54 protein-coding genes and 1 riboswitch (2 of these 55 cut by a window edge) are annotated in these 55,698 nt (G+C 70.4%); of the genes, 27 read left to right on the top strand and 27 right to left on the bottom strand.

Translation table 11 applies throughout. From position 1 onward, the window contains the following. The 9 genes from EXW95_RS06890 to murF all read right to left on the bottom strand — a co-directional run. Positions 1 to 381 carry the start of a shikimate kinase gene (locus tag EXW95_RS06890; RefSeq protein WP_371809956.1) on the bottom strand. It extends 396 nt beyond the left edge of the window, so 381 of the gene's 777 nt are visible here — the first part of the coding sequence; it begins with the start codon at positions 379 to 381; the stop codon falls past the left edge of the window. After that, the gene (aroC, locus tag EXW95_RS06885; RefSeq protein WP_174366841.1) at positions 382 to 1,530 is read right to left on the bottom strand and encodes a chorismate synthase; all 1,149 of its coding nucleotides are present in this window, start codon (positions 1,528 to 1,530) and stop codon (positions 382 to 384) included. 94 nt (positions 1,531 to 1,624) lie between these two features. Beyond that, on the bottom strand, positions 1,625 to 3,568 hold the full coding sequence (locus EXW95_RS06880) for a secretin N-terminal domain-containing protein (protein ID WP_174366840.1): 1,944 nt from the start codon (positions 3,566 to 3,568) through the stop codon (positions 1,625 to 1,627). 3 nt (positions 3,569 to 3,571) lie between these two features. Beyond that, the gene (locus EXW95_RS06875) at positions 3,572 to 4,672 is read right to left on the bottom strand and encodes a hypothetical protein (protein ID WP_174366839.1); all 1,101 of its coding nucleotides are present in this window, start codon (positions 4,670 to 4,672) and stop codon (positions 3,572 to 3,574) included. Further along, positions 4,669 to 5,313, bottom strand: coding sequence for a type 4a pilus biogenesis protein PilO (locus EXW95_RS06870; RefSeq protein ID WP_174366838.1), 645 nt, complete (start codon positions 5,311 to 5,313; stop codon positions 4,669 to 4,671). The genes EXW95_RS06875 and EXW95_RS06870 overlap by 4 nt, the downstream gene beginning before the upstream one ends. Next, complete coding sequence (locus EXW95_RS06865) at positions 5,303 to 6,004, bottom strand: fimbrial assembly protein (RefSeq protein ID WP_174366837.1); 702 nt, start codon at positions 6,002 to 6,004, stop codon at positions 5,303 to 5,305. The genes EXW95_RS06870 and EXW95_RS06865 overlap by 11 nt, the downstream gene beginning before the upstream one ends. Continuing rightward, on the bottom strand, positions 5,997 to 7,175 hold the full coding sequence (gene pilM, locus EXW95_RS06860) for a type IV pilus assembly protein PilM (RefSeq protein ID WP_174366836.1): 1,179 nt from the start codon (positions 7,173 to 7,175) through the stop codon (positions 5,997 to 5,999). The genes EXW95_RS06865 and pilM overlap by 8 nt, the downstream gene beginning before the upstream one ends. Positions 7,176 to 7,628: 453 nt before the next feature. Further along, the gene (locus EXW95_RS06855) at positions 7,629 to 8,357 is read right to left on the bottom strand and encodes a hypothetical protein (RefSeq protein ID WP_174366835.1); all 729 of its coding nucleotides are present in this window, start codon (positions 8,355 to 8,357) and stop codon (positions 7,629 to 7,631) included. 240 nt (positions 8,358 to 8,597) lie between these two features. After that, complete coding sequence (gene murF / locus EXW95_RS06850; RefSeq protein WP_174366834.1) at positions 8,598 to 9,902, bottom strand: UDP-N-acetylmuramoyl-tripeptide--D-alanyl-D-alanine ligase; 1,305 nt, start codon at positions 9,900 to 9,902, stop codon at positions 8,598 to 8,600. 103 nt (positions 9,903 to 10,005) lie between these two features. Between murF and EXW95_RS06845 the strand changes: the two genes are divergently transcribed. The 4 genes from EXW95_RS06845 to EXW95_RS06830 all read left to right on the top strand — a co-directional run bounded on the left by EXW95_RS06845 (position 10,006) and on the right by EXW95_RS06830 (position 15,489). Continuing rightward, positions 10,006 to 11,727 carry a bifunctional UDP-sugar hydrolase/5'-nucleotidase gene (locus EXW95_RS06845; RefSeq protein WP_254605534.1) on the top strand — a complete coding sequence of 574 codons (1,722 nt, stop codon included), beginning with the start codon at positions 10,006 to 10,008 and terminating at the stop codon, positions 11,725 to 11,727. Between the two features lie 70 nt (positions 11,728 to 11,797). Further along, complete coding sequence (locus tag EXW95_RS06840) at positions 11,798 to 12,781, top strand: acetamidase/formamidase family protein (protein ID WP_174366832.1); 984 nt, start codon at positions 11,798 to 11,800, stop codon at positions 12,779 to 12,781. 138 nt (positions 12,782 to 12,919) lie between these two features. Continuing rightward, on the top strand, positions 12,920 to 13,177 hold the full coding sequence (locus EXW95_RS06835) for a hypothetical protein (protein ID WP_174366831.1): 258 nt from the start codon (positions 12,920 to 12,922) through the stop codon (positions 13,175 to 13,177). Positions 13,178 to 13,281: 104 nt separating this feature from the next. Next, a complete protein-coding gene (locus tag EXW95_RS06830) occupies positions 13,282 to 15,489 on the top strand; it encodes a VWD domain-containing protein (protein ID WP_174366830.1) in 2,208 nt (735 codons plus the stop codon). A 154-nt stretch (positions 15,490 to 15,643) separates the two neighbouring features. Here the strand turns inward: EXW95_RS06830 and EXW95_RS06825 are convergent, their stop codons facing one another. Together EXW95_RS06825 and EXW95_RS06820 are read right to left on the bottom strand one after the other, a co-directional pair. Then, positions 15,644 to 17,203 (bottom strand): DAK2 domain-containing protein, encoded by a 1,560-nt coding sequence (locus tag EXW95_RS06825; protein WP_174368869.1) that lies wholly within the window; start codon positions 17,201 to 17,203, stop codon positions 15,644 to 15,646. A gap of 61 nt (positions 17,204 to 17,264) precedes the next feature. Next, positions 17,265 to 17,597, bottom strand: coding sequence for an Asp23/Gls24 family envelope stress response protein (locus tag EXW95_RS06820; protein ID WP_046843100.1), 333 nt, complete (start codon positions 17,595 to 17,597; stop codon positions 17,265 to 17,267). 174 nt (positions 17,598 to 17,771) lie between these two features. Here EXW95_RS06820 and EXW95_RS06815 point away from each other — a divergent pair, with 174 nt between their 5' ends. Beyond that, positions 17,772 to 19,094 (top strand): leucyl aminopeptidase family protein, encoded by a 1,323-nt coding sequence (locus EXW95_RS06815; protein ID WP_254605533.1) that lies wholly within the window; start codon positions 17,772 to 17,774, stop codon positions 19,092 to 19,094. Positions 19,095 to 19,165: 71 nt separating this feature from the next. Here EXW95_RS06815 and EXW95_RS06810 read toward each other — a convergent pair whose 3' ends face one another. Next, positions 19,166 to 20,086 carry a ParB N-terminal domain-containing protein gene (locus EXW95_RS06810; protein WP_174366829.1) on the bottom strand — a complete coding sequence of 307 codons (921 nt, stop codon included), beginning with the start codon at positions 20,084 to 20,086 and terminating at the stop codon, positions 19,166 to 19,168. Between the two features lie 227 nt (positions 20,087 to 20,313). On the opposite strand from EXW95_RS06810, the gene EXW95_RS06805 reads away from it, so the two are divergent. The 4 genes from EXW95_RS06805 (at position 20,314) to EXW95_RS06790 (ending at position 23,777) form a co-directional block, all read left to right on the top strand. Continuing rightward, positions 20,314 to 20,910 (top strand): sulfite oxidase-like oxidoreductase, encoded by a 597-nt coding sequence (locus EXW95_RS06805; RefSeq protein ID WP_174366828.1) that lies wholly within the window; start codon positions 20,314 to 20,316, stop codon positions 20,908 to 20,910. Between the two features lie 46 nt (positions 20,911 to 20,956). Further along, complete coding sequence (locus EXW95_RS06800) at positions 20,957 to 21,487, top strand: mismatch-specific DNA-glycosylase (protein WP_174368867.1); 531 nt, start codon at positions 20,957 to 20,959, stop codon at positions 21,485 to 21,487. Beyond that, positions 21,484 to 22,230 (top strand): hypothetical protein, encoded by a 747-nt coding sequence (locus tag EXW95_RS06795; RefSeq protein WP_174366827.1) that lies wholly within the window; start codon positions 21,484 to 21,486, stop codon positions 22,228 to 22,230. Before EXW95_RS06800 ends, EXW95_RS06795 begins: the two co-directional genes overlap by 4 nt. A gap of 125 nt (positions 22,231 to 22,355) precedes the next feature. Continuing rightward, positions 22,356 to 23,777: an alpha/beta fold hydrolase gene (locus tag EXW95_RS06790; protein WP_174366826.1), complete on the top strand. Its 1,422-nt coding sequence runs from the start codon at positions 22,356 to 22,358 to the stop codon at positions 23,775 to 23,777. 12 nt (positions 23,778 to 23,789) lie between these two features. On the opposite strand, the gene EXW95_RS06785 is transcribed toward EXW95_RS06790, so the two are convergent. Both EXW95_RS06785 and EXW95_RS06780 read right to left on the bottom strand, forming a co-directional pair. Then, the gene (locus EXW95_RS06785) at positions 23,790 to 24,098 is read right to left on the bottom strand and encodes a hypothetical protein (protein WP_174366825.1); all 309 of its coding nucleotides are present in this window, start codon (positions 24,096 to 24,098) and stop codon (positions 23,790 to 23,792) included. Between the two features lie 78 nt (positions 24,099 to 24,176). Continuing rightward, the gene (locus EXW95_RS06780) at positions 24,177 to 25,037 is read right to left on the bottom strand and encodes a GNAT family N-acetyltransferase (protein ID WP_174366824.1); all 861 of its coding nucleotides are present in this window, start codon (positions 25,035 to 25,037) and stop codon (positions 24,177 to 24,179) included. A 293-nt stretch (positions 25,038 to 25,330) separates the two neighbouring features. On the opposite strand from EXW95_RS06780, the gene EXW95_RS06775 reads away from it, so the two are divergent. Together EXW95_RS06775 and EXW95_RS06770 are read left to right on the top strand one after the other, a co-directional pair. Then, on the top strand, positions 25,331 to 25,999 hold the full coding sequence (locus EXW95_RS06775) for a DUF4258 domain-containing protein (protein ID WP_174366823.1): 669 nt from the start codon (positions 25,331 to 25,333) through the stop codon (positions 25,997 to 25,999). A 260-nt stretch (positions 26,000 to 26,259) separates the two neighbouring features. Further along, positions 26,260 to 27,009, top strand: a complete 750-nt coding sequence (locus EXW95_RS06770; RefSeq protein ID WP_174366822.1) for a hypothetical protein — start codon at positions 26,260 to 26,262, stop codon at positions 27,007 to 27,009. Here EXW95_RS06770 and EXW95_RS06765 read toward each other — a convergent pair. From EXW95_RS06765 to purH, 3 genes are all read right to left on the bottom strand, one after another. Next, entirely contained in the window at positions 26,967 to 28,184 is a 1,218-nt protein-coding gene (locus EXW95_RS06765; RefSeq protein WP_174366821.1) for a cytochrome P450, read from the bottom strand. The genes EXW95_RS06770 and EXW95_RS06765 overlap by 43 nt on opposite strands. Then, on the bottom strand, positions 28,181 to 28,648 hold the full coding sequence (locus tag EXW95_RS06760; RefSeq protein WP_174366820.1) for a MarR family winged helix-turn-helix transcriptional regulator: 468 nt from the start codon (positions 28,646 to 28,648) through the stop codon (positions 28,181 to 28,183). Before EXW95_RS06760 ends, EXW95_RS06765 begins: the two co-directional genes overlap by 4 nt. Before the next feature lie 188 nt (positions 28,649 to 28,836). Further along, positions 28,837 to 30,399, bottom strand: a complete 1,563-nt coding sequence (gene purH / locus EXW95_RS06755) for a bifunctional phosphoribosylaminoimidazolecarboxamide formyltransferase/IMP cyclohydrolase (protein ID WP_174366819.1) — start codon at positions 30,397 to 30,399, stop codon at positions 28,837 to 28,839. A 38-nt stretch (positions 30,400 to 30,437) separates the two neighbouring features. Further along, positions 30,438 to 30,528, bottom strand: a riboswitch (ZMP/ZTP riboswitch). A gap of 91 nt (positions 30,529 to 30,619) precedes the next feature. Here purH and EXW95_RS06750 point away from each other — a divergent pair. Then, a complete protein-coding gene (locus EXW95_RS06750; RefSeq protein WP_371809955.1) occupies positions 30,620 to 31,426 on the top strand; it encodes an HAD-IIB family hydrolase in 807 nt (268 codons plus the stop codon). 70 nt (positions 31,427 to 31,496) lie between these two features. Here EXW95_RS06750 and EXW95_RS06745 read toward each other — a convergent pair whose 3' ends face one another. Then, complete coding sequence (locus EXW95_RS06745) at positions 31,497 to 32,510, bottom strand: LacI family DNA-binding transcriptional regulator (RefSeq protein WP_174366817.1); 1,014 nt, start codon at positions 32,508 to 32,510, stop codon at positions 31,497 to 31,499. Between the two features lie 239 nt (positions 32,511 to 32,749). Between EXW95_RS06745 and EXW95_RS06740 the strand changes: the two genes are divergently transcribed. The 5 genes from EXW95_RS06740 to EXW95_RS06720 all read left to right on the top strand — a co-directional run bounded on the left by EXW95_RS06740 (position 32,750) and on the right by EXW95_RS06720 (position 38,524). Continuing rightward, positions 32,750 to 34,075, top strand: coding sequence for a sugar ABC transporter substrate-binding protein (locus EXW95_RS06740; RefSeq protein WP_371809954.1), 1,326 nt, complete (start codon positions 32,750 to 32,752; stop codon positions 34,073 to 34,075). 136 nt (positions 34,076 to 34,211) lie between these two features. Continuing rightward, complete coding sequence (locus EXW95_RS06735) at positions 34,212 to 35,120, top strand: carbohydrate ABC transporter permease (RefSeq protein ID WP_174366815.1); 909 nt, start codon at positions 34,212 to 34,214, stop codon at positions 35,118 to 35,120. A gap of 1 nt (position 35,121) precedes the next feature. Further along, positions 35,122 to 35,940, top strand: a complete 819-nt coding sequence (locus EXW95_RS06730) for a carbohydrate ABC transporter permease (protein ID WP_174366814.1) — start codon at positions 35,122 to 35,124, stop codon at positions 35,938 to 35,940. 2 nt (positions 35,941 to 35,942) lie between these two features. Continuing rightward, positions 35,943 to 37,457, top strand: coding sequence for a mannitol dehydrogenase family protein (locus EXW95_RS06725; RefSeq protein ID WP_174366813.1), 1,515 nt, complete (start codon positions 35,943 to 35,945; stop codon positions 37,455 to 37,457). A gap of 5 nt (positions 37,458 to 37,462) precedes the next feature. Then, positions 37,463 to 38,524 carry an NAD(P)-dependent alcohol dehydrogenase gene (locus tag EXW95_RS06720; RefSeq protein ID WP_174366812.1) on the top strand — a complete coding sequence of 354 codons (1,062 nt, stop codon included), beginning with the start codon at positions 37,463 to 37,465 and terminating at the stop codon, positions 38,522 to 38,524. Positions 38,525 to 38,652: 128 nt separating this feature from the next. Here the strand turns inward: EXW95_RS06720 and EXW95_RS06715 are convergent, their stop codons facing one another. The 3 genes from EXW95_RS06715 to EXW95_RS06705 all read right to left on the bottom strand — a co-directional run bounded on the left by EXW95_RS06715 (position 38,653) and on the right by EXW95_RS06705 (position 41,604). Beyond that, complete coding sequence (locus EXW95_RS06715) at positions 38,653 to 39,219, bottom strand: DcrB-related protein (protein WP_174366811.1); 567 nt, start codon at positions 39,217 to 39,219, stop codon at positions 38,653 to 38,655. Positions 39,220 to 39,224: 5 nt separating this feature from the next. After that, on the bottom strand, positions 39,225 to 40,673 hold the full coding sequence (locus tag EXW95_RS06710) for an ATP-binding cassette domain-containing protein (protein WP_174366810.1): 1,449 nt from the start codon (positions 40,671 to 40,673) through the stop codon (positions 39,225 to 39,227). 94 nt (positions 40,674 to 40,767) lie between these two features. Further along, positions 40,768 to 41,604 carry a pectate lyase gene (locus EXW95_RS06705; RefSeq protein WP_174366809.1) on the bottom strand — a complete coding sequence of 279 codons (837 nt, stop codon included), beginning with the start codon at positions 41,602 to 41,604 and terminating at the stop codon, positions 40,768 to 40,770. A gap of 269 nt (positions 41,605 to 41,873) precedes the next feature. Between EXW95_RS06705 and EXW95_RS06700 the strand changes: the two genes are divergently transcribed. Genes EXW95_RS06700 through EXW95_RS06690 form a run of 3 tightly spaced genes read left to right on the top strand, consistent with a single transcriptional unit; the run spans position 41,874 to position 43,844 of the window. Continuing rightward, positions 41,874 to 42,437, top strand: coding sequence for a histidine phosphatase family protein (locus EXW95_RS06700; protein WP_174366808.1), 564 nt, complete (start codon positions 41,874 to 41,876; stop codon positions 42,435 to 42,437). Between the two features lie 14 nt (positions 42,438 to 42,451). Further along, complete coding sequence (locus EXW95_RS06695; protein WP_160977888.1) at positions 42,452 to 43,369, top strand: SPFH domain-containing protein; 918 nt, start codon at positions 42,452 to 42,454, stop codon at positions 43,367 to 43,369. Between the two features lie 4 nt (positions 43,370 to 43,373). Next, positions 43,374 to 43,844: an NfeD family protein gene (locus EXW95_RS06690; RefSeq protein WP_119673097.1), complete on the top strand. Its 471-nt coding sequence runs from the start codon at positions 43,374 to 43,376 to the stop codon at positions 43,842 to 43,844. A gap of 58 nt (positions 43,845 to 43,902) precedes the next feature. Here the strand turns inward: EXW95_RS06690 and EXW95_RS06685 are convergent, their stop codons facing one another. Continuing rightward, positions 43,903 to 44,490 (bottom strand): antibiotic biosynthesis monooxygenase, encoded by a 588-nt coding sequence (locus EXW95_RS06685; RefSeq protein ID WP_174366807.1) that lies wholly within the window; start codon positions 44,488 to 44,490, stop codon positions 43,903 to 43,905. Between the two features lie 101 nt (positions 44,491 to 44,591). Between EXW95_RS06685 and EXW95_RS06680 the strand changes: the two genes are divergently transcribed. Beyond that, the gene (locus EXW95_RS06680) at positions 44,592 to 45,968 is read left to right on the top strand and encodes a hypothetical protein (RefSeq protein WP_174366806.1); all 1,377 of its coding nucleotides are present in this window, start codon (positions 44,592 to 44,594) and stop codon (positions 45,966 to 45,968) included. A gap of 18 nt (positions 45,969 to 45,986) precedes the next feature. Here EXW95_RS06680 and EXW95_RS06675 read toward each other — a convergent pair whose 3' ends face one another. Together EXW95_RS06675 and EXW95_RS06670 are read right to left on the bottom strand one after the other, a co-directional pair. Continuing rightward, entirely contained in the window at positions 45,987 to 46,433 is a 447-nt protein-coding gene (locus EXW95_RS06675; RefSeq protein WP_174366805.1) for a DinB family protein, read from the bottom strand. Between the two features lie 38 nt (positions 46,434 to 46,471). Further along, positions 46,472 to 46,933, bottom strand: coding sequence for an Lrp/AsnC family transcriptional regulator (locus tag EXW95_RS06670; protein ID WP_174366804.1), 462 nt, complete (start codon positions 46,931 to 46,933; stop codon positions 46,472 to 46,474). Positions 46,934 to 47,109: 176 nt separating this feature from the next. Between EXW95_RS06670 and ablA the strand changes: the two genes are divergently transcribed. Together ablA and EXW95_RS06660 are read left to right on the top strand one after the other, a co-directional pair. Beyond that, positions 47,110 to 48,519, top strand: a complete 1,410-nt coding sequence (ablA, locus tag EXW95_RS06665; RefSeq protein ID WP_174366803.1) for a lysine 2,3-aminomutase — start codon at positions 47,110 to 47,112, stop codon at positions 48,517 to 48,519. Positions 48,520 to 48,665: 146 nt separating this feature from the next. Beyond that, the gene (locus EXW95_RS06660; protein WP_174366802.1) at positions 48,666 to 50,027 is read left to right on the top strand and encodes an acetyl ornithine aminotransferase family protein; all 1,362 of its coding nucleotides are present in this window, start codon (positions 48,666 to 48,668) and stop codon (positions 50,025 to 50,027) included. A gap of 123 nt (positions 50,028 to 50,150) precedes the next feature. Here EXW95_RS06660 and EXW95_RS06655 read toward each other — a convergent pair whose 3' ends face one another. Further along, complete coding sequence (locus EXW95_RS06655) at positions 50,151 to 50,675, bottom strand: hypothetical protein (protein ID WP_254605530.1); 525 nt, start codon at positions 50,673 to 50,675, stop codon at positions 50,151 to 50,153. Positions 50,676 to 50,908: 233 nt separating this feature from the next. Here EXW95_RS06655 and EXW95_RS06650 point away from each other — a divergent pair, with 233 nt between their 5' ends. From EXW95_RS06650 to EXW95_RS06640, 3 genes are all read left to right on the top strand, one after another. Continuing rightward, on the top strand, positions 50,909 to 52,009 hold the full coding sequence (locus EXW95_RS06650; RefSeq protein WP_371809952.1) for a PQQ-binding-like beta-propeller repeat protein: 1,101 nt from the start codon (positions 50,909 to 50,911) through the stop codon (positions 52,007 to 52,009). A 154-nt stretch (positions 52,010 to 52,163) separates the two neighbouring features. Next, positions 52,164 to 53,138 carry a thioredoxin-disulfide reductase gene (gene trxB, locus EXW95_RS06645; RefSeq protein ID WP_174366800.1) on the top strand — a complete coding sequence of 325 codons (975 nt, stop codon included), beginning with the start codon at positions 52,164 to 52,166 and terminating at the stop codon, positions 53,136 to 53,138. 94 nt (positions 53,139 to 53,232) lie between these two features. Next, a complete protein-coding gene (locus EXW95_RS06640; RefSeq protein WP_174366799.1) occupies positions 53,233 to 53,748 on the top strand; it encodes an HD domain-containing protein in 516 nt (171 codons plus the stop codon). Positions 53,749 to 53,806: 58 nt separating this feature from the next. Here the strand turns inward: EXW95_RS06640 and EXW95_RS06635 are convergent, their stop codons facing one another. After that, positions 53,807 to 54,286: a peptidylprolyl isomerase gene (locus EXW95_RS06635; RefSeq protein ID WP_174366798.1), complete on the bottom strand. Its 480-nt coding sequence runs from the start codon at positions 54,284 to 54,286 to the stop codon at positions 53,807 to 53,809. A 103-nt stretch (positions 54,287 to 54,389) separates the two neighbouring features. Further along, complete coding sequence (locus tag EXW95_RS06630) at positions 54,390 to 55,592, bottom strand: CAP domain-containing protein (RefSeq protein ID WP_174366797.1); 1,203 nt, start codon at positions 55,590 to 55,592, stop codon at positions 54,390 to 54,392. Positions 55,593 to 55,654: 62 nt separating this feature from the next. On the opposite strand from EXW95_RS06630, the gene glp reads away from it, so the two are divergent. Beyond that, positions 55,655 to 55,698, top strand: partial view of a gephyrin-like molybdotransferase Glp gene (glp, locus tag EXW95_RS06625; RefSeq protein ID WP_174366796.1) — the 5' portion only. It continues 1,147 nt past the right edge of the window; the window shows 44 of its 1,191 coding nt (coding positions 1-44); the start codon lies at positions 55,655 to 55,657; its stop codon lies off the right edge, out of view.

Below are 55,698 nucleotides of genomic sequence, written 5' to 3'. Positions count from 1 at the left end.
CACGCGCCCCACGACCTCGTGCTCGCAGGCGCGGAAGTACCCCTCGCCCTCCTGCGCGAACACCTCCGGGATGCTCTTGCCGACCACGCGCGTGATCAGCTTGTCGGTATCCACGAAGTGCAGCGCCAGCGCCCGCGACAGTTCCCAGCCGATCCGGCTCTTGCCGGTGCCCATGAAGCCCGCCAGCGCCACCCACGACACCGGACGCTCGATGAGGCCCGAACTGAACATGGGGGACAGTGTACGGGAATCCTCCGGACGCGGCGTGACGCTTCCCCCGATGTCCTCAGGAACGTCCCGCAGGTGCCCGGCCAGACCGTCCTCCAGTCCGGCCCGGAACGCCTGCAGGTGCGGGCGGCCGCCCTCGGTGTCGTTCAGCATTCAGTACGACTGCGCGAAGGCCCGCGCCGCCGTCACGCGCTCCTGCAACTCCGGCAGGGTGTCCCCGCCGAACTTCTCCAGCATCGCCTCGGCCAGCACCCAGCCGATCACGCACTGCAGGATCACGCCCGCCGCCGGCACCGCCGTCGTATCGCTGCGCTCGCGGGCGGCGTCGGACGCCTCGTGCGTGACCACGTTCACGGTCGGCAGCGGCTTCATCAGCGTGGCGATCGGCTTCATGGCGACCCGCACGATCAGCTCCTCGCCGTTCGTCATCCCGGCCTCCAGGCCGCCCGCGCCGTTCGTGTCGCGCGCGTACGTGCCCCCTCTGTAGTACACGGCGTCATGCACGCGACTGCCGGGCTGGACGGCGTTCTCGAAGGCGCGGCCGATCTCAACGCCCTTCATCGCCTGGACGCTCAGGGCCGCCTGCGCGATCTTCCCGTCCAGCTTGCGGTCGTAATGCACGAACGACCCCAGGCCCACCGGCAGGCCCCGGAAGCGCACCTCCAGGATGCCGCCCAGCGTGTCGCCGTCCTTCTTCGCCTGATCGATCCGCTCGCGCATCATGGCCGCAGCGTCCTCGTCCGGGGTGCGCAGGTCGCTGTTCTCGATGGCGTCCAGCGCGTCCCAGCTGAACGGCACCTGCGTCTCGATCCCCGCGAGGCTCGACACGTAGTTCGCGCCCTCCACGCCCAGCTCGGACAGCAGCTTCAGCGCGATACTCCCGACCGCCACGCGCGCCGCCGTCTCCCGCGCCGAGGCGCGCTCCAGCACGTCCCGCAGGTCCTTGTGACGGTACTTCACGCCGCCCGTCAGGTCCGCGTGACCGGGCCGCGCGTCCGTCAGGGCCTTCTTGCGCGGCTCGCCGCCCGGCTCGGGCGACATGATCTCCGTCCAGTTCCGGTGATCCTTGTTGGCAATCGCCAGCGTGACCGGCGCGCCCGTCGTCCGCCCGGCCCGCACCCCGGAGAGGATCTCGGCCTCGTCCGTCTCGATCACCATGCGCCGCCCACGCCCATACCCGCCCTGACGCTTACGCAGCCACGGGTCGATGTCCCCCTTGCCGAGCGGCAACTGGGAGGGCAGACCCTCGATGATGGCCGTCAGTTGCGGCCCGTGTGATTCGCCAGCGGTCAGGTACCTCATGCCACACGACTGTAGCGCCATCGCGCTGCCCGCCGCGCGCCCCTGCACAAACAAAGCGCGCCCCCACGAAGAAGGCGCGCCGGAAGAAAGCGTGTTACTGGACGATCGTGCCGGTGATCACGACGAGCAACTGCGTCTTCTCGGAGGTCGTGCTCTGCTTCCCGAACAGGCTGCCCACCACCGGCAGGCTCGACAGGAACGGCGTGCCGTCCTTGTTGTCGGAGGTCTTGGTGGCCAGCAGACCGCTGAGCAGCAGCGTCTCGCCGTTCTTGAAGGTCAGGGTGGTCTGCGCCTCGCTGTTCGTGAACTGCAGCAGGTTCGGGATGGTCGCCGCGTTGATGGCCGTCGTCAGGTTGTTCACCTGACCGCGCACCCGCAGCGTGATCGTGCCGTCCGGCGCGACCTGCGGGCTGAAGAAGTCCAGGTTCACGCCGTAATCGATCTGCTTCTGGATGGCCGGGACGTTCGCTGCTGCCGAGGGGATGTTCAGTTCCAGGCGCCCGCCGCTCTTGATGCTGGCCGCCGCCGTGCTCGACGCGTTCTGCGTATCCCCGGCGCCGCCCAGTGAGCGCTGGCCGCTCTGCATGGTGATGCTGCCGTCATACACGCTCTTGCTCAGCCCCTGACCCTGCAGGGCGTTCAGGGACGCGCCCAGGTTGAAGCCCAGCAGGCTGCGGGTCGGATCGAAGGACACGCCCAGCCCCGCCGTGTTGCTGCTGCTCACCGAGAACCCGCCGAAACCGGCCGACCAGTTCACGCCCAGTGCCCGCGAGGCCTTCTCGGTGATCTCCTGGATGCGGACCTGCACGTTGATCTGCGGGACCTTCTGGTCCAGCTGCGGGATCAGGTCCGCCACCTGCGCCACCTGCTCGGCGGTGCCGCGCACGATCACGGTGTTCGTACGCTTGTCCGCGATGATCGTCGCCGTGTTCGCCTGCGCGGTGGTCGCTGCGGGGGTGGTCGTCGTGGTGCTCGACGTGGTGGTTGCCCCGGTCGTGGTCGTGCCCAGGTCACGCGCCAGCGTGCCCTCCAGCGTCGCCTTGACCTCCTCGGCGCTGGCATTCACGAGCTGGAAGACCCGCTGCGTGATCTGCGCGCCAGCCACGACGGGCGCCACGCGGTCCACCTGACCCAGCAGGGTCAGCGCGGCGTCCAGCTGGTTCTGCGGTCCGGTCACGACCAGCTGCCCGGTCTGCCCGACCGGCGTGACCTTCAGACCCGGGTACTGCGCGGCCAGCAGCGCCACGATGTCCGCCTGCGCGCCCTTGACGGTGTACACGCGCTGCACGGTCTGTGTTTCCGGAGTGCTGACGGTCCCCGGCTGCGTGCCGGGCGTGCTGTCCAGCTGTGCCAGCAGGCGCGTGACCTCCGCGACCTCCTTGTTCGTGCCGCGCACGATCACGGCGTTGCTGCGCACGTCCGGCACGATCCGCAGCGTGGCGCTGTCGAGTTTCACGTCCACCAGGGTGCGGGTCACGCCGACCGTGTTGCCCTGCGCGTCCTTCTGCGCGGTTTCGCTGTAGGTGGGCGTGCCGAAGAACAGTTTGACCTGCTGGCTGGCCTGTGTCGCGTCGGCGTTCTTCAGCGCGACCGTGCGCTGGATGGGCGTGTTGCTGACGCGCAGCACCGGCTGCCCGGCGAGGGTCACGACGTCGTAGCTCAGGCCGTACACGTCCATCAAGAGGGGCCAGACCTCGTTGAAGGGCTTGTTCTGGAAGGAGTACACGACCGGGCGGGCCGTGTCCGCCGTGGCGGCGCCCGCCGCACCGGTGCCGGTGGCCGGGGTGCCGGTCGCGGCGGTCGTCCCGGCCGCCTGGGGCAGCGCGTCCACGTTCGTGTCGAGGATCAGGCCGTACCCGGCGCTCTTGGCGAGCGCGGCCAGCAGGCTCGACAGCGGCCCGGCGTACCGGCCGATCTCGATGGTCACGGTCGCGTTCGTGAGGGTGGTGTCGGCCACCGAGGAGGTCGCGGGGGTGGTCTGAGCGGCGGCCAGACCCAGGGTGGCGGTCAGCAGCAGAGTAGCGAAGCGTTTAGTCATGGCTCACCTTTTATCCAGTTCGAGGGTCTTGGAGTCGTTGCCGAGGCTGAGGGTCGCGCCGGTCGCCGTGACTTCCTTCACGGTGACCTGGCTGTCCGGGAGGGTCTGCCCGACGGCGACGACCACGTACCCGTCCTTGCTGCGGAAGATCGCGGTGTTCACCGGGCCGAGCACCACGGCGTTGAACGCCAGCCCCTGCGTCTGCACGAAGCTGTCCAGGGCCGACGTGGCCGACACGACCCCGCCGCTGCTGGCGACCTCACTGATGACCTGCGGGGTGCCGGGCTGCGGCGTACCGGTCGGCAGGGTGCCCGCGCCACTCTGCGCGGCGGGCGTCGCGCCGCTGCCGGGCAGGCGGGTGATGCCGGGCACGCTGACCCCGGCGACCGGGGGTTTGACCGGCGCGGGCGTATCCGTCCCGCTGGGGGTCGTCCCGCCGGGCGTGTTCCCGATGGCGACCGGGCCGCCCGAGGGAATCGGCGTCACGCCCGGCGTGCCGTCCGTGACGGGAATGGTCGGGACCGGCAGCGCGCCGCCCGTGTCGTTGCCGCTGCTGGGCAGCGGGCTCAGGCCCACCGCGCCCGTTGAGGGAATCGGCGTGACCGTCGGTGCGCTCGCCACCGGGGCGCTGGGCGTGCTGACCGGAGCGCTCGGCGCCGGGGTCGGGGCACTGGCGCCCGTGCCGTCATCATCGAGGGCCAGCGGGCGGAAGGGGTTGTTGCCGGGCACGGCAGCCAGGGTTCCGGCCGGATTGATGCCGGCCGGGGTGGGCGGCGTGTCCGTGACTTCGGGCTGGTCGGGCGTGGCGGCCGTGTCGTCGGTGGGGAAGGGTGGGATCACCTCGACGTCCACCTGACCGCCGGACTGCACGCCGCTGCCCTGAGCGCCCTGCGTGGCCGTGTCGGGTTTGTCCGGCGTGGTGACGGGCACCGTGTCGCCCTGCTGGGCGGGCGTACCGGCGGCGGTGTCGGGCGTGACGGCCGTGTCGTCAGGGGCGGCGCCACGGTTGGTCAGGACGTACCACAGGCCGATCGCGGCGACCAGCAGCAGCAGGCCCAGCAGCAGTTTCATTTCACGGGAGAGTTTGACGGGCGCGCGCGTCACTGGGTGCCTCCTGCCGGGGCGGGCGCGGCGGGCGCCGCGTTCGGCGCCTGCGGGGTGGTGCCGCTGGCCGCAGCGCTGGCCTGCGTGGGATCGAAGGTGTACACCGTCAGGGCCAGGGTGCCTTCCAGGACGGGGTCGAAGCTGGTGGCCTGCGGCAGCTGCAGCGAGACGTTGTTCACGTTCGTGAAGCGGCTCATGGTCTCCACCGAGCGCAGCAGCTGGAACAGCTGGGCGAAGGTGCCGGACACGTTCACGTTCAGGTTGATGGGGCGCACGCCTCCGGGCAGGCCGGTCGCGGTGGAGTTACTCACGTTGAACGAGGACATTTCAGCCCCGGCCGCGGCAGCGTTCAGGCGGATCTCGTCCAGGATGCGGTAGTAGTTCGCGGTCTGCGGGAGGGCCGCGAGGAACTCGTCCTGCTGCACCTTCAGCTTGGCGACCTCCTCACGCAGGGCCGGGAGCTGTGCCGCCTGACTGCGCATGACCGTCACGCGTGCCTGCGCGGTCTCCAGGTCGCCCTGCAGCAGGCTGATCTCCTGCTGGCGCGCCTGGAAACGCAGGGTGTACCACAGCGCGACCACCAGCAGGCACGCGGTCAGGACCACGAAGAAGAGGTTGCGGGGCGTGAGCTTAATCGACACGTCCGCCCTCCTTCACGCTGACCGGCGCGCTGGGTGCCGCCGGGGCCGCCGGTGTCCCGGGCGTTCCCGCCGGCGCGGCTGGAGTGGCCGCGTCGCCCTTCACGATGCCGACCGTCGCGTTGAAGGTGTACTGCTCGGTCTCGCCTTCCTTCTGCAGACTGCGGAAGTTCACGCCGAAGTTCGGGTTGTTCTCGAAGGTCCGCAGGAAGTTCACGACCGCCTGCTGACTGCTGGCCGAGCCGTTCAGTTCGATTTCACGGGTCACGTTCTTGCCAGTGTACACACCGTTCTGCTGCTGCGTGGCCAGCGCCGTGGCTTCCAGCGGGCGGATGGTCATGCTCTTGAGGGCCACGCCGCTCCCGCCGGGGAGCTGCGCGGTGAAGCTGGCCAGATCGTTCGACCAGTACGTCTTGGCGTCCCGCAGCTGCACGGCGATCGCAGTGATCTGCGTCAGCTGGTTCTTCTCCTGCGTCAGGGTCTTGAATTCACGCTCGGAGGCGGTCAGGGCGGCGATCTCGCCGTTCACGCTGTCGATGTCCTTCTTCAGGTTGCCGACCCTGGTGGCGGTCGCGACCTCCACCCCCACGAGGATCAGGGCGGTCAGGACCGCCAGGCCGACGGCGGCCGGCTGCCAGAGGGTCGGTTCGCTCTGCTTGCGGTACTGCTGGGGCAGCAGGTTGATTTCAACCACGACTGGTCACCCCCCGCAGCGCGAGGCCCAGCGGCACCGTGAACTCGGGTGCGTTGGCCTGCAGGTACCCGGTGTCCACGTTGGCCTGGTCGGTCTGCACGGTCAGCCAGGGGCTGGCGACCTCCACGCGGAAGCCCAGCGCGTCGCTGATCGCGGCGGCCAGGCCGCGCAGTTTCGCGCCGCCCCCGGCCAGGAAGGTCCGGTCGATGACGACGTCGCCGCTCTGGACGCGGTAGAACTCCAGGCTGCGGCGGATCTCGGTGATCAGGTCACCCAGCACGGGACGCACGACCTCGAACACGCGGGCCGGCGAGTACTGCTCGCGGGACATGTCGAAGTTCAGCAGGTCCTCCTCGTCCTCGGTGGGGGTCGTGGCGGTCGCGTAACCCAGCTTGACTTCCTCGGCGGCGCTGAAGTCCAGGTCGAAGGCCTTCTGCAGCGCGGTCGTGAAGTCGTCGGCGGACACGTTGATGTTGCGGGCCATCAGGACGCGGTCGCCGCGCACGAGGTTGATCACGGAGCTGCTCGCGCCGATCTCCATGACCAGTGCGACCTCGCCGGCCTCGGTGTAGTTGCTGCCGGTCAGGGTGCTCTTGGTCAGGTGCTCACCGAGCAGGTTCCCGCGCAGGGCGCGCAGCGCCGCGAAGGACTTCAGGTCCACGATGCTGGGCTCCAGGCCCGCCAGGCGCAGCACCTCGACCTGCCGCGCGACCGCCTCGGTGGGCGCGGCGGCGATCACGACCTCCATCTGCCCGTCGTCGGGCACGTTGGCCGGGTCGTCGAGCAGGTCGAAGTCCAGGCTGACGTCGTCGATGGGGTAGGGGATGTAGCGTTCGGCCTCCCACTTGATGGCCTCCTGCAGGTCCTTGCGGTCCATCTTCGGCACCATGATGTTTCGCGTGACCGCCACCTGATTCGGGATCGAGGTGACGGCGAAGCGGTTCGTGATGCGGTGCTCGGCCAGCAGGTTCTTCAGCTCGGTGGCGACCGCCTGCGGTTCCACGACCAGTCCGTCGCGCATGCTGCCGATGGGCGTGGGCACCATCACGGCGTGCTGGAGGGACGGCGGGGAGCCGGGGCGCAGGGCCACGACCTTGATGGCACTCGTGCCAATCTCCACACCCAGGGCATTCGGGCGTGGACTGAGTAAGCGGTTCAGGAAACTCGACATTCTCCCTCCAGGATCACGCGGATTTTAGCATTCACTCATCTGGCGGCGGGAGGGCCGGAGTGGGCAGCGAGAGGACGACGCACAGCACAACGAGGTCAGGGGCATGGAGCGTCCATTCAACCACCTCACCACTCACGTAACCCTGACACCTGAAACGCCCGACCAGCAGGAACGTTTCCCGACTCCGGTCACCAGCTGCCGCCTCCGTCGCCCGGTGGGGACGAATCGCACAGCCCGGTCACCCACCCCGAACATGAAGGCTTCTTGAACGGGGTGCCTTAGTACACCACAAGTCAGACCCGCAGTTCACGCAATTCCTCACGCCGCCCACCACCACCGTGAGCGGACGGTATGGACCCCATGAGCACCACCGGCCCCACACGGCGCCCAGGACGCCGCACAGCCACACTCACGCGCTGGCCTCGCGCGCCCGGCGGGTCAGCGCCCAGCAAGTCAGCGCGCGGCGAGCTCCGGGCCGAACACCCGCACCTCGCCGGACGGGGCGACCGTCACCAGCCACGCCCCCACCACCCCCAGCCGCCCCGGCCCATGCGGCACCCTCGCGCGCACCACACCCGAGACGTCCACGCGTTCCAGGTGCGTGCCCGTCAGGCGGTACGTGCCGGTCGCCGTGACGACCTCCGGCCGCGTGCCGCCCGCCACCCCGTCCGGCCGCACGTTCAGCAGCGTGAACCCCGCCCCCGACAGCGTCGCGCCGTCCTGCACGCGCACCACCCGCCCGTCCAGCAGCAGGTACTCCAGACCGTCCCCGCCGGTCAGCGCCGCCGACGGTGACCCCAGCACCCCGCCCGCCGCCCCGCCCGCGTAATCCACGGCGCTGCCGTTCTCCCGGTACACCCGGCGTGCACTCAGGACCGCCACCCGGCCCACGCTCACGCTGCGCGCCGCGCCGTCCAGCGTGACCACCGCGCCCAGCGACGGCACGCCCGCCCAGGCCTGCCCGTCATTCCAGGCGACATCCACCACACCCGGCAGCGCCGGACAGCTGACCTGAAAGGACGGCGCGCGCGCCACGCACGCCCGCCCCCCGACCGTCCACGCCACCCCGGCGTCACTGAACGCCGCGCGCAGCGTGCCCGGCGCCGAGGTCGTCACGGTCGGCGCGCAGGCCCCCAGCAGAACCGACAGCAGGACAGGCAGGGCGGCACTCGGCAGGCGCATGCCCGCCATTGTGCCCGCGCGGACGCTGAGCGGCATGAAGGTCGGGCGGCATGAGGGTCGGGCAGCGTGAACCCCGCTGACCACCCACCCGGCCTCATACGGATTCCGTTTGTTTCGCTGACAATCCGGAACCTCACCGGATTGCCAGCTCCACGTCCGGAACCCGTTTCGCTCCTGCTCGCTCTGCTCGGGTTGAATGGTTTTGCAAACCTTTCAACCGGAGTCCATATCAGACCGGGGTCACGCTCCGTCCCGCGTCTCCAGCAGTGCGCGGACGACCACGTCCAGCCCCACGCCCTCCTGCGCGCGGCGCTCGGGCGTCCAGCTGATCCCACGACTGGCCTTCACGAGAATCACGTCCCCGTCCCGGATCTCCGCCAGCAGCGCCCCCACGAGCTCCGGGACCGTCGCGAAGGCCCGCTCGCCCAGCTCAGGTGCGAAGGCGCCCACCCCGAAGGTCAGGTCCGCCCGGTCCCGCGCGTACGCGCCCACCTCGGCGTGCAGGGCCCGCTCGGTCGGGCCGAGTTCCAGCATGCGGCCCAGCACGCTGATCCGCCGCCCCCCGTCCGCGCCGGCCCAGCCACTCAGGGCGTCCAGCGCCGCGCGCACCGCAACCGGCGAGGCGTTGTACGCGTCGTCGATCACCGTGAAGCGGCCCCGGTGCACCCGGTAGCGTCCGCCGGGCACACTCGCGGCGCTCAGGCGCCCGGCTGCGGCATCCAGATCGAGGCCCGCCTCCCGCGCCAGCTGCAGCCCCAGCACTGCCGCCTCCGCCTGCACCGTGGACGCCAGCGGCAGCGTGACGGGCACACCCGCGAACGAGAACGACGCGCCCTCCGGCTTGACGCTCAGGTCCTCACCCGCGACGGTCACCTCCCCGAACCCGTAACTGTCCACCCCCGGATAGAACGCGGCCGCCTGCGAACCCACCAGCCCCCGCACCGGGCTGCCCTGAACGTCCCGCAGGATCACGCCCTTCTCCCGTACGATCCCCTCGATGCTGCCCAGTTGCTCCAGGTGCGCCGGGCCGATCGTCGTGATGACCCCCACGTCCGGGCGGACCAGATCCACGAGTTCCGCCATCTCCCCGACGCGGTCGATGCCCATCTCGACCACCAGCGGGCGGCCCGCGCGGCCCGACTCGATCAGGAAACACGCGATCGCTGGCATCGTGTTGAACACCGGCATGAACAGGGCGTCCAGCGCCGCCGCCACGTAACTCTTCGCGGTGGTCTTCCCGGCGCTGCCCGTCACGCCCACCACCAACGGCGCGTACAGGCGCTCGGCCCGCGCCCACGCCAGCAGCGCCGCCTGCGCGTCGTCCACGCGCACCGCGCGCGGCACGTCCAGATCCGTCAGCACGAACGGCGCGCCCGCCGCCAGCGCCTGCTCCACGAACGCGTTCCCGTGCATCCGCTCGCCGGGCAGTGCCACGAACGCCACGTCCGGCGACGCCTCCCGCGAATCCCAGGTCAGGCGCCGCGCCGCGCGGGCCTCCGGGTGAACAGTGGCCTGAAACGGCAGGGGCAGATGCGGGTCCAGCATGGCAGGCAGGCTAACACCCCCACTGTCCTCCGGTCCGGCACTGACCGCCGAAGCACCAAGCGCGACCCAACCGTGAGTAGACTATGCAGGTCTTATGAAAACCATGCCTGTTCTGCTGCTGACCGTCGCGCTGGGCCTGACCGCCTGCACCACCGGTCCCCTGACCCCGGTCCCTGCCAACGTCACCATCCTGGGTCTGAACGACTTCCACGGCAACCTGACCCCCACCAGCTTCACGACAAGCGACGGCACCAAGATCGGCGCCGGCGGCATCGAGGCCATCGCCGCCGAGGTGAACGACGCCCGCAAGGCCAACCCCAACACCATCCTCGTCGGCGGCGGCGACCTGATCGGCGCCAGCCCCATCATCAGCGGCCTGCTGCGCGACGAACCCGCCGTGTACGCCCTGAACGGCATGGGCATGAAAGTCAGCGCACTGGGCAACCACGAGTTCGACCAGGGCCTGGACGAACTGCTGCGCATGCAGAACGGCGGCTGCAACAGCAACGACACCAGCAAGGCCTGCAAGTACGACGCCACCTACACCGGCGCCACCTTCAAGTGGATCGGCGCCAACGTCACGTACAACGCCGCCTCCGGCAAGACCGGCATGCCCTTCGCGCCCTACATCATCCAGGACATCAACGGCCTGAAAATTGCCTTCGTGGGCGCCGTCACCAGGACCACGCCCGGCATCGTGTCCCCCGACGGCGTGAAGATGCTGAACTTCACCGACGAAGCCGCCGCAGTGAACAAGTACATCCCCGAGATCAAGGCCAAGAAACCCGACGCGATCATCATGCTGATCCACGAGGGCGGCGAACTCGCTGCCGGCAGCACCGACAAGTACGACACGGTCGGTTGCAAGAGCCTCGACGCGACCAAGCCCATCGTGGACATTGCCAAGCGCGTCGACCCCGCCGTCAGCGCCATCATCAGTGGCCACAGCCACCAGGGCTACAACTGCCTGGTGCCCGACCCCACCGGCAAGGACCGGATCGTCATCCAGGGTGAACAGTACGGTCACCTGCTCCAACGCCTGGACCTGGTGGTCGACAAGGCCAACCACCGCGTGATGGAAGTCAAGTCGGCCAACCTCGTCGTGAACTACGACGCCCGCAAGACCGCAGGCACCCTGGACGCCAGCATGACCGCCATCGTCACCAAGGCCACCGACAAGGTCGCCGCCATCAAGAACGTGCAGGTCGCCACGCTCGGTGACCCGCAGATCCAGCGCGGCATCGGCAACGCCCGCAACACCGAATCCGCGCTGGGCGACGTCATCGCCGACGCGCTCGTGTACGCCACCAAGGCCCAGGGCACCCAGATCGGCCTGATGAACCCCGGCGGCATCCGCGCCGACCTGCCCGACGCGACCGCCATCAAACCCGGCAACGCCGTGAACTTCGGCGACGTGTTCGCCGTGCACCCCTTCGGTAACTCCACCACCGTCGTGACCCTGACCGGCCAGCAGATCAAGGACCTGCTGGAGCAGCAGTGGAGCGGCGCGAACGCCACCGCCGTCAAGCTGCTGCAGGTGTCCGAAGGCTTCAGCTACAAGTACACCCTGAGCAACCCCGACGGTCAGCGCGTGAACATCGCCGACATCACCCTGAACGGCGCGCCCATTAGCGCCACCGCCACCTACCGCATCGCCACGAACAACTTCCTGGCGGGCGGCGGCGACAACTTCAGCGTGTTCAAGAGCGCCACGAACGTCACCCAGCTGCCTGGCCTGAGCGACACCGACGTGCTCAGCGGCTACCTGAAGGCCTTCGGCCCCACCCTGAAGAACGTCGTCAAGGGCCGCATCGTCAAGCTTTGACCTGACGCTTCACCCACGCCCGCCCCGGCCCACACGCGCCGGGGCGGGCGCTCTGCTCTACCCTGAGCCCATGACCCGCTACCACCTGACGCTGGACGCCCTGCACACCGTCTGGGACCACGCCCTGCCGCCCGCCCTGACCGTCGCCAGCGGTGACACCGTCACGCTGGACACCCTGGACGCCTCGGGTGGCGGCGTGGCCCGCCGGGTCGCCAGCGGTGAACTGAGCGCCCCGGACGACCTGCGCGCCCTGATCCTCGCGGACGCCCGCGACCCCCTGAGCGGCCCGCGCGGCCACCCGCTGACCGGCCCGCTGTTCGTGGACGGCGCGCAGCCCGGCGACGCCCTGCGCATAGAGATCCTGGACGTCCGCACCGCCGCGTGGGGCTGGACCGGCTGCCGCCCGGACGGCATCGGCCTGCTCGACGCGGCGCTGGCCGCCGAGGGCCTGCGGCCCCACACGCACCTGTGGGACCTGCGCGCCGGAACGCACGCGGACTTCCGCCCCGGCATCCGCGTGCCGCTCGCCCCGTTCCCCGGCGTGATCGGCGTCGCGCCCGCCGCGCCGGGCCCGCACCCCACCGCGCCGCCCCGGCACGTCGGCGGGAACATGGACGTCCGGCAGCTCGTGGCGGGCAGCACCCTCTGGCTGCCGGTCGAGGTCCCCGGCGCGCTGCTGTCCGCCGGGGACCTGCACGCCGCGCAGGGCGACGGCGAGGTCAGCGGCACCGGCATCGAAACCAGCGGCCAGCTGACCCTGCGCGTCCACGTCGAGAGGGACGCCGGGATCACCACCCCGGAATTCACCACCCCCACCGGCGGCGGCCAGAGCCGCCAGTGGCACGCCACCACCGGCCACCACCCCGACCTGATGGACGCCGCCCGCATCGCCCTGCGCGCCACCCTGCGCCGACTGCAAGCGCGCGGCCTGAGCCTGGAAGACGCCTACGTCCTCGCCAGCGCCTGCGTGGACCTGAAGATCAGTCAGATCGTCGACGCCCCCCACTACACCGTCAGCGCGTTCCTGCCCCTGGACATCTTCTTGGAGGGCTGACGCTCCCGGGTCGTCAGGCGTCCAGGGCCGCGTGCAGACCGCCTCCAGCGCGGCGCAGGAGGGACCTGCGCGTGGTGCACCGGGACGTGCAGGCCCTCGTACGGACCGGCTTGCTGCGCGTGATCCGCGAGCGGGGCCGTGAAGATCGACCGCGCCAGCGCCGACAACCTGCTCGTGGCGGCCCGGCACCTGTCCACCCCGGCCCGGATGCTCAGTGGAACCCCATCGGCCCGCCTGACCGCCGCCCAGGTGACCGAGGTGCAGCGCGACCTGATCCTCCTGATGTGCAAGGTCGCGGAATTCACCGCCGCCAACGACGGCGCGGGCCAGCCCGTGCTGCTGCGCCTGGGACTGGCCCCGCTGACCGAGGACGAACTGCTGGGCCTGCACCGCTGATCCGTGTCCGGTCACGCCCCCGCGACTGCTGATCATGGGTCGCTCATGGGGTCGCTTCTACCCTGCGTGCAACTCGGTGGAACGCCGGGAAGGAGGCGGGACTCATGATGAACACGCGCAAGGGGCTGGGGGTCGTGGTGGGTGGGCTGGTCACACTGGCGTTGCTGGGCGCGGCGGGCGCGCAGGGTGTTGTGGCGCAGGGCATGATGGCGCAGGGGACGGTGAATCCGCTGCAGCCGGTGCTGAATCCGAACGTGCTGCGCGCCGTGCTGGGACCGCAACTGCTGGTGCTGCCGGAGGACGGCGCGGTGACGCTGGTGTGGCCCGGTGACGCGCGGGCGGCCGGGTACGACGTGTACCGGGATGGGCAGAAGTTGACGGCGCAGCCGCTGATGCCCGGCAAGGCGGGCGGGCCGATGTCGTTCCGCGTGAAGGGCCTGAAGAACGGGCTGCGGTACGACTTCCGGGTGGTGGCGCTGGGCGAGGCGAAACTGGCGGCGTCCCTGTCGCCGGTGCCTGCGTCCGGGGGGCCGCTGGTGTGCGCGCGGTACCCGGTGCAGGGCACGGACATGGGCGCGCGGTCGCAGAACGTGCGGGTGGGCGGCGCGGCGACCGTGACCGTGAACGGCGTGACCCTCGCCGCGTCGGGTGGCGGGCTGTACCAGGGCACCCTCGCGGCGCCCGTGGCGGTGGGTGCGCCGCTGAACCTGCTGACGCGGGTGGGGGAGTGTCTGGTGTTCGCGTCGGACGTCGTGCCGGAAGCGCCTGCCCTGACCGCCCCGGCGGCGGGCAGCAGCCTCGCGGCGTCGGCGGTCCTGCCGGTGGCGTGGACGTCCGCCAGCAACCCGCAGCGGTTCGTGGTGTCCGCCACCTGGGTGACGGGCGGGGCGGGGCACGCGTGGCGGTCCGGGGACCTGCCGGGCTCGGCGCGCAGCTTCAGCATCCCCGCGGGCGCGCTCCCGGCGGGGCAGACCGTGAAGGTCCGGGTGTACGCGTACAACGACGGGACGTTCGTGGGGAGCTTCACGCCGGACTCGCGCATGGCGATCCGCAACGGGAACGAGGCCGGGCGGGACGTGACGGTGCAGGCCGCCGCGCCGAACCCCCCGGCGGTCAGCTGGGGCGACCCGCACCTGATCACGCTGGACCAGACGGCCATGGAATTCCAGGCGGTCGGTGAGTTCGACCTGACCCAGAGCGTCACGGACGACTTCCGCGTGCAGGCCCGCCAGCGCCCCTGGGGGAGCAGCACGGTCGTCAGCGTGAACACGGCGGTCGCCACCCGCATGAACGGGCAGAAGGTCGGCGTGTACGCCGGGATGATCCCCGCGCTGCGCATCGGCGAGGCGGGCGTGCGCACGAACGTGCCCGCCGGGGGCCTGGACCTGGGCGGCGGGCACCGCGTCACCCAGAGCGGGAACGTGTACACCCTGGAGTTCCCCGGCGGGGAGCGGCTGGCGATCACGAACAATGGCGCGTACCTGGACGCCCGCCTGTCCCTCCCGGACGCCCGGCGCGGGCGGGTGCGGGGCGTGTGGGGGAACTTCGACGGCGTGACCACCAACGACCTGACCACGCGGGGCGGCGCGGCCCTGAGCAGCCCCGTGACGCCCGCCGACCTGTACGGGACGTTCGGGAACTCGTGGCGGGTGCCGGGCGCCGCCGAGTCCCTGTTCGTGTACGACGCCGGTGAACGCTTCGGGGGCTTCGACGATCCGGCCTTCCCGTCCGCGCCGGCGGTCGTCCCGGCGGGCGCCGCCGCGGTGGCCGAGGCGACCTGCCGCGCGGCGGGGGTCACCGACCCGCTGCTGCTGGACCGCTGCGTGACCGACGTGGCCCTGACCGGCAACCCCCGCTTCGCGGCGAGCAGCGCCGACACGCAACCCGCCCGTGATCAGGTGCGCCTCGCCCTGCCGGACCTGACCGTCACCGCCTTCAGCGCCGTGTACAGCGGCACTTGCGTCAGCGGCGCGCCCCTCGTGAATGCCCGCGTCACCGTCCGGAACGTCGGCGCGGCCCCCAGCCCCGCCCGCAGCGACGTGGGCCTAGCGCAGGTCGTGGACACCCGCGACGAGACCCTGGCCGCCGGGTACCGCGGCAATGGCGTGGGCCTCCCCGCCCTGGCCCCCGGCGAGAGCGTCACCGTGACCATCCCCGTGTACTACCCTGCCACGCAGCCCGCCACGGCCCCCGGCGCGCACACCTACGCCGCCCGCGTGAACTTCGGCGCGTACTTCCCCGAAGGCAGCAGCGCGAACAACCGCTTCACGACCACCCAGACCGTGACCGTGCCCGCCGGGGACTGCCGCTGAACTGGGGTGTGGGGAGTGGGAAGTAGGAAGTGGGAACAGCAGGAAGCAGGGAGCGTCGGCACTGGCCTTCGCTCCCTGCTTCTCTGTCTGGTCGCTTCAGCGGCAGCAGGTCAGGCGACCGACCCACTCCCCACTGCCCACAACCCACTCCCTGTCATTCCAGCGTGACGAGGTAGTCGTACAGGTCCGGCCCGCCGGGGTGCGCCTCGACCTCGGCCATGCTGAATTCCTTCCCGATCCGCCCTGCCAGGGCGTCGAGGTCCTCCTGGGTGTGCTGCGGGCCGCCGAACACAGTGATGATCTCCTGCCCCTGGTAGTGGCGGCCCAGCATTTCCAGGACGCTGTCCTCGGGGGTGCCGCCGCTCTGGACGAGTTCGTCGTCCATCAGGCCGATCACGTCGCCTTCCTTGATGTCCAGGGTGCGGCCGTCCTTCACGGTGATGTTCGTGGTGCGGCTGGCGCGGGTCACCTCGAAGGTCGTGACGGCGCGGGACGCCTCGGTCATGCCGTCCACCAGATCCTCGGCGGGCACGTCGGGGCTGAAGTTCAGCGCCGCGCCGATGCCCTGGCCCAGCGTGCGGGTGGGGATGACGACCGCGCGGCCCTCCATGAGTTCCATGGCCTTCTCGGCGGCCATCAGGACGTTCTTGTTGTTCGGCAGGATGATGACCTTCTCGGCGCTGACCGACCGGACGGCGTCCACGATGTCCTGCACGCTGGGGTTCGCGGTCTGGCCGCCGGACACGATCCGCGCCCCGAAGCCCCGGAACAGTTTCACCAGCCCGTACCCGCTGGCGACCGCCACCAGACCCGTCGGCGCGATCTCCTCCTCGGCGCGGGCAGTCGCGCCGGCCATGCCGAGAATCTCGGTGTGCTGCTCGCTCATGTCCTCGACCTTCGTCTTGAGCATCTTCCCGTAGCGGCCCACCGTGGCGAGCAGCTGATCGGGCTCGTTGGTGTGGATGTGGCCCTTCACGTACCCCTCGGCGCCCACGACGAGCAGGCTGTCCCCGAACGGCGTGACCAGTTCACGGATCTCCTCGATGGGCTTGGTGGCCTCGCTCATGAGGAACTCGGTGCAGAAGCCGAATTCCTCGTTCTCGAACTGCTCCTGCGCGTAGCTGGTGATCTCCGGCGCGGGGGGCAGCGCCTCGCCGCGCAGCTGCGCGAGCATGCCCTGCACGACGTACAGGTACCCCTGGCCGCCGCTGTCGATCACGCCCGCCTGCTTCAGCGCCGGGAGCATCTCGGGCGTCTGGTCCAGCAGCTCCTGACCCTTGAACAGGGCGTTTTCCAGCACGTCCTCGATGTGGTCACCTTTCGCCCCTTCGGCCACGCCGCGCGCGACCGTCAGGATGGTGCCCTCCACGGGCTTCATGACGGCGCCGTACCCGGTCTTCTGCGCCGCCTGGAACGCGCGGCCCAGCGTGGCGGCGTCCACGACCTGCTGGTCCTTGATGACCTCCGCGAAGCCCTTGAGCAGCTGCGAGAGGATCACGCCGCTGTTCCCGCGGGCGCCCAGCAGCGCGCCGTAGCTGATCGCGCGGGCCACGCCGGGCATGCTGCTCTCGTCGCAGGTGTCCAGTTCGCGGCGCACGGACTGCATGGTCAGGTGCATGTTCGTGCCGGTGTCGCCGTCCGGGACGGGGTAGACGTTCAGGGCGTTCACCTGCTCGCGGTACACGCCCAGCCAGTCGGTCGCGTAGCGCAGCATGCGGGCCAGGTCGGCAGGGCTCAGGTGCGCGCGGTGCCCGGTGTGCGCGGCGTTCGTGACGTCAGACACGCTGCACCCCCACGGCGTGCACGCGCGCAGCGCTCAGGTCGATGCCCGCCTGGGTCTTCACGGTGTGTTCCACGCGCTCCACGATATTGCGCGCCACGGTGGGGATGCTCACGCCGTACGCGACGACCACGTACAGGTCCGCCACGTACTTCGCGCCGTCGCGGCTGATCACGACGCCGTCGCTGACGTTCGCGCGGCCCAGCACGCGGCTGAGGCCCTCCTTGAGGTTGCTGGGGGCCATGCCGACCACACCCGGGATCTCATGGGCGGTCAGCCCGATCAGTGAGGCCAGGGCCGCCTCGGTGATTTGAATGGAACCGTTCACAGTAAAGGGCAGTATACCTGTCGCCTCTCACGCTCCGGCGGCACGCCCGGCGACGCTCAGGGTTCGCTCAAGCGACCCCGCTGTCCAGTCGTTGGCGTCCAGTCGTCGGTGTCCGGGCGTCCGGCGTCCGGATCTGCGGAACCCGGCCCGCGCGGCGCGTGGTCTACTCCGCGCATGCCCCTGGTCAACTTCATGGACGCCGCCGACCTCACCCTGTCGTTCGTCACGCCGGACGGGGGCCGCCCGACCCGCGACCTGGACGGGGGAGAGGTCCGCCTGATCGCCCGCACCGAGGACGGCGATCAGGTCGTGGCGCTCGCCCCCGCCAACCCGGCCGAGGCGCAGGAACTCGGCGGCGCCCTGATCCGCCTGGCGCGCGAACTGAAAGCCACCCGCGTGCGCGTTCCCGCCAGCGGGCACGCCGCCGCGCTGGCCGCCGCCGCACTGAGCGCCGGGTGGCGCGACGCCCGCTACCGCCGCAGCGCCCCGGAGGAGGTGCAGCTGTTCGTGGACGGCCTGAGCGCTGGCGAGCAGGCCCGCATCGAGGCGCTGAGCGCGGGCCTGACCCTCGCACGTGAACTCGTGAGTGCCCCCGCGAACGTCCTGAACCCCGCGACCCTGGCCCGCGAGGCCCGCACCCTGGAAGCGCACGGCGTGGACGTGGACGTCTGGGACGGGGACGACATCACGGCGCGCGGCATGAACCTCCTGGCCGCCGTCGCGGCGGGTAGCGCGACGGGGCCGCGCCTGATCCGCGCGACCATTCCCGCGCGGGGCGAGGTGCACACGGTCGTCGCGCTCGTCGGGAAGGGCATCACCTTCGACACCGGCGGGTACTCCATCAAGCCCGCCGCAGGCATGGTGAACATGAAGAGCGACATGGGCGGCGCGGCCGCCGTGCTGGGCGCCGTGCGCGCCCTGGCCGCCCTGCGCGACCTGATCCCCGAGGGCGTCGAGGTCCGCGCCTACGTCGCCGCCGCCGAGAACATGGTCGGCCCGGACGCCATGCGCCCCGGCGACGTGTACCGCGCCGCCAACGGCCTGCACGTGGAGATCACGAACACCGACGCCGAGGGCCGCCTCGTGCTGGCCGACACGCTGACCGTCGCCTGCGAGGAAGGCGCGACCGAACTCGTGGACCTCGCCACGCTGACCGGCGTGAAGGTCAGCGCGCTGGGCAACGACATCGCCGCGCTGTTCAGCAGCGACGCCGCCCTGACCGCCCGCCTGAAAGCCGCCGCGCAGGACGCGGGCGAGCACGTCTGGGAACTGCCGCTGCACCAGCCGTACCTGAAGACCTACCGCAAAGGGACGGTGGCCGACCTGAAGAACAGCGACATGCAGCCCGCCGGGGCGAGCATCAAGGCCGCGCTGTTCCTGGGGCAGTTCGTCACGCGCCCCTGGGCGCACCTGGACATCGCCGGGAACGCCACCCGCGAGGAACACGCCACCGGCTGGGGCGTCGGGACGCTCGTGGAATACGTCCTGGCGAGGTAAACGGGGAGTGGGAAGTGGGGAGTGGGTCGTGGTCATTCCCCCACTTCCCACTTCCTGCGTCCACGGCCCGCCTACATCGCGGGGTTGATCTTGCCGCGCAGCACGAGCTTCATGCGCTGCCCCAGCCGCTTGTACAGCGGCGGGGAGTGCTGCGCGCGGAAGTCCATGGTGGCCTCCTCGCTGCCCACGTCGTGCCCGTACTTCTGCGTCAGGAAGTAGCGGTGATCCATGATCCACAGGTACAGATCGGCCTCGGTCCGGCCGGGGAAGCGGGACATCACGTCGTGCAGGTCGAGGTTCTCCACGATCCGGCAGTACAGGCGGCGGTACCAGCTCTCCACCGCCTCCTCCCACGTGACGGGCGGCAGGCCCGCCCGGTCGGGTTTGCGGTCCAGGAAGTACTGCCGGGTGCGGATGTGCTCCAGCAGTTTCTCGTAACGGCCCGGCGTGGTGAAGCGGATCGGGTGGTGGTTCGGCACGAGCGTGTCGAGGTTCGTGGCCTTCAGGAACTGCGCGTACTCGCCCTTGATGATCAGGTCCTTCAGGGTGTCGCCTTCCTCGGGCGGGACGGTCACGTGCAGTTCGATCACGTACGCGTCGATGTACTTCTGCCCCTGGCGCCGCGCGACGGACACGCGGTGGTTGCCGTCCTTGACGAAGTACAGGTCCCCGACCTTGTACACCTGGATGGGCGGCAGTTCCTTGCCCTGCAGCTGCGCGGCGCGCACGCCGATCCAGCGTTCGTCCAGGTGCGCTTCCTTCGGCAGGTAGTGCCGGTCGAACTCGCGGTAGCGGTCCACCGACCCGATGATGTGGTCGACCTCGATGGTCTCCAGGCCGCGCTGGTGCTCGCCGTCCGGGGAGAGGTGACGCACCCAGTCGAAGGGCAGCAGTTCGTTCGGCTGCCGCCGCAGGATGGACAGGAGGTCACGCACGTCCCCGAGAAAACGGGCGCGTTCGACGTCGTGTTTGGCCTGATCGAAGATGGACATGGGACTGGCTCACTCCTTGTGTCCCCCCTGTGGGGGCGCGCGGGGGCCGGGTCGCCTCTGTCACCGCCGGGAGAGAGAAGCCCGGACTTGAGGATATGCTAGCGCGCCCCCTGTCAGCTGCCGATGACGAATGCCCCCTGGGACGGCCTTCTGAAAGTGTTTAGGATTGCGTGCAAAGGTGTCCGGCGCCCCCCGTCACCCCCCGCCGGGCGGTGTTGAATACGGCCATGCTCGGCAAGTTCTTCAAGAAACCCGCAGACGACATGGGGGGCCGCGTTCCGCCGGGGCAGACCCTCACCACCCGCTTCCCGGTCCTGACCTACGGCCCCACCCAGCACTACCGGCCCGAGGACGTCGTCATCCGCATCACGGGCCTCGCCGAGGAGCACGCCTTCACCTGGGCGGACCTGATGGCCCTGCCGCAGACCACCCTGACCTACGACATCCACTGCGTCACCCACTGGAGCAAGCTGGACACCACCTGGACCGGCGTGCGCGTCACGGACCTGATGGCGCACATCGACCTGAAACCCGGCGCGACGCACGTCATGCAGCACTCGGTCGGCGGGTACACCACCAACCTCAGCCTGGAGGACTTCCTGCGCCCGGAGAACCTGCTGGCCCACACCTTCGACGGGCAGCCGCTGGACGCCGAGCACGGCGGACCGCTCCGGCTGGTCGTGCCGCACCTGTACTTCTGGAAGAGCGCCAAGTGGCTCTCGGGCCTGGAGTTCATGCCGGGCGACCAGCCGGGCTTCTGGGAACGCAACGGGTACCACATGCGCGGCGATCCTTTCGTTGAGGAACGCTACGACGACGACTGAGCCCACCACCGGCACGCCCGACCTGACCGGCGGCGGCGAGTTCCTCGTGCCCGACGTCCTGCGGCCCGGCCTGACCCTGGTGCTCGTGGGCACCGCGCCCAGCCGCATCAGCGCCGCCGCCCGCGCGTACTACGCCAACCCCGGCAACCGCTTCTGGCACACCCTGCACGAGGTCGGCCTGACCCCGGAGCTGCTCCTCCCGCAGGAGTACCCCCGCCTGCCCGAGTTCGGCATCGGCCTGACCGACGTCGCCAAACGGCACAGCGGCGTGGATGCCGACCTGCCCGCCGGCGCCTGGGCACCGGACGAACTGCGCGCCAAGCTCCGCGCCCACCGCCCTCGGCTGGTCGCGTTCACCAGCAAACGCGGCGCCGCCGAGACGCTGGGCGTGCCCACGGGCGCCCTCCCGTACGGCCAGCACCCCGAACCCCTGGAAGGCGCCGAGGTCTGGGTGCTGCCCAGCACCAGCCCCCTGGCCCGCTCCCACTTCCGGCTGGACCCCTGGCAGGCCCTCGCCGCGCGCGTGCAGGCGCTGCGTGGGAACCAGGGCACCCCAGGCCGCGTAACGGAGTCATGACCCGCTCCCGCCCCCACCTGCGCGGCGGCGCGCGCCTCGCCCGCCAGCTCCTGACGCCCACCCCGGACCCGGCAGGCGACCCCTGGCAGCTCCAGCGTCCCGGTGACCCCCGTCGCGCCCTGACCCACGGCCGCACCCAGGCCCGCCGCCTCGCCGGTGTGGGCCTGCTGGCCGTCCTGACCCTGGTCGCCCTGTCGTTCCTGGGCACCCTGACCGTCCTGCTGGGCATCGGCGTCGCGTCCGGCAGCGACGTCGCCGGGTGGCTGCTGGGCGTCACCCTGCTGCTGAGCCTGATCGTGATCGCCTGGAGCGTGCGCCGCGCCCGCCGCCTGCTGCGCGCCCCCACCCCGCACACCGTCACGCTGGAGGCCGCCCCCCCGGACGAACAGGACCTGCTGCGCACCCTGCGCCAGCACGAACGCGCCCTGCCCCCCACCACCCTCCCCGCCTTCCTGGGCGCCGTGACCGCCACCCGCGACGCCCTGCGCGCCACCGCGCACACCACCACCCTCACCCGCGACGTGTTCGACGCCCGGCAGGCCGCCCGCGAGGACCTGCCCCGCATCCTGCACGCCTACCAGGAAGCCGCCCCGCAGGGCCGCGACGACCGTGAACTGACCCGGCAACTGCGCCTGATCGAGGACCGCATGGCCCGCATCGCCCGCGAGCAGGCCCAGGCGCAGCGCCGCGACCAGCAGGCCGACACCACCTACCTGCGTGACAAGTACACGCCGCAGGACTGACGCTGCCGCCGGAGGCAAGGCACCCGGCGGCCCGCGCTGCCTAAAGAAGCCATACAGGAACGCCCAAGTCCCATCAACGCAGTCTGGGACACCGCTGCCCCCCTGAACTGGCACCCTGGGGACCTATGCGCCGCGCCTCCCTCCTCCTCCCACTGCTCGGGGCCCTGAGCTTCCCGGTGGCCGCCCAGGACGCCGCCCTGGACGACCTGAACGCCCAGGTCGCGACCACCCTGAACCGCGTGCCCGCCGCGCGGATCGTGCGGCCCGGCGTGACCGTACCCGGCACGCCCGCCGAGCTGAATGCCAGCGTCACCGTCCGCTACGGCCCCGCCAAACCCGCCGCCGTGCTGCTGCTGATGCCCGGCTACCTGGGCGGCGCCGGCAGCTTCGACCGGCTGGCGCGGCAACTCGTGAACGTCGACCCCACCCTGGCCGTGTGGACCGTGGACCGCCGCTCGAATCTGCTGGAAGACCACGCGCCGCTGCTCGGCGGGAACGCCGCCGCCCTGGCGAAGATCGTGCAGGGCGGCCTGCCCACCCTGAGCCCCGACCGGGTGGCGTTCATGAAGGACTGGGGCCTGGACACCACCCTGCGTGACTGGCGCGCCGCCGTACTGGAAGCCCGCACCCTGACCCCGAACGTGTTCATCGGCGGGCACTCCATGGGCGGCACCCTGAGCGGCCTGTACGCCACGTACGACTTCAGCGGCACGCGCGGCGCGCGGGACGTGCGCGGCCTGATCATGCTCGACGGCCTGCCCGGCCTGATGAGCGGCAAACCCCTCACGAAGGACCAGTACGAGCAGAGCGCCATGAACCCCCTCGGCCCCCTGCCCGGACTGAACAACCTGACCCGCAGCCCCTACGTGGACGCCATGTACTTCGGCCCCGGGCTGGCCGTCCGCGCCGCCGCGCAGGCCCGGCTGGCCGCGCTGCAACCCGACGCGACCGCGCCGACGAACGGCTTCACGACCTTCCCCGCCACGAACCTCGCCGCCGCCATGACCCGACTCGATCAACGCTACGCCATGCTGCCCTTCCTGGCGATCAACGCCGGGCACGCCACGAACGCCACCGACGCCCCGTACCTCCTGAACCGCGTGCTGGGCGCAAAAGACACCCACTGGATCACGGGTGCGACCGATCCCGCCCGCCCGGTCGGCTGGGGCAGTCAGGCCGGTCAGGTCACCGACGCGCGCGACTTCGTGCGCCGCTACCTGACCCCGCAGAGCGACTACGCCGAGTGGTACTTCCCGAACCGCCTGACGCTGGACCTGGCCGCCGCGCGGACCGATACCACCGGCACGCCCTTCGAGAAGACCCTGCCGGTCGGCAGCGCCCGCGACCTGACCCTGCCCGTCCTGGGTATCGCCGCCGAGCAGGGCGTCGTCACCGAGGCTCAGTTCCGCGAGTACGCCGCCGGAACCCGCGCGCCCCTGACGACCCGCACCCTGAAGGGCGCCGCGCACCTGGATATCACGACCGCCAGCAGCGATCAGGTGGCCCGCTGGATCCTGGACTGGCTGCGCCCCCTGCGCCGCGCGTAGGTCAGCGGCGCGTCACCACGTCTCGTCGTCCAGGTCATCGCGCTTGCCGTCCCGGCGGGCGCGGCGGCGTTCCTCCTTGCCGCCCTTGCGTTTCGGTTTGGGCGGCAGGGACAGCACGTACAGCCGGTCCGGGTGGCACGGCGCGGGAATCTCACCCAGCGCGTCCACCGGGTCGGCGGTCCGCAGGTTCCCGATGACGTGCGCGTGCCGCTCGCCGCAGTACGGGCAGGCGTCCACCACCCAGAACATCACCCGCGTGCCCGGCATGTCCCGCAGGGTCACGAACGCCGGTTGCGGGGAACGCCGATCCTTCTTCGCCATAGGCGCGCAGCGTACCCCCACACCCCGCGCGCATGTGTGGCGGGGCGCGGAATCTCCCCGTGCCTCCAGGGCGGCCCGTTACACGTCCTCGTCGCCGTCGCGCATGTACGTCACGATGCTGCGGCAGTGCGTGAAGCCCGCGCGGGCGTACAGGGCGCGGGCGGGTTTCATGTGGTCGTGCGCGCGGACCCGCAGCGTGCGGACCTCCGGGTGGGTTTCGGCCTCGGCGGCGGCCAGCGCCAGCAGCTTCAGGCCGTAACCCTGGGCGCGCTCGGCGGGATGCACCGCGAGGTACGTGACGTCCGCGCGGGCCTCCTCGGGGCGGAATTCCAGTTCCGCGAACCCCACCGGCTGATCCCCGCGCAGCAGCGCCACCAGCCGCACGTCGTCCCGCGCGAAGTGCTCGTCGAACTGCTCGGGCGTCCAGGTCAGGCGGCCCGCCCAGGCGTCCTCGCTGGACTTGAACAGCTCGCGGTACGCCGCGATGGGCAGCCTGCGCGCGATGCGGTGCCCGGCGGGCGCGCAGGCGTGCGGCGTCAGGCGGTCCAGCGGCGCGCTGTAGAAGTCGGTGGTGTGCATCGCCGCGAAGCCCGCGCCCTCCAGCGCCGCGCGCACCGGCAGGTTCTCCTGCGCCGCGAACGCGTACACCGGCAGGCCGTCCGTGTGGGCCAGCGCGCGCCCCAGCAGCGCCTGCACGTGCCCGCCGTCACTGACCGGCCCCTCCAGCACCAGCCCGTCCCGGAAGGGGGACAGCGCGCAGTACGCCAGGACGCCCTCGTCGTCCACGTCCACGAGGCAGAGGTTGTCCTCGCATTCGGTCTGCAGTTCGCGCGGGTCGCGGGCGTCGGGGGAGAACACCTCGCGTTCGGGGGCGTCGTCCATCCAGGTGAGCAGGGCGAGCACGTCGGGGACATCGGTGGCCAGCATGGGTCGGATCATGAGGTGACCTCCAGGAAGGACCAGGGCAGCGGGGGAACGTGACGTCGGGAGCGGTGCGGGTGCTGACCCCCAGCCTAGAGAGGCCGGGCCGGGCGCGTCTGTTCCGCCGCTCACCCTGCGCCGCCGGGGGCGCGTGATATGCTGCGCGCATGCCCTGAACAGGGTACGCCGCCTGCCTCCCCACAGACACGAAGCCGTGTTTGAGGGGCCTTTTCTTTTTTGAGAGCTTCTCATGGAAGGGGGCGGCCACGCAGCGCCGCAGCAGACCCGGAACTCACCGGAGGTGCACCGCCGTGACGAAACAGTCCAGCAAACCGGCCTCAGGCCCACCACCCCGCCGCGCCCGGTCGCAGGACCGCCCAGAGCCGGGGCAGGCCACCCTGGCCGCCAGTGCCGACCTGCTCGCCCTGCGCGCCCAGCTGTCCCGCGCCGAGAAGGCCGCCCGGCGCGCCCCGGCGCCCACCCCGGCCCGCGCCGCGCGTCCCCAGGCGCCACTGAAACCGCAGCGCGAAGCGGAACTGAGTGGCGTCAGCACCGACGACTTCAGCCTCGCGCAGGCGCACGCCCGGCTGCGCGACGCCGTGTACGACGGCCGGTACCACCTGTGCCCGCACGCCATCGGGCACGCCCGCGCCGAGGGCTTCCTGGAACACGACGTGCTGAACGTCCTCCTGACCGGCCGCGTGCGCGCCGTGTACACCCAGGAGCGCCGCTGGCTGGTCTGCGGCTACTTCGAGGCGTGCGGCGTCGCGCTGCCCCTGCACGTCGTCGCCGAGCCGCAACGCGACGGGCACGTGGACATCGTCACCGCGTTCGTACCCAAACACCCGCACCACATCATCAGCCGCGCCCGGCTGGCCGTCATGCTCCGCTACGACGACGAGCACGTCCGCGCCCGCACCGCCCACGCCGGGAACCGCGTCGGGCACCGCGGCAAGGGCCGATGGAAGAAGAGCGCCTGACACGGCATTCAAGTGATTCCAAAACATTCGGAGTCGCCCGGTGGCCCCCTCACCCTTCCGTCGCTTCGCTCCTCAGCTGCGCCGCTCTGCGAGTCCCTCCCTCTCTGCTCCGCAGCTCTCCGAGTCCCACAAGGGGAGAGGGGACAACGGAAGGCAATCACGTTGGAAATCCCGTATGACACAGGGACCGGGGAGCCTGCCCGGTCCCTGTGTCGCAGTCCAGCACAGGCGTCCGGATACCGGGCCATACACTGGCGGGCATGACCCCACCCGACAGCGCCCTTCAGGTGATCGGCGGTGCCGTGGTCCTGCTGCTGCTGTGGCTGCTGCGGCCCCTGGTCCGCGCCGGACTGGCCCGCGCCAGACTGAGCACCAGGGCGCGCCGCACGCCGCCCCTGCCGCCCCGTGACCCGCAGGACGAGTGGCGGCAGCGCGAGGAGGCGCACCGCCGGGACGTCCTGAGGCCGGGGCTGCTGCACGTCGCGTTCGACCGGGACAGCGTCAGCATGGGCGACGACAGCGAAGCGCACTGGCGGCTGCTGATGTTCGAGGAGAACCTGCCGCTGTCCGCCGTGCTGGGCCGCCCGATCTTCCGGGTGCTGGCGTCCGTGCCGGGCGGGCAGGCCACGTGGCTGATCGAACTGCGCGAGGACCTCCGTGCGCCCCAGCGTTCAGCGGCGGGTGAACCGGACCGCCCGGGTCTCGTGCGGGTCACGCCGCTGGCGGTCGTGGCGCAGCAGTGGTCCGCGCCCCGGCTGCTGCACGCGGACGTCCCGATCTCCCGACTGATGGGCGCCACGCTGTACGCCCGCTCCCTGGGCCGGCAGGACCCGGACGGGGTGGCCGGGGCGCCGCACCCCATCCGGGAGGAGGAGACCGGCGCGAGCACCGCGTACGACGAGGCGCAGGTGGACGCGAACGACCGCGTGATGATCCGCGTCCGCCCCACCCGCTCAGGCACTGCCGGTCAGGCCCTGCCCAGTGCGACGCGCAGCCCGCGCAGCTCGTAGCCTTTCACGACCTCGTTGAAGGTCACGCGCGGCTCGGCGACCAGGCGCAGGTCCTGCCAGATCAGCAGGCGGCGCAGGAACGTGTCGGTCTCCTTGATCGCCAGGAACGCGCCGGGGCAGCGGTGATGCCCGTCCCCGAACGCCATGACGGGCGCCTGCACGCCGCGCGGGAGGGGCCGGGCGGGGCACAGCTGGGCCGCGTGCTCGCCCGCCACGCCCGGGTCGGTGTTCACGTCCGCGAGGTTCAGGGCCAGCAGCGTGCCCTGCGGGACCCTGTGGCCGTCCACGGTCAGGTCCGTCTGCGCGCGGCGGTACAGGGTGCTCACGACGGGTTCCACGCGCAGGATCTCGTGCAGGATGTCCAGACGTTCCTTCTCGGTGCCGTGCACGTACGCGGCGCGCAGTTCGGGGGCGCGCAACAGGTGCCACGTGGCGACCGTGATGAACTCGCGGGTGGTGACCATGCCCGCCGTGCCGTACGTCAGGCACTCGGTGAGGATCTCGATGTCGCTGTACTCGCGGTCCAGCAGGTGACTGATCAGGTCGTCCCGGCGCTGCTTCCGGCGCGCCTGGATGGCGGGTTTGACGTCCAGCAGGTAGAAGGCCAGCAGGTGCCGCTGATCCAGGATGCTTCTCAGGCGGCCCTTCTCGGGGCTCATGCCGGGCTCGCTGTTCCCGTCGTGGTCTACGAACGCCATCACGCGCCGCTCCAGGCCCGGCAGGCGGCTGTCCGTGAGGCCCACGACCTGCGAGGCGACCTGCACGGCCAGCGTGAGGCTCAGGTCGTCGATGTTCGCCTCGCCGCGCGCGGCCAGCTGCCCGATCAGGCGGTCGGCCAGCGCGGCGATCATGGGCTGGTACGTGCCAACCGCGGCCGGCGTGAAGTACCGCGCGGTGTCGCGGCGCATCTCGTGGTGCTCCTCACCCTCGGTGAACAGCACGGGGCGGCGCTTGAGGATCCCGGCGTCGTTGACCATCTCGGCGTTGAATCCGGCCTGCGTGACGGCCTCGCTGCGCAGCACGTCCCGCGCGCCCTGGAACGAGTGGACCTGCACGACGCCCCGCGCGTCCGGGGTGGGCGCCGCGCCGGGCTGCGCCGGGCGGTCCGGGTGACGGGTCAGGGCGTCCCCACCGAAGGGGCAGCGGGGAGCGGAACTGGGATCAGGAACGGTCATGTGTGGCCTCCAGGGGGCGTGGGGGAGAGGTCGGTCAGGGCTTCCAGTCCGGCGGTCACCGCGTCCAGTTGCGGGCCGAGCCGGTCGAGGGCGGGCCGGGTGGCGTGCTGGAGGGTCTGCATCGCCGCGAGCCACAGGGTCTGCCCGGCGGGCGTTACGTGCAGGGCGCGCCGCCGGGCGTCCCCGGGTCGCGGCTCGTGCGTGACCGCCCCGGCGTCTTGCAGGTGCCGCAGGGCGCGGGCGACCTCGTAACGGGGCAGGTCCAGCGTCCGCGCGAGGTCGCTGGGCGTCTGCGGTCCCGCCTGCACGTGACTAAGGATCAGGAACGCCCGCAGGTCCAGCCCATGCTCCCGCGTCAGCGCAGCCTGCACCTGCCCGCTGAGGCCCTGCCACGCCGTCCAGTAAGCCGCCAGGAACCGCAGCGGCTGCCGCGTGAGATCCGGCGTGAGGTGGTCGGGTGACATGATTGCATTCTGCAACAATCTGGATGAGAGTGGGTTGTGGGAAGTAGGGAGTGGGTTGTGGGCAGTGGGTCGGCTTGACTTGGGCGGGCCCGCCGCGCACACGCTCTTGGCCATCCGCCATCCGCCATCAACCCAAAAGAAGGGGGTGGACGCCGCCACGTCCACCCAGGAGGTTCAGGGTTGGGGGGTCAGTGTTTGAAGTGCCTTGAGCCGGTGAACACCATGCTGATGCCCAGTTCGTTGCACGCGGCGATGACCTCGGGGTCGCGTTTGGCGCCGCCGGGTTGCAGGATCGCCGTGACGCCCACGCTGGCCGCGAGGCGCACCACGTCGTCGAAGGGGAAGAACGCCTCGGACGCCAGGACGGACCCCTGGGCCTTGTCGCCCGCGTTCGCCACGGCGCGTTCGGCGGCCCAGATGCGGCTCACGGCGCCCGCGCCCAGGCCCACCGTCACGCCGTCCTTGGCGAGGACGACGGCGTTGCTGCGGGCGTGTTTCACGGTCGCCCAGGCGAAGCGCAGGTCGAGCCATTCCTGCTCGGTCGGTTCGCGTTTGGTGACGACCTCGGGGCACAGGTCGTCCCAGGGGCGCGCGTCGCGTTCCTGCACGGCGAACCCGCCGGTCAGGGGCCGCACGTCCAGCACGCTGACACCCTGGGCGGGCGCGGCCACGAGGACGCGCAGGTCCGGTTTCTTCTCCGCGAACCACGCGGCGGCGTCGGGCGTGACCTCGGGCGCGATGAGCACTTCCAGGAAGGTGCCGCGCGTCGCCTGCGCCGCCTCCAGCGTCACGGGCTGGCTGACGGCGACCACGCCGCCGAACACGCTCAGGGTGTCCGCGTCGCGGGCGCGTTCCCAGGCGGTCTTCACGTCCGCCGCGACGGCCACGCCGCAGGGGTTGGCGTGTTTGACCGCGACGCACACGGCGGCGTGCTCGGGCAGCGCGGCCTCCTGCGCGGCGAGTTCCTGGCACAGCGCCCACGCGGCGTCCGCGTCGGCGTAGTTGTTGAAACTCATGGGCTTCCCGGCCACGACCTGCGCGTCGATCACGGGGCCGGTGGCGTCGCCCAGGCGGTAGATCGCGCCGGGCTGGTGGGGGTTCTCGCCGTAGCGGACCTGCGCGGCGCGCGTCAGGTTCAGCGTCAGCGTCCCGGGCAGCGCGGTGGGCAGCTCGTCGCTGGCGCCGGTCAGGTACGCGGTGATCGCCGCGTCGTACTCGCTGGTGTGCCGGTACGCCTTCGCGGCCAGGCGGCGCCGCTCGGCGTCGCTCACCTCGTCCTGCAGGGCCACCGGGTAGTCGGTCGGGTCGACCAGCACGAGCACGCCCGCGTGGTTCTTCGCCGCCGAGCGGATCATGGCGGGACCGCCGATGTCGATGTTCTCGATCACGTCCGCGTCGGGCGCGCCGCGCGCCACCGTCTCCCGGAACGGGTAGAGGTTCACGCACACCAGATCGATCGTGCCGATCCCGTGCGCCTCCAGCTGGCCCAGGTGTCCGGGCTCGCGCACCGCCAGAATCCCGCCGTGCACCGCCGGGTGCAGCGTCTTCACGCGCCCGTCGAGCATCTCGGGGAAGCCGGTCACGTCGCTCACCTGCCGCGCCGCAATCCCGGCCTGCACGATGCTCTGATACGTCCCGCCGGTGCTGAGGATCTCCCAGCCGCGCGCCTCGAGCTGCCGCGCGAATTCCACGACGCCCGTCTTGTCGCTCACCGAGATGAGCGCCCGTCTGCCAGCCTGTGTCCCGCTCACTGTCACTGTGACCTCCGAGGACCCCGCCCACAGGGGCAGGGATCGACCCAGGCGCGCGATCAGGAAAAAGTCCGTGTCGGGGGCTTCCCCGTGGTGTGCCCACGTTCAGCGCCAGTCGCCCCCCGGCCCAGCGGGCAGTGTACCGTCACGGGCGCGCCGGGCCGCCGGGCCTGTCCGGAACTGCTGGCGCGTCCTCATGCCCGTGCTCTACGCTGCCGGTGTGAAGCTGCCCGAGCATGCCCCCACCACCCTGCCGCTGCTGATGGCCTTCGATCTGGACGGCACATTGATCCCCGACGCGGGCCGCGAGGTCGCTGCCGACGTCGGGGACGCCCTGGGGCGCCTGCGGACGCTGGGGGTGCAGCTGGCGATCATCACCGGGCGGGACACGCCGCCTGGCGCGGTCCGGGACGCCATGCGGCCGCACGCGGTCGCCACGAACAACGGCGGGCGGGTGCTTGTCGGCGAGGACCTGCACGCGCAGGCGACGTTCACCGACGCGGACCTGGAGGTGGTGCTGGCGCACGAACTGCCCGGCGCGCGGGTGGTGCTGTTCACCGAGGACGCCCTGTACGTGGACCTGCCGCCCGGCGTGGAACCCGAGGCGTGGATGCGGGCGCGGTCCTTCCGGCCCTTCGCGGACGCGCCCAGGGACGGCGTCCTGAAGGCCGGGTACTACCATCCGGACGTGGCGGACCTCGCGGGGCGCCTGCGGGACTCGCACCCGCATCTGGTGCTGACCGGCGCGCAGGCGCCGTATCCGCACTTCCTGACGGTCACGCCCGAGGGCGCGCACAAGGGCGCGGCGCTGACGCTGATCGCGGACGCGCTGGGTGTCCCGCATGACCGCACGGTGGCGTTCGGGGACAGCGACAACGACGTGGCGATGCTGGAGGTCGCGGCGTTCGGCGTGCAGGTGGGGCACCTGCCACTGCTGACCCCGCACGCGGACGCGCGGGTGGACACGCAGGCGGACCTGGGGGCGTTCCTGCACGCCTGGGCGGACCGGATCGCGGCCCACCGCTGAGCCTCCGGGCCGCCGAGGGGCCGCCTGGACCCGGTCTGCGCCCACTCGCCTCTGCGTAAGCGGTTTCCGGTCAGGGGCGCGCGGGCGGGGCGGTGCTGCCGCGCACGATCAGGCGGGCGGGCAGGACGACGTGCCGCTGCGTGACCGTGCCGTGCCCCAGCTGCGCGAGCATCAGCGCGGCCGTCTGTTCGGCCATGGCCTCCACGGGCTGTTCCAGCACGGTGATGGGCGGGTCCACCAGACTGGTCCAGGGGTAGTTGTCGAAGGTGATCAGGCTGATGTCGTGGGGCAGTCGCAGGCCGCGTTCGCGCAGCGCGCGGTAGGCCCCAGAGGCCTGGGTGCCGGTCAGGGCGATCAGCGCGGTGGGCGGCTCGGGCAGGTCCAGCAGGTCGTTCGTGAGGGTGTAGGCGGTGTCCTCGTTCAGCAGCGTGACGCGCTGGTACTCGGCGGGGACGGTCAGGCCCAGGGCGTTCATGATCTCGGGGAAGGCGCGGCTGCGTTCCTCGGTGTGCACGACCGGGTGGTACGTGCCGAGCGCGGCGATGCGGCGGTGCCCGAGGCCGTGCAGGTGCGTGACGGCCTGCCGCATGGCCCCGGCGTTGTCGAGCATGACGCTGGGTTCGTCGTGGTGCGGGGGGCGGTAGTCGTACTCGGTGACGGCCACGCCGCGTGAGCGCAGCCGCGCGAGGTACTCCTGGCTGTCCTGGCCGTAGCCGGGGCGCAGCAGGATGCCCGCCACGCGCAGGCCGTACAGCCGCCGGAGTTCCTGGAGTTCGCGCTGGGCGCTGTACTCGTTCTCGCTGATGATCAGGGTGTACCCGGCGTCCGCCAGGACGTGCGAGGCGGTGCGGGCGAACTGCGCGAAGAAGGGTTCGAGGATCGAGCCGACGATCAGTCCGACGGTGGTGCTCTGGCCGCCGCGCAGGCTCCCGGCGCGTTGGTCGGGTTCGTAGTGCAGCTGCGCGATGGCCTGCTGCACGCGGGCGAGGGTGTCCGGCGTGAGTTTGTCGGGCTCTTTCAGGGCGCGTTTGGCGGTGGTGGGGGAGACGCCGGCGAGTCGGGCGACGTCCTGGATGGTGGACACGGCCTCATTGTAGGTCAGGGCGGGAAAGGTGCTCAAGTGACTGGTCACGAGACCATTTTCACATGATGTCCCCGGCGGGGGCACCTGTAGACAAACGAAAAGCGGTGTGGTTCACTGATGGTCACGAGACCATTCAACCCGAACTCAGGTGAACCCGTCACCTGAAGATGCGCTGCCGTCACCGGCGCAGCCCTGCCCAGCACGCCCCTGACCGGGCCCCTGACCCCTGGAGGAAAAACGTGAACCGACTTGCCCTGCTCGCCCTGACCGCCCTGCTCAGCCAGGCCAGCGCCGTGACCATCACCATCGCCACCGTGAACAACCCGGACATGGTCACCATGCAGAAACTCACCCCCGAGTTCAACAAGAAGTACCCCGACATCCAGGTCAAATGGGTGACCCTCCCCGAGAACGAACTGCGCCAGAAGATCACCCTGGACGTCGCCAGCGGCGCCGGCAGTTTCGACATCGCCACCGTCGGCGCCTACGAGGTCCCCATCTGGGCCAAGAACGGCTGGCTCGAACCCCTGACGCCCCTGTTCGCCAAGAACCCCGACCTCATGAAGAGCTACAACCTCGCCGACGTCCTGCCCGGCGTGCGCGGCGCCCTGACCGTCGGCGGCAACCTCTACGCCGTGCCCTTCTACGCCGAGAGCAGCATGACCTTCTACAACAAGGACCTGTTCAAGGCCGCCGGGCTGACCATGCCCGCCCAGCCCACCTGGAACCAGATCCAGACCTTCGCCAGCAAGATCCACAACCCCAGCAAGGGCATCTACGGCGTGTGCCTGCGCGGCCTGCCCGGCTGGGGCGAGAACATGGCCCTGTTCACCACCATGGTCAACACCTTCGGCGGCCGCTGGTTCGACACCAACTGGCAGGCCCAGGTGAACAGCCCCGCCTGGAAGAACGCCATGACCTTCTACGTGAACCTCGTCAAACGCTACGGCCCTCCCGGCGCGACCGGCAACGGCTTCACCGAGAACCTCACCCTGATGAGCCAGGGCAAGTGCGGCATGTGGGTCGACGCGACCGTCGCCGCCGGGTTCCTCAGCGACCCCAGCAGCTCCAAGATCACCAAATCGGTCGGCTTCGCCAAGGCCCCGGTCGGCACCACCCCCCGCGGCAACAACTGGTACTGGAGCTGGAACCTCGCCATTCCCAAGAGCACCAAGCAGGAAGACGCCGCCTTCAAGTTCCTGACCTGGGCCACCAGCAAGGAGTACATCGCCCTGGTCGCCAGGACCAAGGGCACCTGGGCCAGCGTCCCCCCCGGCACCCGCACGAGCACCTACCAGAACGCCAACTACAAGAAAGCCGCCGGCGCGTTCAGCGGCCTGGTCCTGAGCAGCATCAACAGCGCCGACGTGAACAAGGCCACCAAGGACCCCGTGCCCTACACCGGCGTGCAGTACGTCGCCATCCCCGAATTCCAGGCACTCGGCACGCAGGTCGGGCAGTACCTCGCCGGGGCGCTCAGCGGGCAGTACACCGTCGATCAGGCCCTGAAACTCGCGCAGGACGCCGCGAACAAGACCGCCCGCGAAGGCGGCTACCAGAAGTAACCCACGCGGGGCGCGGCGATCCTCCAGACCCGCCCGCGCCCACCCATCCGCAGTCCCAGCGCACCCCAGGGGAGGCCCGAGGCGACCACCTCGCCTCCCCCGCACCGTTGCACCCCCCACCCGCAGGAGGTGAATCATGACCGCCGCCGCCACACCACACGCGACCGCCGCCCCCAGACGGGGCTTCCGGCTGACCCCCGCCGCGCTGATCTGGCCCGCCCTGCTGTACCTGATCCTGACCACCCAGGTGCCGTTCTTCATGACGGTGTACTACTCGTTCTTCCGGTACAACCTCGCCATTCCCGGCGCCCGCCCCTTCATCGGGCTGGACAACTACAAGAACCTCCTGACCGACCCGCAGAACCTCACGATCCTGTGGAACACCGTCGTCCTGGCAGGCGGCACCCTGATCCTCACCCTGATCATCGGCGCGGCCCTGGCGCTGCTGCTGAACCGCGACTTCCCGGGCCGCGCGCTGTTGCGGACCCTGCTGATCAGCTCGTTCCTGGTCATGCCGGTCGTAACGGCCGTCGTGTGGAAGAACATGCTCTTGAACCCCGCCTTCGGGTTCTTCTCGTGGGTGCTGACCAGCCTGGGCCTGCCCCCGGTGGACTTCCTGGCGCAGTACCCGATGGCCAGCGTGATCGCCATGATCACCTGGGAATGGACGCCGTTCGCCATGCTGATCCTCCTGACCGGCCTGCAGAGCCTCCCGGACGACCAGATCGAGGCCGCCCGCCTGGACGGCGCCAGCCCCTGGCAGGAATTCCGCTTCGTGGTGCTGCCCCACTGGACGCAGGCGATCCAGGTGGTCGTCCTGATGGAAACCATCGCGCTGCTGCAGGTGTACGGCGAAATCTACGGCTCGACGTCCGGCGGGCCTGGCCTGGCCACCACCAACCTCCCGTACTTCATCTACCAGAAGGCCTTCGCGGAGTACAACATCGGCCTGGCCAGCGCCGCCGGGGTGATCACCGTGGTCCTCACGAACGTGCTCGCCGCGTACATGCTGCGCCTCCTGACCCGCACCAGCAGGAGCGAATGACATGAAGGCCCAGATCCGCCTAAGAAACACCCTGCTGACCCTGGTCACGTACCTGATCGCCGCCGCGTTCCTGTTCCCGCTCGTGTGGATGTTCATGGCCGCCTTCAAGACCGAGGCGCAGGCCTTCGCCACCCCGCCCGTGTTCATCTTCACGCCCACCCTGGAGAACTTCGAGAAGGCCATGGGCTCGTACTTCCCGGCGCTGCGCAACTCGCTGATCGCCGCCGTGGGGAGCACCGTCCTGGCGTTCATCCTGGGCCTTCCGGCGGCGTTCGCGCTGGCCGTGTATCCCACCCGCCGCGCGCAGAACGTCCTGACCTGGATGCTGTCCACGAAGTTCATGCCCGCCGTCGGCGTCATCGTGCCGCTGTTCCTGATCTACCGCAACCTCGACCTGCTCGACACGCTGCCCGGATTGATCCTGATGTACACCACCATGAACCTCCCGCTGGTCGTGTGGATGATGCACTCCTACATGACCGAGATCCCCTACGCGATCTACGAGGCCGCCAAGGTGGACGGCGCGACCGTCGCGCAGGAATTCTTCGGCATCGCCCTGCCGCTGAGCACGCCCGGCATGGCCGCCACCGCCCTGCTGTGCCTGATCTTCGCGTGGAACGAGGTGTTCTTCGCGCTGAACCTCACCAGTTCGGACGCCGCGCCGCTGAGCGTGTTCATCGGTGAGTTCAAGACCAGCCAGGGCCTGTTCTGGGCGCAGCTGAGCGCCGCCGCCACCCTGGTCGTCCTGCCGGTCCTGATCTTCGGCTGGGTCGCCCAGCGTCAACTCGTGCGCGGCCTGAGCTTCGGGGCGGTGAAGTGACCATGACCACACTCCGCTTCCCCCTGCGCGCCGCGAGCCTCCCCGCCCTGGCGGGCCGCGTGCAGGTGCCCAGCTACGACCCGCGCGGCCTGCGGACCGGCATCGTGCACTTCGGCGTCGGTGCGTTCCACCGCTCGCATCAGGCCATGTACCTCGACCGGCTGATGAACCTGGGCGCCGCGCACGACTGGGCCATCTGCGGCGTGGGCGTCCTGCCCGGCGATGCCCGGGTGCGCGACGTCCTGCGCGACCAGGACCACCTCTACACCCTGGTCACCCACGCCCCGGACGGCCGCAGCGAGGCCCGCGTGATCGGCGCCATCCACGACTACCTGTTCGCCCCGGACGACCCCGAGGCGGTCTGTGAGCGGCTGGCGCACCCCGCCACGCGCATCGTGTCCCTGACCGTCACCGAGGGCGGCTACAGCCTGAACAACGCCACCGGCGAGTTCGACCCTGCGGGGGACGTCCTGCACGACCTCCAGCCGGGCGCGGTGCCCAGAAGCGTGTTCGGGTTCCTGACCGAGGGCCTGCGCCGCCGCCGCGCACGCGGCCTGCCGCCCTTCACGGTGATGTCCTGCGACAACATCCAGGGCAACGGGCACGTCACGCGGCGGGTCCTGACCGCCTTCGCGCGCCGCCAGGACCCGGACCTCGCCGACTGGATCGCGCGGGAGGTCGCCTTCCCGAACAGCATGGTGGACCGCATCACGCCCGTCACCACGCCCGCCATGCGCGAGGAGCTGGAACGCGACTACGGCGTGCAGGACGCCTGGCCCGTCATCGCCGAGAGCTTCACGCAGTGGGTGCTGGAAGACCACTTCACCTGCGGCCGCCCCCCGCTGGAAGATGCGGGCGTGCAGATCGTGCCGGACGTCGAAGCCTACGAACTCATGAAACTGCGCCTGCTGAACGCCGCGCATCAGGCCATGAGCTACCCCGCGCTGCTCGAAGGATTCCAGTTCGTGCACGAGGTCTGCCAGCAGCCCCGCTACGCGCAGTTCCTGCTGGACTACATGGCCCTGGAAGCCCAGCCGACCCTGCACCCCGTGCCCGGCATTGACCTGCGCGCGTACCAGCAGCAGCTGATCGAGCGCTTCTCGAACCCCGCCATCCTGGACACCCTGGCCCGCCTGATCGTGGACGGCAGCGAACGCATCCCCAAGTTCCTGCTGCCCGTCGCCCGCGAGCAGGCCGCACGGATCCAGGCTGGACAGGGTGGCGAGCTGCGCCGCTGCGTGTTCGTGGTCGCCGCCTGGAGTGCGTACGTCGCGCAGGCCGCCGAACGCGGCGAGACCCTGGTGGACGTCCGCGCCGCCGAACTGACCCGCGCCGCGCAGGCCGACGCCGTCACGCCCGGCGCGTTCCTTGACCAGCCTGACCTGTTCGGCGACCTGAGCCGCACGCCGGCTTTCGTGCAGGCGTACCTGGACGCCCGCGCCGCCCTGCGCGACCACGGCCCGCACGCGGCCCTGGAGGCCCTGACCGGACCCGTGCCGACGCAGGAACCGGCGTGACGCGCATGGCCCGGACCTCCGTCCTGACCGGCACGCGGCAGCTGGACTGGACCGACCGCGCCGTCCCCGCTCCCGGCCCGCGCGAGGTCCGTGTGCGCGTCACCCGCGTCGGCGTGTGCGGCAGCGACGTCCACTATTACACGCACGGCCGCATCGGCCCCTTCGTCGTGGACGGCCCCCTGGTCCTGGGACACGAGGTCAGCGGCGTGGTGGACGCCATCGGTGCGGGCGTGACCCGCGTGAAACCCGGTGACCGCGTGGCGCTGGAACCCGGCGTGCCCTGCCGCCGCTGCGTGTACTGCCACGCCGGGGCGTATAACCTCTGCCCGGACATGGCCTTCATGGCGACGCCCCCGGTGGACGGCGCCTTGACCGAGGCGGTCCTGTGGCCCGACGACTTCGTGTACCCCGTCCCCGACACCGTCAGCGACGACGCCGCCGCACTCCTCGAACCGCTCGCGGTGGGCCTGTGTGCCGCCCGCAGGGGCGAGGTCCGCCCCGGCCACTCGGTCGCCGTGCTCGGCGCGGGCCCAGTGGGCTGCACGACGGTCATGGCGGCCCACGCGGCGGGCGCGACGACCATCATCGCCGTGGACCTGGAGGACTTCCGCCTGGATCTCGCGCGGCAGGTGGGCGCCACGCACACCATCAACGCCCGCCACGGGGACGCCCTGACCGTCATCCGGGAACTGTGCGCCGCGCGTGACCGCCTGCACGCCTCGCACGCCGGGGTGGACGTCGCCTTCGAGACCGCCGGGAGCCTCCCCACCACCCGCCTGACCCTCGCCGCGCCGAAACCCGGCGGGACGGCCGTGCTGGTGGGCCTCCCGCCCGACCCGGAGGTCAGCCTGGACATCGTCAGCGCCGCCAGCCGCGAGGTCACGCTGCGCGGCGTGTTCCGCTATGCCAACGGCTACCCGGCCGCCATCGAACTCGCCGCCACGGGTCGCGTGAACCTCGACGCGCTGGTCACGCACCGCTTCCCGTTCACGCAGACGCCCGAGGCCTTCGCGTTCGCGGACCGCGAGAAACGCACGTCCATGAAGGTCATGATCGACGTCGGCTGAGTGCAAAGCGTGCGGGGTGGAGGGGACAACCGTCCGAACCTCCACCCCGCGCGCCCGGAACCCGTTTCGCTCCTGCTCGCATCCGCTCGGGTTGAACGTTTTTGCCAACCTTTCAACCGGAGTCCGTATTACTTCAGGGTCAGGCTGGTGAGGATCGCGCGGCCTTCCTCGATCTGCTCGGGCGTCGTGCCGCTGGGCTGCACGAGGGTCGCGGTGAACAGGCGGTTGTTCTTCACGGTGAACACCTGCGTCCAGCGGACCATGCCGCCCTCGCCGTCGCCGAGGTACGTCCAGAGGATCGCGGGCGTGCTGCCCAGCTTGATGGTCTTCTCGCCCAGCATCTTGAACTTCGGGACTTCCTTGCTCAGCTGCGACGCGAACAGGTCGCGGAAGTCCGCCAGGGTCGCCTTCAGTTTGGGGTCCACGTCCTGCACCTGCACGGTCACGGTGGGGCGCACGGTGCCTGCGTCGCGGTTGATGAACGCCACGTCCGCGCCCGGCACGTTCTTCAGCGGGATCCACCCGGCAGGAACGCGGATCGAGTAGCCCTTGCTGCTGTTGGCGGTGACGGCTTCCACGGTCCGCGCGCCCTCCGCGGCGGGCGTCGCGGGCGTGGCGGCGGCGCCCTGTGCGAGGGCGGGGGTGAGGCTTAGGGCCGCGAGGAGCAGCGGGGCAAGCAGGTGGACGCGCTTCATGAGCGTCAGGGTAGAGCCTGAAGGTGAGCCGAGTCTGACCGCAGGGAGCGCGTGAACGCGACCCGCCCGCCCTCCAGGTGCAGGTGGTGCGTGAGGCCCGCCGGGGCGTCCGCGTCGCGGTGCGCGACGATCAGGACGTGCGTGCCCGCGCGGGCCAGACCGGGCAGCAGCGCCAGGAACGCGGCGCGCGAGTGGGCGTCCAGGAAGTCCAGGCCCTCGTCGAGGATCAGCAGGCGCGGGCGGTGCGCGACCGCGCGGGCCAGCAGCAGGCGCCGCAGCTGCCCCTGCGACAGCGACTCGGCACTGCGGTCCAGCAGGTCCGTCAGGGCGAGGTGCGCCGCCAGGTCCTCCACCACGCGCGCCTGATCTGCGGTCAGGGCGGGGCTGAAGCCCTCCGCGCCACTCCAGGCGCTGGCGATCACCTCACGGCCCGTCCAGTCCCGCCGCTGCCGGATGCCCAGCTCCGCGCTGACCAGCCCGATCTGCGCGCGTCGCTCGGTCAGCAGGTCGCGCCCCAGGAACGCCCGCCGGACGCTCCCGCCCAGCGCGGGGTGCAGCTCCCCGGCGATCAGGCGGGCCAGGGTGCTCTTGCCACTGCCGTTCTCGCCGGTCACCAGCCAGTGCTCCCCCGCGCGCCACGACCAGCTGACCGGCCCCAGCGCCCGGTGCCCGTCCCGGTATACGACCGCGTCCTGCACGGCCACCAGCACCTCCCCGCCACCCGACGCTCCCGGCAGCACCAGGGCAGGGGAGGGCGCGTCCCCGACCGGCGCGGCCTCGGTCACCACGCCCCCCTCCACCCGCAGGGTCCGCCAGGGCAGCGCCGGGGCCTCCTCTGGCCGGTGCGTGGCGAGTACCACGCCCACCCCCGACGCGTGCACCCGCGCGATCAGCGCGCCCAGCTCCGCGCGGGCCTGCGGGCTCAGGCCGTCCGTGAACTCGTCCAGCAGCAGCAGCTCCGGCGCGGGCATCAGCGCCGCGCCCAGCATCACCCGCCGCCGCTGCCCGTGACTCAGCGTCCGCACGTCCCGCCCCAGCAGCGCCCCCAGCCCGGTCAGGGTTGCGACCTCCGCCACGCGCGCCTGCGCCCCCGGTGTCGCCTCCCACAGGTTCAACCGCTCGCCGGACAGTGCCGCCAGGAGCACGTCCTGCACGGTCTGCACCCACTCGCGCGTCAGATAGAACGCCTCGGCATCCGGGCCGACCAGTCGCAGCGACCGCCGCGCCCGCACCGCCGAGCGCTGCACCCCGTCCCCCAGCCCGTACACCCGCTCGCCGCGCACCGGGGCGACCTCGCCCGCCAGCAGGCGCAGCAGCGTCGTCTTCCCGCCCCCGTTCGACCCCCACAGCCGCAGCGCCGCGCCGCGCGGCACGTCCAGCGTCACGCCGCGCAGGCGCGTGTCCCCACCCGCGATCACGTCCACGTCCCTCAGGGCCACCAGCGGCGCACTCATTCCCGCGAGTCTAGCGGCAGCGGCGACCGGCAGGCGACCTCCCCCGATCTGTGTGGATTGCACACACCGGGGGAGGTCGTCGGGTATCAGGCGGTCACTGGTAGCTGATGTCGCCCGTGCTGAACTGACAGGTGGTGCCGCTGGGGCCGCCGCTGCCGGGAATCTCCTTCGGTTCGCCGCTGGTGACGCCGGTGAAGCGCACGCAGACGGGCACGCGCCGCCCGATGATGGTCACGCCGCTGATCTTGGCGGTGTCGCCGTAGTTCTCGTTCACGCCGACCAGTTTCGCGGTGCCGTCCTTGGCGGTGACGCCGCTGATGACGACGTTGCGGCGGTACTGCGTCTTGCAGTTCCCGCATGAGCGGTAGAAGGTGCCGTACGTCTCGGCGCTGAAGTTCCGGATGATCATGGTGCCGGGGCCGTTGTGCTGGAAGATCTTGTCGGTCGCCTTGCGGGCGCCGCCACCCGTGACGGTCATGACCTGCGAGGCTGCCGTGCTCTTGAAGGTGGCGGCGTCCTCGCCGACGTCCTCCCACCAGACGTTCGTCAGGGTGCAGCTGCCCTTGCAGTGGACCCCGTCTGCGGCGGGCGCGCCGATGATCACGTTGCTCAGGCTGGCGCCGTCTTCCAGGATGAACAGCGGGGCCTGATTCTCGTTCTGGCTGTCGGTGCTGGAGATGTAGCGCGCGTTGCCGTAGTTGCGGCTGGTGCCCTTGGGGATGGTGATGGTGGCGCTGATCTTCGTCGTGCTGGTGGGTGTGGGGAAGGTGTTCAGGCCCTGGGCGTCCAGGGTGGGGGTGGTGGCGACCGGATCGCTGCTGCCGGGCGCAGCGCTGAGGTTGCAGGCACTCAGCAGCGCCAGCAGGGCGGGCAGGGTCAGGAGCTTCGAGGCAGAGGAGATCGGAGCAGAGGAAAGCCGGGTTAGACGCATGAGGTTCTCTCCTTTGGTCGCCGTGAGGCTGGATTGTGCGGACCTCCGTCATTGAACGTGGTGAGGGGCCAGCTGACCGATAATTGACTAGACATGATTTACAACGATTACTCAGATGCAGCGAATGATCAAATCACGAGAGAAACGTCATGAAACGGAGCTGACCTACCCGCACGCGGAGGCCGATTTAGGCTTTCATACCAAACTGGTGTTGTCGGAATTAGGCGGCCGGCTCTCGCCATCACCAGTGCCCATGCTCTCCTGCATCCATGCTCCGCACCCTGCACCTGATCAAGCACGGCACACCGCAGTTCGTGGCGGGCGTCCCGGCGCACGAGTGGCCGCTCGCCCCGGACGCCCTGACCGAGCTGCCTGCGCTGGCGGCCCGCCTGAACCCGCGTCCGGACGTGATCGTGTGCTCGCTGGAACCCAAGGCGCACGCGACCGCACAGGCGCTGGACGATCACCTGGGGGTGCCGCTGCGGCCCATGCACGGCCTGCACGAGCAGCTGCGCTACACGGCCCGCTTCCACGCGGACCCGGCGGATTTCCAGGCCGAGTACCGGCAGTTCTTCGCGCAGCCGGACCTGCTGGTGGTCGGCGAGGAGACCGCGCGTGACGCCCGCACCCGCTTCTCGAACGCCGTGAACGCCGTCATGGCCGCCAACCCGCAGCCGACCGTGGCGGTCGTGGCGCACGGGACGGTCATCAGCCTGCTCGTCGCGGCGCTGCGTGGCGTGGACCCGTACCCGCTGTGGCGGGACCTGCCCCTGCTGGGTGTGCTGAGCGTCCCGTGGGAACCCGGCGCGGCGGGGGCGCGTACTGCCCCGTAAAGGGAGGCAATTTCATGGGATTCACCATTTTCGTGATCGTGCTGCTCATGCTGGTGCTGGTCACGCTGTTCGCCGGAGTCAAGAGCGTGCCGCAGGGCAGCGAGTGGACGCAGGAACGCTTCGGGAAGTTCCAGCGGACGCTGAAACCGGGGCTGAACATCATCATTCCGTACATCGACCGCATCGGGCGCCGCGTGAACATGATGGAACAGGTGCTCGACGTGCCCAGCCAGGAGGTCATCACCAAGGACAACGCGCTGGTCACCGTGGACGGCGTGGTGTTCTACCAGGTGCTCGACGCCGCCAAGGCCAGCTACGAGGTCAGCAACCTGAACCAGGCGATCCTGAACCTGACCATGACGAACATCCGCACCGTGATGGGCAGCATGGACCTCGACGAACTGCTCTCGAACCGTGACCAGATCAACGCCCGCCTATTGACCGTCGTGGACGAGGCCACCGAGCCGTGGGGCGTCAAAGCAACGCGAATCGAGGTGAAGGACATCAAGCCGCCGGCCGATCTGGTCGCCAGCATGGCCCGCCAGATGAAGGCCGAACGCGAGAAACGCGCCAACATCCTCGACGCCGAGGGCTTCCGGCAGGCCGCGATCCTGAAGGCCGAGGGCGAGAAGCAGGCCGAGATCCTCTCCGCCGAGGGGCGCCGTCAGGCCGCGTTCCTGGAGGCCGAGGCCCGCGAACGCGCCGCGCAGGCGGAAGCCGAGGCGACCCGGCTGGTCAGTGACGCGATTGCTGCGGGGAACGTGCAGGCCATCAACTACTTCGTCGCGCAGCGCTACGTGGACGCCCTGAAGGACATCGCCAGCGCGCCCAACCAGAAGACCCTGATCCTGCCGCTGGAAGCGACGAGCATCCTGGGCAGCCTGCAGGGCGTCGCGGAGATCGCCCGGGACGCCTTCGGGCGCAAGGGATAAGCGGATGGACTGGCTGCCCACCCTGGAACGCGTGCAGTCCTGGCACTGGTGGGTGCTGGGCGCGCTGCTGCTGATCCTGGAAGTCGCCGCGCCCGGCATCTTCTTCGTGTGGCTGGCCCTCGCCGCGTTCGCGCTGGGCCTGCTGGTGTTCGTCCTGCCCATCCTGCCGGTCGCCGTGCAGCTGCTGCTGTTCGCCGCGCTGAGCGTCGCGGCGGTCACGCTGGGCCGCCGCTACGTGACGCGCCTCCTGCCGGACTCGCCCGAGGCGGGCCGCGTGAACCGGGGCGCGCACCGGCTGGTGGGGCAGACCGTCACGGTCGTCACGCCCATCGTGAACGGCATCGGCCGCGTGCGGGTGGGGGACAGCGAGTGGCGCGCCACCGGCCCGGACACCCCGCAGGGCGCGCGGGTCGTGATCGTCGCCGCGGACGGCCCCACCCTGCACGTCCGCGAGGTCAACGGCACCTGGACGTAAACCAGACGTAGGAAGAGGCGGCCCCGGTGTGCTTCCGGGGCCGCCTCTCCGTCAGGGGTCAGGCGCGCCGGGTGGGGTACAGCCAGGGGCGCAGCAGGCGCGACAGCCACGGCAGCACCGGCCAGTTCAGGAACAGCGTGGACACCGACGCGGTCGCCAGCGTGGACGCCCACGCGGGCCACTCCCCGGTGACGGGCCGCAGCAGCCACGCGAACAGCATGATCAGCGGGTACACGCCCACGATCCCCACGATCACGTTCTTCCACAGCGGCGGGGCGGGCAGGCGCGCCGGGCGGTCGAACCACGCCTCCAGGCCCTGCGCCTCGCGGTACTCGACCTCGTCGGCGGTGAACTCGTCCAGTTCCGCCAGCGCCGAACGGTACGCGGGCGTGGCGCGCCACGCGGCGAGGGCCTGCGGGGACGCGAACCGCACCAGCGTCACGTACTCCGCGACCGGGCCGTTCGTGTCCCGCAGGACGTGCAGGCCCAGGAAGCCCGGCTGGGTCGCCTGGAGGGCGTGCAGGCGCCGCGCCCACGCCTCGTACGCCTCCAGTTTCGACAGGCGGACGCGTTCGGTGACGACCAGGGTGATGCCCGTGGCCTGGGGCGGAACAGTGGTGGGGGAGGGGATGGCAGCGTCGGACATCAGCCCCGCAGTCTACCCGACGCGGGGCGTGCGCGGTGCCGGGCGCGCGGTTCATACTGGACGTCCCCCCGGTCCGCACCCCACCCCTGGAGGTTCACCGCATGCGCAGCCGCCCCGCCCACCTGCCCCTGCTGGCCCTGAGCACCCTGAGTGCCGCGCACGCCGCGACGTTCGACGTGTACACCTTCACGCCCCCGAGCGGCTGGACGCAGACGACCGCGAAGGGCGTCACGCGCGTCAGCCGCAACGCGGGCGGCCAGTACTGCCTGTTCGACCTGTACGCCGCGACGAAAGGCAGCGGGAACGTGAAACAGGACTTCCGCAGCGAGTGGAACACCCTGGTCGTGAAACCCTACGCGCCCGACGACGCGCCCGAGGAGGAGAGCGGCGACCCGGTCGGCGGCTGGCAGACCCACCTGGGCGGCGCCTCGTTCGCTTACGAGGGTGGGACCAGTCTGGCGGTCCTGGCGACCTTCAGCGCGGCCGGGCAGGCGGCGAGCGTCCTGATGCTCGGCAACGACGAAAAATGCCTGGAGCAGTTCGACGCATTCCTGACCACCCTGCGCCTGAAAACCCCCACCGCCCAGACCACGCCCACCCCACCGAAACCCGCCCCGGCCCCCGCAGCGGGCGGGCTGAACACCGCGCCGCTGAAGAGCACCTTCAAGTTCGACACCACCACCTTCGACGACGGGTGGGTGTCCGTCGTGCAGAAGGACTGGGTGCTCGCCCGGCGCGGCACCACCACCATCCGCCTGCACTACCCCAGCGGCCCCACCTACAACCCGGACTCCGACGCCGCACTGCGGGACGCCTGGAACACCCTCGTCGCGCCCCGCTACCGCGACCTGCAGGACTACCGGCAGGCCTTCGACACCCTGAACTTCGAACGGCCCTACCTCGCCAGCGGGACCGCCACCAGCCTGGAGACCGGGGCGCGGGTGTACGTCGCGCTGTTCCGGCAGGCCGAGAGCGGCTGGATCGAGATCGTCACCCCCGACCGCGACACCTTCCTGAAGGCATACCGCCTGGACCCCGCGCAGTTCTACGGCGTGGACGACACCCTCCTGCGGCCCCTGCGGAACCTGCGCGGCCTGAACCGCTTCGCCGTCGCCGCCAGCGACCTCACCGGCACCTGGAGCAGCAACGCCAGCGGGTACACGCAGTGGGTGAACGCCTTCACCGGCCTCAGCGCCGGCGCCACCGGATTCTCCAGCAACGAGACGTTCGAGTTCGTCGGGAACGGCACGTACCGCTGGAGCCTCGCCATGGCCAGCGGCGTCGTCGGCGCGCAGACCTTCAGCGGCGCCAAATCCAGCGGCAAACACGCCATGAAGGGCAACTGGCAGATCAGCTTCAGCGACATCGAAGGCAAGCCCAGCGTGTACAACGCGTACTTCGAGGCAGGACGCGGCGGACAGCGCATCCTCTGGATGCAGTCCGTCGGCAGCTACAGCGCCTACGTCAAGGTGAAGTGACCTGGGAAGAACCTGCGTTCAGTCCAGCATCCGGCGGTGGTAATCCACCTGCCCCAGGTGCCAGTTCAGGTGCCCGTACAGGTGAATCAGGAAGTACCGGACTGTCATGCCCTCCGGGAAGCCCGGCAGCTGCCGCGCACTCACCTCGTCCAGCCGCGCCGCGTCCAGGCCGTCCAGGGCCGAGACCACCCGCGCCGACACCTCCCGCAGCCCCGCGATCAGTTCCGCGCGGGGCACGTCCCGCCGCGCGAACTCCGCCTCCCGGTCCCGCTCGAACGGCGCGCCACCGAGGTCCGCGCCGATGAACTGCGACAGGTTCCCGATCAGGTGCAGCGCCAGCGTCCCCGCCGGATTCACGATGTCCCCCCGTACCCGCCACACGGAGGCGTCGTCCGGGTACGCCTCCAGTTCTGCGATGAGCTTCTGGAGGTCCCGCACGAACAGCTCCCGCAGTTCAGACACCATGACGGCAGCTTACCTGCCGCCCGGACTGCCCGGCGCGTTTACCGGGGCGGGAGGAGCAGTTTGCCTTCCAGGGGGGTGCTGAGGACGATGCTGGTGTCGCAGGTGAAGCCCATGTTGATCAGTTCGGTCAGCATGTGTTCCAGCGCGCCGACGTCGGGCACGGCGACTTTCAGGATGCAGGAGTTGTCCCCGGTGACGCTGTGGCATTCCAGCACGCCGTCGTGCCTGGTGGCCCAGCGGACCAGGGTGGGGTCGTTGCGGCCACTGTCCTGCACGCCGATGAAGGCGGTGATGGTGCGCCCGAGCGGTTTGCTGGCGACGCGGATGCCGTAGCCGAGGATCACGCCGGCGTCTTCGAGGCGGCGGACGCGTTCAGTGACGGCGGGGGCGCTCAGGCCGACGCGGCGGCCGAGTTCGCGCATGCTCAGGCGGGAGTCCGTCTGGAGTTCCTGCAGGATGCGGTGGTCGAGGGGGTCGAGGTGGCCGCCGGACTGTCTCATACCCCCCCACCTTAGCATTTGGAAGGTGGTGGGTGGCGTTTGCGAGGCTGGTGTGCGGCGACCCCCGCGCACCTGACAGGCGACGCGCATTCCAATCCGGCCCGCCCAGCGCGGACAATAAGGGCGCACTCAATTCGAGTTTCACCCGTTCACGCCGCACCACCGGAGGTTTTCCCATGCCGATTCACCCGCAGGCCACCCTTCGCAGCCAGATGATGCTGCCCCGCAACCACCGCGCCGACAAGTGGGCCGACGTGCCCGACGAGCAGTGGTACGACTGGAAATGGCAGCTGAAAAACCGCATCAACAGCGTCGCCGAACTCGAGGAAGTCCTCACCCTGACCGACAGCGAACGCAAGGGCGCCAGCGCCGAGGGCATCTTCCGCCTGGACATCACCCCGTACTTCGCCAGCCTCATGGACCGCGACGATCCCACCTGCCCCGTCAGGCGACAGGTGATCCCCACCGAGGAAGAACTTCAGCCGTTCACGAGCATGATGGAAGACTCCCTGGCGGAGGACAAGCACAGCCCCGTCCCCGGCCTGGTGCACCGCTACCCGGACCGCGTGCTGATGCTCGTCACCACGCAGTGCGCCAGCTACTGCCGCTACTGCACCCGTAGCCGCATCGTCGGCGACCCCACCGAGACCTTCAACCCCGCCGAGTACGAGCAGCAGCTGAACTACCTGCGCAACACCCCCCAGGTCCGCGACGTCCTGCTGTCCGGCGGTGACCCCCTCACCCTCGCGCCGAAAGTCCTGGGCCGCCTGCTGGCCGAACTGCGCAAGATCGAGCACATCGAGATCATCCGCATCGGCACCCGCGTCCCCGTGTTCATGCCCATGCGCGTCACGCAGGAACTCTGCGACGTCCTCAGTGAAAACCACCCGGTGTGGATGAACATCCACGTCAACCACCCCAAGGAAATCACCCCGGAAGTCGCCGACGCCTGCGACCGCCTCACCCGCGCCGGCGTCCCCCTGGGCAACCAGAGCGTGCTGCTGCGCGGCGTGAACGACCACCCCGTCATCATGCAGAAACTCGTGCGCGAACTCGTCAAGATCCGCGTGCGCCCCTACTACATCTACCAGTGCGACCTCGTGCACGGTGCCGGGCACCTGCGCACCACCGTCAGCAAGGGCCTGGAAATCATGGAAAGCCTGCGCGGCCACACCAGCGGCTACAGCGTTCCCACGTACGTCGTGGACGCCCCCGGCGGCGGCGGCAAGATCCCCGTCGCCCCCAACTACGTCCTGTCGCACAGCCCCGAGAAGCTCATCCTGCGCAACTTCGAAGGCTACATCGCCGCGTACAGCGAACCCACCGACTACACCGGCCCCGACATGCTCGTCCCCACCGACTGGCAACGCAAGGAACCCGGCCAGAGCGGCATCTTCGGCCTCATGGAAGGCGAACGCATCAGCATTGAACCCAAGGAATTCGCCGAATCCCGCCACCGCCCCGGCGCCACCCAGCACCGCCTCAACAGCCGCGAAGACAAATGGGCCGCCCACGGCATCGGCGCCGCGACCGACACCGCGCCAGACGGCATGGTGCAGGCCGCGCAACCCGTCAGCGGCGACTGAGACACAGCGCAACCCTTCAGTCCGCTGCGCGGCCAGCTCCCCTTGAGGGGAGCCAGGAATCACCCGCCTCCCCTTGAGGGGAGGTGCCCCGAAGGGGCGGAGGGGTCGCCCGCGACTCTACCGTCCCGCTCCCCAGGAGAACATCCATGACCACCCTTCCCAAACCCCGTCAGCCTGAACTGAAGACCTCCCTGCCCGGCCCGAAGACCGCTTCGATCATGGAGCGCGACAGCCAGCACCTCTCGACGTCCTACATGCGTCCGTACCCGTTCGTGCCGGATCACGGTGAGGGCGTGTGGCTGACGGACGTGGACGGGAACACCATGCTGGATTTCTTCGCGGGGATCGCGGTGAGCACGACCGGGCACGCGCATCCGCATGTGGTGCAGGCGGTGCAGGAGCAGATCACGAAGTTCACGCACGTGTGCCTGACGGATTACCCGCAGGAGATCACGACCAGCCTCGCCGAGCGTCTCGTGAAGCACGTGGAGAAACCGGGCGAGAAGTGGCGCGTGTTCTTCAGCAACAGCGGCGCCGAGGCGGTCGAGGCGGCCGTGAAACTGGCGCGCAACCACACGGGACGGCAGCACATCATCTCGACGATGGGCAGCTTCCACGGGCGGACGTACGGCGCGATCACGCTGACGGGCAGCAAGACGAAGTACAAGCGTGGCTTCGGCCCGCTGCTGCCCGCCGTGAGCCACGTGCCGTACCCGAACCCGTTCCGTCCGCCGCTGGGCAGCACGCCCGAGACGTGCGGTCAGGCGGTGCTGGATCACATCGAGGGGCTGTTCGTGGGCATCCTGCCCGCCGATGAGGTCGCGGCGATCATCGTGGAACCCATGCAGGGCGAGGGTGGGTACATCGTGCCCCCGGCGGACTTCCTGCCGGGCCTGCGGGCGCTGTGCGACAAGTACGGGATCATGCTGATCTTCGACGAGGTGCAGGCCGGGATGGGCCGCACCGGGAAGATGTTCAGCTTCCAGCACTTTGACGTGCAGCCGGACATCATCACGTCCGCGAAGGGCATCGCGTCGGGCATGCCGCTGGGGGCGCTGCTGGCCAAGGAGAGCGTCATGACGTGGCCGGTCGGGTCGCACGGCAGCACGTACGGCGGGAACCCGGTGGCGGCGGCCGCGGCGCACTCGACACTGGACCTGCTGGAAGGGAAGGTGCAGCACCCGGGCTGCGGCGCGAACCTGATGGACAACGCCGCGCAGGTGGGCGAGTTCATCATGGCCGAGCTGAAGGGCATGCAGGCGGAATTCCCGTTCCTGGGGGACGTGCGCGGCGCGGGGCTGTTCATCGGGCTGGAGTTCGTGAAGCCCGACGGCAGCCCGGACGGGGCGCTGCGGGACCGGGCGAGCATGGCGATGTTCGAGCGTGGCCTGCTGAACCTCGATTGCGGTGAGGCCGTGATCCGTATCTCCCCGCCGCTGATCCTGACCCGCGAGGAGGCCGCGACGGGTCTGGAGATCATGCGCGAGACGCTGCGCACCCTGCAGTAAGGGCGCGGCGTGCAGGAGGCGGAACGCTGGGAAAACCCCGCGTCTCGCCTCTTCATGCGCAATTCAGGGCAACGAAAGGGGAGGCCACAGTGGGCCTCCCGCTTCTCATGCTGCTGGTTTCGGTTACAGGCGTTTCATGATGGCCTGGAGGCTGGCGCTGTCGGCCCAGGCCATGCCCTTCTCGACGTACATGCGGGCCATGGTCTTGTCACCGCGCTGCAGGGCCATGTACGCCAGTTTGGCGGCGCTGAGGGACGCCCATTCCTTCTCCTGGTCGTTCAGGTCGCCCAGGCGGGTCCAGGCGTTGTACGCGTTGATCCACCACTGGGTCTTGGTGTACAGCTGCGCCAGGTACGCGCTGTAGTCGCGGTTGCCGGCTTCCATGCTGGCGGCGTAGTAGGCGTGGTCCACGGCGGCCTTCCACAGCGTGCGGTCGTAGAAGGGGATGGGGTAGGCGACGTCGGCCTGCACGGCGTATTCCTGCGCCTTGGCGAAGTTCTCGTCGGCGCTCATCATGGCCGGGGCGTTCACGGGTTCCGCGACGGTGGTGGTCGTCGTGGTCGTGGTCGTCTCGGTGGTCGTGGTGGTGTCCTGCGCGGCGGCGAAGCCGGTGAGCACCAGGGCAGTCAGCATGTGAAGTTTCTTCATAACAGTTCGCATCTTAGGCTCTAGTATTTGAGGCGTCCACGACCATCACAGCACCGTAAAGGGTGTGTAAAGGAGCACATTCCAAGATGAGAAATACCCACGTTTTGACTGTTGTCACCATGATGACATTGACCGGTTTCTCCGTGTCCAACGGGCAGGCCGTACCTTCATCCAACCCTCAGTTTGTTGCTCCCAAGGTCGATGTCTTCAAGGAACTCCGTGTCATCTCCGGCGTGACGGTCTCCCCGAACGGGGATCTCACGTTCGTGGGTTCCGACGCGAAGGTCCACCGGACCGACGCGAAGGGCAGCGAGAAATGGAACTTCACCGTCGGCGACATCGGCCGCGCCTACCCGCTCGTGACGCCGCAGGGCGTGACCATCGCCACGTCCTACGACGACACCGTGTACGCCTTGGACCCCAAGGGCAAACTCCTGTGGAAACGCAAGCTGGACGGTGACATCTTCGCCACGCCCGCCCTGCGTCCCGACGGCAGCCTGATCATCGCGACCGCCGGGGGCACCGTGCACGCCCTGAACGCCGCCGGGCAGCCCCTCTGGACGTACAAGGTGGGCGCGCCGGTGTTCAGCAGCCCCGCCGTCGCCGCGGACGGCACCATCTACTTCGGGGCGCAGAACAACCGCATGCACGCCCTGAGCGGGGACGGGAAGCTGAAGTGGGCCTACACGGCCGGATCGCTGGTGTTCAGCTCCCCAGCCATCGGTCCGGACGGCACGGTGTACTTCGGCAGCAGTGACCGCCGCATTCACGCGGTCGCACCCGACGGTCAGCCGAAGTGGACGTTCCTGACGGGACTGTTCGTGAACGCCAACCCGATCGTGACCAGTGGTGGTCTGGTCGTGGTGGGTAGTTACGACGGCAGCGTGTACGCCGTGAACACCACCGGCGAACTGGAATGGACCTACAAGGCGGGTGCGGGGATCGCGGCCAGCGCCGTGGAACTCAGCGACGGCGTGGTGGTCGTTCCGGACCTGCGCGGCACGCTGCACGCGATCGGGAAGGCCGGGCAGTCCCTGTGGCAGATCAGGACCGGCAAGAAGATCGATACCGGCGCGAGCGTCAGTGATCAGGGCTCGCTGTACTTCGTGACGGAAGGGGGCGGGCTGAACATCATCCAGAAGGGTCGTCCGCTGGCGGTGGGCGCGTGGACGAGTTTCCACGGCGCGCCGAACCTGGTGGGGCGCATGACGACCCCGGCGGAACTGCAGGCGCAGACGCAGGCGCGCCGGGCCGCCGCGACCGCCGTGCTGGCCGCCCTGAAGCCCAGCGCGGGGGCGGCACCCGCGCAGCCTGTCCCGCCCCGCACGAACTGAGCCTCTCTGGCGGTGGGCCCGGCGGCGTGTGCTGCCGGGCCCCGTGCTGTTGTGGTGGGGGCGCCCTGGCACGCCACCCCGTCCAGTCATGCTTTAAAAAGTAAAGTGTGCGTGGCTGACCATCCCGGATCGTGCCCGGTGGTACCCTTCACCCATGACGGGCAACACCCAGAACTACGACGTGGTCATCGTCGGCGGCGGCCCCGCCGGACTCACCGCCGCCATCTACACCGGCCGCGCCGAACTCAGCACCCTGATCCTCGAAAAGGGCCTCCCCGGCGGGCAGATCGCCCAGACCGAGGAAGTCGAGAACTACCCCGGCTTCCCCGAACCCATCAGCGGCATGGAACTCGCCAGCCGCATGCAGCAGCAGGCCGAGAAGTTCGGCGGCAGGATCGAGATGGACGAGGTCCAGAGCATCGCCCGCACGGACGACGACCGCGAACACGCCTACCCCTTCACCGTCACCGGCTACAGCGGCACCTACCGCGCCAAGGCCGTGATCCTCGCCACCGGCGCCAACCCCAAACGCCTGGGCATCCCCGGCGAGGAGGCCTTCTGGGGCCGCGGCGTCAGCACCTGCGCCACCTGCGACGGCTTCTTCTACCGCGGCAAGAAGGTCGTCGTGATCGGCGGGGGCGACGCCGCCGTCGAGGAAGGCCTGTTCCTGACCAAGTTCGCCGACGAGGTCACCCTGATCCACCGCCGCGACACCCTGCGCGCCAACAAGGTCGCCCAGGCCCGCGCGTTCGCGAACCCCAAGATGAAATTCATCTGGGACACCGCCGTCGAGGAGATCAAGGGCGACGACGCCGTCAGCGGCGTCCGCCTGAAGAACCTCAAGACCGGCGAGGAAAGCGACATGAGCACCGACGGCGTGTTCATCTTCATCGGTCACACCCCCAACACCGAGTTCGTGAAGGACACCGTCAAGCTCCGCCCCGACGGGTACGTGGACGTCACCGACGAGATCTACACCAGCGTGCCCATGCTGTTCGCGGCCGGGGACGTCAGCGACTACATCTACCGCCAGCTGGGCACCAGCGTCGGCGCCGGAACCCGCGCCGCCATGAGCGCCGAACGCGCCCTGGCCGCCCTGGAACTCGAAACCGAAACCGCCGCCGACTGAGGCCCCCTCGCCTCACCGGCCATTAAGAACACTTCAGCACCGCAGCGGGACGACCGGGCAGCACCGGGACGTCCCGCTCGCTTATGCTCAGCGCATGCCGCGCCGTTCCCTCCTCGCTCGCATCCGCCGCAAGGCGCGCGGATACGCCGCCAAGGCCCGCCGCCTGCTGCGCAGCGTGAACGCCGAGGACGCCCACCCCGACGACCCCTGGGCGCAAACGCACCTGACGCCCGAGGAAGCCCGCGTGTACCGCGCCATGGACCCCCGCGACCGTGAGCACGCCTGCCGCGTCACCCGGCACCTGCTGCGTGACCACCCGCACGCCGACCCACAGCTGATCGCCGCCGCGCTGCTGCACGACTGCGGCAAGAGCCTGCGCCCCTACTTCCTGTGGGAACGCGTGCTGGTCGGACTGATCCCGAACCGTCTGTCGCGGGTGCTGCCACCCGTGGGCGCGATCGGCATCCGCGCGCACCACCCGGAACTCGGCGCGCGGCTCCTCGCGCACGCCGGGGCGCGGCCCCGCGTGGCCCGGCTGGTCGCCCGGCACCACCACCCCGGCGGGGACCCGGACGCCACCCTGCTGCACCTCTACGACGACCAGGAATAGGTGAATCCAGAGCGGCGCCGCCCCGGTTGGAAGGGGCGGCGCCGCTCTGGTTCAGGGCTTACTCGTGGTCGTGGTCGCCGTCGCTGTGCGCGTGCCCGTGGTCGAGTTCCTCGGGGGTGGCGTCGCGGACGTTCAGGACCTTCACGTCGAAGTTCAGGACCATCCCGGCCAGCGGCGGGTTGAAGTCCACGGTGATCTTCTCGCCGTCCACGCTCATGACCGTGAAGGGAATGACGCTGCCGTCCTCCGCCTGCGCGTAGTACGTCGCGCCGACCTCGACGTCGTCCTCGAAGTCCTCGCGGGACAGTTCGTCGACGTTCTCCTCGTCACGCTCGCCGTAGCCGTCCTCGGGCTGCACGGTCACCTGCAGCTCGTCGCCGACGGTCTTGCCTTCCAGCGCGCGTTCCAGGCCGGGGATGATGTTGCTGTGGCCCTGCAGGTACACCAGCGGTTCGCCGGGTTCGCTCTGATCGATGACCTCGCCGTTCACGGTGAGTTTGTAGTCGAGTTCGACAACCTTGTCCTGGGTGATGTTCATGGGGTCTCCGTTTCGCGGTCCCACCGAGATCAGGTGGGCGCGAGGGGCGTGCTCGCCATTCAGGAGTGTACCCCCTGACCCGCACGTCACGGTCTCCTGCGGGTCACGGCTGCGTGCGGAACGTCCACGTCACCGGACCGCGCGCCGTTGCGAAGCGCACCTGCACGTTCGCCCCGGCGGGCAGCGGCGCGTCCGGCAGGGCCAGCGCGCCCCCCTGCGCGGCCAGGACGGTGCGGCCCACCCGCGTCTCGGACTCGTTCGCCCCGGTGAACGAGTCCGCCGTCAGCAGGCACGCGCCCACCGCCTGCCCGTTCACGCGCAGCGTCACGCCACTCACCTCGCCCGCCCGGCCTGGGCCGAGCAGCAGCGCCACCGGCGCCCCCCGCGCCGCCACCATGGGGCATCCGGCCAGCGCGTCCGGCCACTCGCCCGTCGCGGCCCGCAGGCTGGGCGCCGCCTGACCGGGCGCCGGGTACCGCACCGGGTAGCGCGCCGCGCCCGTCAGGCCGCGCCGGACGTCCAGCACCACCGCCGACTGGAACCCCCCGGCCGCGTCGTGCGCCACGCCCGCCGCCACGCGCGTCAGCCGCGGATCGATCAGCTGCGGCAGGTGAAACGCGCCGCCCACCCAGTACGTCAGCGCCCGCTCAGGCCCCGAGTCCGCGCGGCTGGACACGAAGTAATGGCCGGGCGCGCACGCCTCGCCCGCTGCCGACCGGAACGGACTGGCGGGGTCCTGACGGTGCTCGGCGCGGTTCTCCCGCACGAGGTACCGCGCGTGCCCCGCGCAGCCCGCCTGCCACGCCGCCTCGAACCGCACGGCGGGCAGCCCGGCACGCGCCCGCACCCGGTTCAGGCCCGCCAGCAGGGGAGAGGCCGGGGTGGCGGCTGGGGGAGCGGCCGGGGGAACGGTCACCACGGGCCGGGGTGGCGTCGGGGCGGGCTGCCCCGCATCAACCGGTTGCTGCTCCCCGCTGGCCGGGGAGGCGGGGGCCGTGTCCTGCACCTCCTCGTCCTGCACCTCCTCCTGAACCCCGGCGAGGTCCGGGGGCACCGGGCGCAGTGCCCCGGGCGCGGTGACGGGTGCCGGAGGAACAGGAGTGACCTCCACCACCGGTTCGGCCGGGACCTCCGGAGGCGGGATTGAGGGTGCCTGCCCCTCCACGCGCGGCGCGGGCGGCAGGGCCGTCCGCTGCCCCGCCTGCTGCCCCGGCCACCACCCGGCCAGCCAGATGCCGGTCAGGCCCAGCGCGAACAGCGCCGCGCCACCCAGAATCGCCCACAGGGCCCGCCTCCAACCCACCATGATCCCTTCAGGCTAGACGGGCCGGGGCTGCGCTGCGTGCGCCGCGCGCCTATCCTGCCTTCATGACCGCCCCGACCTTCCCGATGCACGTCAGCGTGACCGACGC

The organism is Deinococcus sp. JMULE3, from assembly GCF_013337115.1.
Lineage (GTDB): Bacteria > Deinococcota > Deinococci > Deinococcales > Deinococcaceae > Deinococcus.
The sequence above is the reverse complement of the archived record's forward strand: the minus strand, read 5'-3'. Positions and strand labels throughout refer to the sequence as shown.

Coding starts and splice junctions, on each gene's coding strand:
- EXW95_RS06700 (WP_174366808.1), top strand. CDS start 41,874: ATGCTCCGCACCCTGCACCTGATCAAGCACGGCACACCGCAGTTCGTG.
- EXW95_RS06655 (WP_254605530.1), bottom strand. CDS start 50,675: ATGAAGAAACTTCACATGCTGACTGCCCTGGTGCTCACCGGCTTCGCC.
- EXW95_RS06690 (WP_119673097.1), top strand. CDS start 43,374: ATGGACTGGCTGCCCACCCTGGAACGCGTGCAGTCCTGGCACTGGTGG.
- EXW95_RS06765 (WP_174366821.1), bottom strand. CDS start 28,184: ATGACCGTTCCTGATCCCAGTTCCGCTCCCCGCTGCCCCTTCGGTGGG.
- ablA (WP_174366803.1), top strand. CDS start 47,110: ATGCCGATTCACCCGCAGGCCACCCTTCGCAGCCAGATGATGCTGCCC.
- EXW95_RS06705 (WP_174366809.1), bottom strand. CDS start 41,604: ATGCGTCTAACCCGGCTTTCCTCTGCTCCGATCTCCTCTGCCTCGAAG.
- EXW95_RS06815 (WP_254605533.1), top strand. CDS start 17,772: ATGCCCCTGGTCAACTTCATGGACGCCGCCGACCTCACCCTGTCGTTC.
- murF (WP_174366834.1), bottom strand. CDS start 9,902: ATGCTGGACCCGCATCTGCCCCTGCCGTTTCAGGCCACTGTTCACCCG.
- EXW95_RS06760 (WP_174366820.1), bottom strand. CDS start 28,648: ATGTCACCCGACCACCTCACGCCGGATCTCACGCGGCAGCCGCTGCGG.
- EXW95_RS06780 (WP_174366824.1), bottom strand. CDS start 25,037: ATGATCCGACCCATGCTGGCCACCGATGTCCCCGACGTGCTCGCCCTG.
- EXW95_RS06710 (WP_174366810.1), bottom strand. CDS start 40,673: ATGAGTGCGCCGCTGGTGGCCCTGAGGGACGTGGACGTGATCGCGGGT.
- EXW95_RS06725 (WP_174366813.1), top strand. CDS start 35,943: ATGACCACACTCCGCTTCCCCCTGCGCGCCGCGAGCCTCCCCGCCCTG.
- EXW95_RS06640 (WP_174366799.1), top strand. CDS start 53,233: ATGCCGCGCCGTTCCCTCCTCGCTCGCATCCGCCGCAAGGCGCGCGGA.
- EXW95_RS06770 (WP_174366822.1), top strand. CDS start 26,260: ATGACCCCACCCGACAGCGCCCTTCAGGTGATCGGCGGTGCCGTGGTC.
- EXW95_RS06805 (WP_174366828.1), top strand. CDS start 20,314: ATGCTCGGCAAGTTCTTCAAGAAACCCGCAGACGACATGGGGGGCCGC.
- EXW95_RS06825 (WP_174368869.1), bottom strand. CDS start 17,203: ATGCTGCGCTACGCGACCGACTGGCTGGGCGTGTACCGCGAGCAGGTG.
- EXW95_RS06785 (WP_174366825.1), bottom strand. CDS start 24,098: ATGGCGAAGAAGGATCGGCGTTCCCCGCAACCGGCGTTCGTGACCCTG.
- EXW95_RS06830 (WP_174366830.1), top strand. CDS start 13,282: ATGATGAACACGCGCAAGGGGCTGGGGGTCGTGGTGGGTGGGCTGGTC.
- EXW95_RS06660 (WP_174366802.1), top strand. CDS start 48,666: ATGACCACCCTTCCCAAACCCCGTCAGCCTGAACTGAAGACCTCCCTG.
- pilM (WP_174366836.1), bottom strand. CDS start 7,175: ATGTCGAGTTTCCTGAACCGCTTACTCAGTCCACGCCCGAATGCCCTG.
- EXW95_RS06845 (WP_254605534.1), top strand. CDS start 10,006: ATGCCTGTTCTGCTGCTGACCGTCGCGCTGGGCCTGACCGCCTGCACC.
- EXW95_RS06675 (WP_174366805.1), bottom strand. CDS start 46,433: ATGGTGTCTGAACTGCGGGAGCTGTTCGTGCGGGACCTCCAGAAGCTC.
- EXW95_RS06695 (WP_160977888.1), top strand. CDS start 42,452: ATGGGATTCACCATTTTCGTGATCGTGCTGCTCATGCTGGTGCTGGTC.
- EXW95_RS06730 (WP_174366814.1), top strand. CDS start 35,122: ATGAAGGCCCAGATCCGCCTAAGAAACACCCTGCTGACCCTGGTCACG.
- EXW95_RS06720 (WP_174366812.1), top strand. CDS start 37,463: ATGGCCCGGACCTCCGTCCTGACCGGCACGCGGCAGCTGGACTGGACC.
- EXW95_RS06840 (WP_174366832.1), top strand. CDS start 11,798: ATGACCCGCTACCACCTGACGCTGGACGCCCTGCACACCGTCTGGGAC.
- EXW95_RS06880 (WP_174366840.1), bottom strand. CDS start 3,568: ATGACTAAACGCTTCGCTACTCTGCTGCTGACCGCCACCCTGGGTCTG.
- EXW95_RS06790 (WP_174366826.1), top strand. CDS start 22,356: ATGCGCCGCGCCTCCCTCCTCCTCCCACTGCTCGGGGCCCTGAGCTTC.
- EXW95_RS06735 (WP_174366815.1), top strand. CDS start 34,212: ATGACCGCCGCCGCCACACCACACGCGACCGCCGCCCCCAGACGGGGC.
- EXW95_RS06795 (WP_174366827.1), top strand. CDS start 21,484: ATGACCCGCTCCCGCCCCCACCTGCGCGGCGGCGCGCGCCTCGCCCGC.
- EXW95_RS06635 (WP_174366798.1), bottom strand. CDS start 54,286: ATGAACATCACCCAGGACAAGGTTGTCGAACTCGACTACAAACTCACC.
- EXW95_RS06810 (WP_174366829.1), bottom strand. CDS start 20,086: ATGTCCATCTTCGATCAGGCCAAACACGACGTCGAACGCGCCCGTTTT.
- EXW95_RS06715 (WP_174366811.1), bottom strand. CDS start 39,219: ATGAAGCGCGTCCACCTGCTTGCCCCGCTGCTCCTCGCGGCCCTAAGC.
- trxB (WP_174366800.1), top strand. CDS start 52,164: ATGACGGGCAACACCCAGAACTACGACGTGGTCATCGTCGGCGGCGGC.
- EXW95_RS06685 (WP_174366807.1), bottom strand. CDS start 44,490: ATGTCCGACGCTGCCATCCCCTCCCCCACCACTGTTCCGCCCCAGGCC.
- EXW95_RS06680 (WP_174366806.1), top strand. CDS start 44,592: ATGCGCAGCCGCCCCGCCCACCTGCCCCTGCTGGCCCTGAGCACCCTG.
- EXW95_RS06855 (WP_174366835.1), bottom strand. CDS start 8,357: ATGCGCCTGCCGAGTGCCGCCCTGCCTGTCCTGCTGTCGGTTCTGCTG.
- aroC (WP_174366841.1), bottom strand. CDS start 1,530: ATGAGGTACCTGACCGCTGGCGAATCACACGGGCCGCAACTGACGGCC.
- EXW95_RS06670 (WP_174366804.1), bottom strand. CDS start 46,933: ATGAGACAGTCCGGCGGCCACCTCGACCCCCTCGACCACCGCATCCTG.
- EXW95_RS06630 (WP_174366797.1), bottom strand. CDS start 55,592: ATGGTGGGTTGGAGGCGGGCCCTGTGGGCGATTCTGGGTGGCGCGGCG.